The organism is Brevundimonas nasdae (assembly GCF_016654005.1).
GTDB classification, from domain to species: Bacteria; Pseudomonadota; Alphaproteobacteria; order Caulobacterales; family Caulobacteraceae; genus Brevundimonas; species Brevundimonas nasdae.
Genome location: NZ_JAEPWN010000014.1, coordinates 1 through 56,269, shown reverse-complemented (window position 1 = coordinate 56,269; position 56,269 = coordinate 1). Strand labels below are relative to the sequence as shown.

The 56,269-nt window shown below is 64.8% G+C and carries 52 protein-coding genes, 1 tRNA gene, 1 other RNA gene and 1 pseudogene; 22 read left to right on the top strand and 33 right to left on the bottom strand.

Going from position 1 to position 56,269, the window contains the following annotated elements:
- Positions 1-9: 9 nt before the first annotated feature.
- A complete protein-coding gene (gene hslU / locus JKF87_RS16815) occupies positions 10-1,308 on the top strand; it encodes an ATP-dependent protease ATPase subunit HslU (protein WP_201101033.1) in 1,299 nt (432 codons plus the stop codon).
- A 4-nt stretch (positions 1,309-1,312) separates the two neighbouring features.
- Here hslU and JKF87_RS16810 read toward each other — a convergent pair whose 3' ends face one another.
- Positions 1,313-2,590, bottom strand: a complete 1,278-nt coding sequence (locus tag JKF87_RS16810; protein ID WP_201101032.1) for a YihY/virulence factor BrkB family protein — start codon at positions 2,588-2,590, stop codon at positions 1,313-1,315.
- A 78-nt stretch (positions 2,591-2,668) separates the two neighbouring features.
- On the opposite strand from JKF87_RS16810, the gene prmC reads away from it, so the two are divergent.
- Entirely contained in the window at positions 2,669-3,583 is a 915-nt protein-coding gene (gene prmC / locus JKF87_RS16805; protein WP_201101031.1) for a peptide chain release factor N(5)-glutamine methyltransferase, read from the top strand.
- A 100-nt stretch (positions 3,584-3,683) separates the two neighbouring features.
- Here prmC and cckA read toward each other — a convergent pair whose 3' ends face one another.
- The 6 genes from cckA to JKF87_RS16775 all read right to left on the bottom strand — a co-directional run bounded on the left by cckA (position 3,684) and on the right by JKF87_RS16775 (position 8,708).
- Entirely contained in the window at positions 3,684-5,717 is a 2,034-nt protein-coding gene (gene cckA / locus JKF87_RS16800; protein WP_201101030.1) for a cell cycle histidine kinase CckA, read from the bottom strand.
- Positions 5,718-5,768: 51 nt separating this feature from the next.
- Positions 5,769-6,845, bottom strand: a complete 1,077-nt coding sequence (gene flhB / locus JKF87_RS16795) for a flagellar biosynthesis protein FlhB (protein ID WP_201101029.1) — start codon at positions 6,843-6,845, stop codon at positions 5,769-5,771.
- A complete protein-coding gene (fliR, locus tag JKF87_RS16790; protein WP_201101028.1) occupies positions 6,838-7,611 on the bottom strand; it encodes a flagellar biosynthetic protein FliR in 774 nt (257 codons plus the stop codon). The genes flhB and fliR overlap by 8 nt, the downstream gene beginning before the upstream one ends.
- Positions 7,611-7,874 carry a flagellar biosynthesis protein FliQ gene (gene fliQ / locus JKF87_RS16785; protein ID WP_008258892.1) on the bottom strand — a complete coding sequence of 88 codons (264 nt, stop codon included), beginning with the start codon at positions 7,872-7,874 and terminating at the stop codon, positions 7,611-7,613. Before fliQ ends, fliR begins: the two co-directional genes overlap by 1 nt.
- 97 nt (positions 7,875-7,971) lie before the next feature.
- Positions 7,972-8,370: an arsenate reductase (glutaredoxin) gene (gene arsC, locus JKF87_RS16780; protein ID WP_201101043.1), complete on the bottom strand. Its 399-nt coding sequence runs from the start codon at positions 8,368-8,370 to the stop codon at positions 7,972-7,974.
- Entirely contained in the window at positions 8,367-8,708 is a 342-nt protein-coding gene (locus JKF87_RS16775; protein WP_370874358.1) for an ArsR/SmtB family transcription factor, read from the bottom strand. Before JKF87_RS16775 ends, arsC begins: the two co-directional genes overlap by 4 nt.
- A 43-nt stretch (positions 8,709-8,751) precedes the next feature.
- Here JKF87_RS16775 and arsH point away from each other — a divergent pair, with 43 nt between their 5' ends.
- From arsH to JKF87_RS16745, 6 genes are all read left to right on the top strand, one after another.
- Positions 8,752-9,474 carry an arsenical resistance protein ArsH gene (arsH, locus tag JKF87_RS16770; protein ID WP_201101026.1) on the top strand — a complete coding sequence of 241 codons (723 nt, stop codon included), beginning with the start codon at positions 8,752-8,754 and terminating at the stop codon, positions 9,472-9,474.
- A gap of 74 nt (positions 9,475-9,548) precedes the next feature.
- Positions 9,549-10,136, top strand: coding sequence for a GTP cyclohydrolase I FolE (gene folE, locus JKF87_RS16765; protein ID WP_201101025.1), 588 nt, complete (start codon positions 9,549-9,551; stop codon positions 10,134-10,136).
- 67 nt (positions 10,137-10,203) lie between these two features.
- Complete coding sequence (locus JKF87_RS16760) at positions 10,204-11,358, top strand: acyltransferase family protein (RefSeq protein ID WP_201101024.1); 1,155 nt, start codon at positions 10,204-10,206, stop codon at positions 11,356-11,358.
- Positions 11,359-11,510: 152 nt separating this feature from the next.
- Positions 11,511-12,206, top strand: a complete 696-nt coding sequence (locus tag JKF87_RS16755) for a sugar transferase (RefSeq protein WP_236261467.1) — start codon at positions 11,511-11,513, stop codon at positions 12,204-12,206.
- Between the two features lie 148 nt (positions 12,207-12,354).
- Positions 12,355-14,028, top strand: coding sequence for an MFS transporter (locus tag JKF87_RS16750; RefSeq protein ID WP_201101023.1), 1,674 nt, complete (start codon positions 12,355-12,357; stop codon positions 14,026-14,028).
- 93 nt (positions 14,029-14,121) lie between these two features.
- Positions 14,122-17,502, top strand: a complete 3,381-nt coding sequence (locus JKF87_RS16745) for a PAS-domain containing protein (protein ID WP_201101022.1) — start codon at positions 14,122-14,124, stop codon at positions 17,500-17,502.
- Between the two features lie 197 nt (positions 17,503-17,699).
- Here the strand turns inward: JKF87_RS16745 and JKF87_RS16740 are convergent, their stop codons facing one another.
- Positions 17,700-18,329, bottom strand: coding sequence for a response regulator transcription factor (locus JKF87_RS16740; RefSeq protein WP_236261466.1), 630 nt, complete (start codon positions 18,327-18,329; stop codon positions 17,700-17,702).
- A gap of 151 nt (positions 18,330-18,480) precedes the next feature.
- On the opposite strand from JKF87_RS16740, the gene JKF87_RS16735 reads away from it, so the two are divergent.
- The 3 genes from JKF87_RS16735 to JKF87_RS16725 all read left to right on the top strand — a co-directional run bounded on the left by JKF87_RS16735 (position 18,481) and on the right by JKF87_RS16725 (position 22,923).
- Positions 18,481-19,848 (top strand): DcaP family trimeric outer membrane transporter, encoded by a 1,368-nt coding sequence (locus JKF87_RS16735; protein ID WP_201101021.1) that lies wholly within the window; start codon positions 18,481-18,483, stop codon positions 19,846-19,848.
- 4 nt (positions 19,849-19,852) lie between these two features.
- On the top strand, positions 19,853-21,808 hold the full coding sequence (gene acs / locus JKF87_RS16730) for an acetate--CoA ligase (RefSeq protein WP_201101020.1): 1,956 nt from the start codon (positions 19,853-19,855) through the stop codon (positions 21,806-21,808).
- 98 nt (positions 21,809-21,906) lie between these two features.
- On the top strand, positions 21,907-22,923 hold the full coding sequence (locus tag JKF87_RS16725; RefSeq protein ID WP_201101019.1) for a bile acid:sodium symporter family protein: 1,017 nt from the start codon (positions 21,907-21,909) through the stop codon (positions 22,921-22,923).
- A gap of 15 nt (positions 22,924-22,938) precedes the next feature.
- Here the strand turns inward: JKF87_RS16725 and leuA are convergent, their stop codons facing one another.
- The 7 genes from leuA to JKF87_RS16690 form a co-directional block, all read right to left on the bottom strand.
- Positions 22,939-24,657 (bottom strand): 2-isopropylmalate synthase, encoded by a 1,719-nt coding sequence (gene leuA / locus JKF87_RS16720; RefSeq protein WP_201101018.1) that lies wholly within the window; start codon positions 24,655-24,657, stop codon positions 22,939-22,941.
- Between the two features lie 219 nt (positions 24,658-24,876).
- A tRNA-Gly gene (locus JKF87_RS16715) sits at positions 24,877-24,951 on the bottom strand.
- A 109-nt stretch (positions 24,952-25,060) separates the two neighbouring features.
- Positions 25,061-26,026, bottom strand: a complete 966-nt coding sequence (locus tag JKF87_RS16710) for a TraB/GumN family protein (protein ID WP_201101017.1) — start codon at positions 26,024-26,026, stop codon at positions 25,061-25,063.
- 43 nt (positions 26,027-26,069) lie between these two features.
- Complete coding sequence (locus tag JKF87_RS16705) at positions 26,070-26,720, bottom strand: hypothetical protein (protein WP_201101016.1); 651 nt, start codon at positions 26,718-26,720, stop codon at positions 26,070-26,072.
- A gap of 9 nt (positions 26,721-26,729) precedes the next feature.
- The gene (locus tag JKF87_RS16700; RefSeq protein ID WP_201101015.1) at positions 26,730-26,918 is read right to left on the bottom strand and encodes a helix-turn-helix transcriptional regulator; all 189 of its coding nucleotides are present in this window, start codon (positions 26,916-26,918) and stop codon (positions 26,730-26,732) included.
- A gap of 3 nt (positions 26,919-26,921) precedes the next feature.
- Positions 26,922-27,380, bottom strand: a complete 459-nt coding sequence (locus tag JKF87_RS16695; RefSeq protein ID WP_201101014.1) for a hypothetical protein — start codon at positions 27,378-27,380, stop codon at positions 26,922-26,924.
- Between the two features lie 92 nt (positions 27,381-27,472).
- Positions 27,473-28,687, bottom strand: a complete 1,215-nt coding sequence (locus tag JKF87_RS16690; protein WP_201101013.1) for a DNA recombination protein RmuC — start codon at positions 28,685-28,687, stop codon at positions 27,473-27,475.
- A gap of 114 nt (positions 28,688-28,801) precedes the next feature.
- Between JKF87_RS16690 and JKF87_RS16685 the strand changes: the two genes are divergently transcribed.
- Complete coding sequence (locus JKF87_RS16685; protein ID WP_201101012.1) at positions 28,802-29,098, top strand: hypothetical protein; 297 nt, start codon at positions 28,802-28,804, stop codon at positions 29,096-29,098.
- Positions 29,099-29,104: 6 nt separating this feature from the next.
- Here JKF87_RS16685 and recR read toward each other — a convergent pair whose 3' ends face one another.
- Both recR and JKF87_RS16675 read right to left on the bottom strand, forming a co-directional pair.
- Positions 29,105-29,707, bottom strand: a complete 603-nt coding sequence (recR, locus tag JKF87_RS16680) for a recombination mediator RecR (RefSeq protein WP_201101011.1) — start codon at positions 29,705-29,707, stop codon at positions 29,105-29,107.
- On the bottom strand, positions 29,707-30,036 hold the full coding sequence (locus JKF87_RS16675) for a YbaB/EbfC family nucleoid-associated protein (protein WP_201101010.1): 330 nt from the start codon (positions 30,034-30,036) through the stop codon (positions 29,707-29,709). The genes recR and JKF87_RS16675 overlap by 1 nt, the downstream gene beginning before the upstream one ends.
- 163 nt (positions 30,037-30,199) lie before the next feature.
- On the opposite strand from JKF87_RS16675, the gene JKF87_RS16670 reads away from it, so the two are divergent.
- Positions 30,200-30,814 carry a malonic semialdehyde reductase gene (locus tag JKF87_RS16670; RefSeq protein ID WP_201101009.1) on the top strand — a complete coding sequence of 205 codons (615 nt, stop codon included), beginning with the start codon at positions 30,200-30,202 and terminating at the stop codon, positions 30,812-30,814.
- A gap of 59 nt (positions 30,815-30,873) precedes the next feature.
- On the opposite strand, the gene JKF87_RS16665 is transcribed toward JKF87_RS16670, so the two are convergent.
- The 3 genes from JKF87_RS16665 to ffs form a co-directional block, all read right to left on the bottom strand.
- Positions 30,874-32,724: a DNA polymerase III subunit gamma/tau gene (locus JKF87_RS16665; protein WP_201101008.1), complete on the bottom strand. Its 1,851-nt coding sequence runs from the start codon at positions 32,722-32,724 to the stop codon at positions 30,874-30,876.
- An 87-nt stretch (positions 32,725-32,811) separates the two neighbouring features.
- On the bottom strand, positions 32,812-33,099 hold the full coding sequence (locus JKF87_RS16660; protein ID WP_201101007.1) for a biopolymer transporter ExbD: 288 nt from the start codon (positions 33,097-33,099) through the stop codon (positions 32,812-32,814).
- Between the two features lie 176 nt (positions 33,100-33,275).
- An RNA gene (ffs, locus tag JKF87_RS16655) (signal recognition particle sRNA small type) lies at positions 33,276-33,371 on the bottom strand.
- 70 nt (positions 33,372-33,441) lie between these two features.
- Between ffs and nudC the strand changes: the two genes are divergently transcribed.
- Complete coding sequence (gene nudC / locus JKF87_RS16650; protein WP_201101006.1) at positions 33,442-34,362, top strand: NAD(+) diphosphatase; 921 nt, start codon at positions 33,442-33,444, stop codon at positions 34,360-34,362.
- A gap of 160 nt (positions 34,363-34,522) precedes the next feature.
- Here nudC and JKF87_RS16645 read toward each other — a convergent pair whose 3' ends face one another.
- Positions 34,523-35,245, bottom strand: a complete 723-nt coding sequence (locus JKF87_RS16645) for a 3-deoxy-manno-octulosonate cytidylyltransferase (protein ID WP_201101005.1) — start codon at positions 35,243-35,245, stop codon at positions 34,523-34,525.
- A 145-nt stretch (positions 35,246-35,390) separates the two neighbouring features.
- Here JKF87_RS16645 and JKF87_RS16640 point away from each other — a divergent pair, with 145 nt between their 5' ends.
- Entirely contained in the window at positions 35,391-36,083 is a 693-nt protein-coding gene (locus JKF87_RS16640) for a c-type cytochrome (protein ID WP_201101004.1), read from the top strand.
- A gap of 69 nt (positions 36,084-36,152) precedes the next feature.
- Here the strand turns inward: JKF87_RS16640 and JKF87_RS16635 are convergent, their stop codons facing one another.
- Positions 36,153-36,938, bottom strand: a complete 786-nt coding sequence (locus JKF87_RS16635; RefSeq protein ID WP_201101003.1) for a C40 family peptidase — start codon at positions 36,936-36,938, stop codon at positions 36,153-36,155.
- Positions 36,939-37,205: 267 nt separating this feature from the next.
- Here JKF87_RS16635 and JKF87_RS16630 point away from each other — a divergent pair, with 267 nt between their 5' ends.
- Positions 37,206-37,592, top strand: a complete 387-nt coding sequence (locus JKF87_RS16630) for a hypothetical protein (protein WP_201101002.1) — start codon at positions 37,206-37,208, stop codon at positions 37,590-37,592.
- A 3-nt stretch (positions 37,593-37,595) separates the two neighbouring features.
- Here the strand turns inward: JKF87_RS16630 and JKF87_RS16625 are convergent, their stop codons facing one another.
- A complete protein-coding gene (locus tag JKF87_RS16625; RefSeq protein WP_201101001.1) occupies positions 37,596-38,981 on the bottom strand; it encodes a leucyl aminopeptidase family protein in 1,386 nt (461 codons plus the stop codon).
- 88 nt (positions 38,982-39,069) lie between these two features.
- On the opposite strand from JKF87_RS16625, the gene JKF87_RS16620 reads away from it, so the two are divergent.
- Positions 39,070-39,873: a tetratricopeptide repeat protein gene (locus tag JKF87_RS16620; RefSeq protein WP_201101000.1), complete on the top strand. Its 804-nt coding sequence runs from the start codon at positions 39,070-39,072 to the stop codon at positions 39,871-39,873.
- A gap of 31 nt (positions 39,874-39,904) precedes the next feature.
- Entirely contained in the window at positions 39,905-40,597 is a 693-nt protein-coding gene (locus JKF87_RS16615; RefSeq protein WP_201100999.1) for an HAD-IA family hydrolase, read from the top strand.
- Between the two features lie 265 nt (positions 40,598-40,862).
- On the opposite strand, the gene JKF87_RS16610 is transcribed toward JKF87_RS16615, so the two are convergent.
- The gene (locus tag JKF87_RS16610) at positions 40,863-41,357 is read right to left on the bottom strand and encodes a WapI family immunity protein (RefSeq protein ID WP_201100998.1); all 495 of its coding nucleotides are present in this window, start codon (positions 41,355-41,357) and stop codon (positions 40,863-40,865) included.
- Between the two features lie 36 nt (positions 41,358-41,393).
- On the opposite strand from JKF87_RS16610, the gene JKF87_RS16605 reads away from it, so the two are divergent.
- The 4 genes from JKF87_RS16605 (at position 41,394) to JKF87_RS16590 (ending at position 44,710) form a co-directional block, all read left to right on the top strand.
- Entirely contained in the window at positions 41,394-41,864 is a 471-nt protein-coding gene (locus JKF87_RS16605) for an iron-sulfur cluster assembly scaffold protein (RefSeq protein WP_201100997.1), read from the top strand.
- Between the two features lie 78 nt (positions 41,865-41,942).
- Positions 41,943-42,179 (top strand): membrane protein insertion efficiency factor YidD, encoded by a 237-nt coding sequence (gene yidD / locus JKF87_RS16600; protein WP_201100996.1) that lies wholly within the window; start codon positions 41,943-41,945, stop codon positions 42,177-42,179.
- Entirely contained in the window at positions 42,176-44,107 is a 1,932-nt protein-coding gene (gene thrS / locus JKF87_RS16595) for a threonine--tRNA ligase (RefSeq protein WP_201100995.1), read from the top strand. The genes yidD and thrS overlap by 4 nt, the downstream gene beginning before the upstream one ends.
- Positions 44,108-44,209: 102 nt before the next feature.
- Complete coding sequence (locus JKF87_RS16590) at positions 44,210-44,710, top strand: YciE/YciF ferroxidase family protein (protein WP_201100994.1); 501 nt, start codon at positions 44,210-44,212, stop codon at positions 44,708-44,710.
- A gap of 43 nt (positions 44,711-44,753) precedes the next feature.
- On the opposite strand, the gene dapD is transcribed toward JKF87_RS16590, so the two are convergent.
- The 9 genes and pseudogenes from dapD to JKF87_RS16545 all read right to left on the bottom strand — a co-directional run.
- A complete protein-coding gene (gene dapD, locus JKF87_RS16585; RefSeq protein WP_201100993.1) occupies positions 44,754-45,626 on the bottom strand; it encodes a 2,3,4,5-tetrahydropyridine-2,6-dicarboxylate N-succinyltransferase in 873 nt (290 codons plus the stop codon).
- Positions 45,623-46,297, bottom strand: coding sequence for a pyrimidine 5'-nucleotidase (locus JKF87_RS16580; RefSeq protein WP_236261465.1), 675 nt, complete (start codon positions 46,295-46,297; stop codon positions 45,623-45,625). Before JKF87_RS16580 ends, dapD begins: the two co-directional genes overlap by 4 nt.
- Positions 46,294-47,223: an acetylglutamate kinase gene (gene argB, locus JKF87_RS16575; RefSeq protein ID WP_201100992.1), complete on the bottom strand. Its 930-nt coding sequence runs from the start codon at positions 47,221-47,223 to the stop codon at positions 46,294-46,296. The genes JKF87_RS16580 and argB overlap by 4 nt, the downstream gene beginning before the upstream one ends.
- A 130-nt stretch (positions 47,224-47,353) precedes the next feature.
- Positions 47,354-48,514 (bottom strand): AGE family epimerase/isomerase, encoded by a 1,161-nt coding sequence (locus JKF87_RS16570; protein WP_201100991.1) that lies wholly within the window; start codon positions 48,512-48,514, stop codon positions 47,354-47,356.
- Entirely contained in the window at positions 48,511-49,776 is a 1,266-nt protein-coding gene (locus tag JKF87_RS16565) for an HAD-IIIA family hydrolase (protein ID WP_201100990.1), read from the bottom strand. The genes JKF87_RS16570 and JKF87_RS16565 overlap by 4 nt, the downstream gene beginning before the upstream one ends.
- Positions 49,777-49,789: 13 nt before the next feature.
- Complete coding sequence (locus tag JKF87_RS16560; RefSeq protein WP_201100989.1) at positions 49,790-50,845, bottom strand: GHMP family kinase ATP-binding protein; 1,056 nt, start codon at positions 50,843-50,845, stop codon at positions 49,790-49,792.
- 29 nt (positions 50,846-50,874) lie between these two features.
- Positions 50,875-53,949 (bottom strand): glycosyltransferase, encoded by a 3,075-nt coding sequence (locus JKF87_RS16555; RefSeq protein ID WP_307418320.1) that lies wholly within the window; start codon positions 53,947-53,949, stop codon positions 50,875-50,877.
- Entirely contained in the window at positions 53,930-55,954 is a 2,025-nt protein-coding gene (locus tag JKF87_RS16550) for a glycosyltransferase (protein WP_201100987.1), read from the bottom strand. Before JKF87_RS16550 ends, JKF87_RS16555 begins: the two co-directional genes overlap by 20 nt.
- A 233-nt stretch (positions 55,955-56,187) precedes the next feature.
- Positions 56,188-56,269 (bottom strand): annotated as a pseudogene (locus JKF87_RS16545) (IS5/IS1182 family transposase); the annotation flags it as partial.

The window sequence follows — 56,269 nt, the reverse complement described above, 5'->3', positions numbered from 1 at the left end:
CTGGACGCCATGACTGATCTGTCCCCCCGCGAAATCGTTTCAGAACTTGATCGCTATATCGTCGGCCAGGACGACGCCAAGCGCGCCGTCGCCGTCGCCCTGCGCAACCGCTGGCGCAGGAAGCGCGTGCCGGAAGACCTTCGCGACGAGGTCACGCCCAAGAACATCCTGATGATCGGCCCCACCGGCGTGGGCAAGACCGAGATCGCCCGGCGTCTGGCCAGGCTGGCCGGATCGCCTTTCCTGAAGGTCGAGGCGACCAAGTTCACCGAGGTCGGCTATGTCGGCCGCGATGTGGATCAGATCATGCGTGATCTGGTCGAGAGCGCCTTGGTCATGGTGCGCGACCGCAGGCGCGGCGAGGTCCGGGCGCGGGCCGAGGGCGCGGCCGAGGACCGCATCCTGGACGCCCTGGTCGGTCCCGGCTCAGGCCCCGCGACTCGCGACAGTTTCCGTAAGAAGCTGCGCGCCGGCGAACTGGACGACAAGGAGATCGAGATCGCCCTGGCCGACACCGCCTCGCCCATCCAGGGTCTCGACATCCCCGGCGGCAATGTCGGCCTGCTGAACCTCAGTGAAATGCTGGGCAAGATGGGCGGCGGGCGCACCAAGACGGTCAAGCTGACCGTGCGCGACGCCACCGCCCCCCTGATCGCCGAAGAGGGCGACAAGCTGCTGGATCAGGACAGCCTGACCAAGGAGGCCCTGCTGCTGGCCGAAAACGAGGGCATCGTCTTCCTGGACGAGATCGACAAGGTGGCGGCCCGTCAGGGCGCATCGGGCGCCGACGTGTCGCGCGAAGGGGTCCAGCGAGATCTGCTGCCCCTGATCGAAGGCACCACTGTCTCGACCAAATACGGGCCGGTGAAGACGGATCATGTGCTGTTCATCGCCTCCGGCGCCTTCCATGTGGCCAAGCCCAGCGACCTCCTGCCCGAGCTTCAGGGCCGTCTGCCGATCCGGGTCGAGCTGAAAGCCCTGACGCGCGACGACTTCAAGCGCATCCTGACCGAGCCGGAGGCCAATCTGATCCGTCAGAACCAGGCCCTGCTGGCGACGGAGGAGGTCACCCTGACCTTCACCGATGATGCGGTCGAGGCCCTGGCCGACGCCGCCGTGGCGGCCAACTCCGCCGTTGAGAACATCGGCGCCCGGCGGCTTCAGACCGTGCTGGAGCGGGTGTTGGAGGAGACCAGCTTCAAGGCGTCGGACCTGTCGGGTCAGACGGTCAGCTTCGACGGCGACGCCGTGCGCGAAAAGCTGAACGCCCTGACCAAGGACGTGGACCTGAGCCGCTTCATCCTGTGATCAATCAGCCCCGCTGTCGCCGTCGCGCCCGCAGTCGCTGGGCGACGGCGGCGGCCTGGCGCTGGGTGTAGGCCAAGGCGGCAGGGTTCTTGCGACGCGCGCCCACGCCGTCGGCGACCTTGGCGCCGCGCTCCCCGATCGGCTTGGCCTTGCCGGTCGTGGTGTCCACTGCGGTCTGGTGCTCGATCTCGGCGTTCAGGGCGGCCCCCATCAGGATCACCTGCACCGACAGCCAGGTCCACAGCAGGAAGCCCATGATGGCGGCCAACGGGCCATAGGAGTCCGTCCGGACGAAATTATTCAGGTACCAGCTGAACACGAACGACAGGGTCACGCTGACCACAGCGGCGAAGATGGCGCCCGGCGTCAGCCAGCGCCAGCGCGCCTTCTCCCGGCACGGGGCCAGACGATAGATCAACGTCAGGGCCGCCACATAACCGACCAGCAGGATGGGCCAGCGCAGAGGCGCGAACAGGCCCCACTCCTCCTCCAGCCCGAACAGCTTGACCACCACCGGCACGCCGACCACCAGGCCGGAACTGACCAGCACGGCCATCAGGCCGCCGACCGTGAACCCCATGCACAACAGGTTGTAGCGGACGATGTTGCGCTTCTCGACCTCATGATAGGCGACGTTGATGCCGTAGAAGAGCATCTTCACCGCCCCGTTCGCCGTCCACAGCGACAGCAGCAATGTCCAGATCAGGGTGAAGGTCAGCTGCCCGTTTGAGTTCTCGGCCAGGCGCTGCATCTGCGCGCCCAGGAACTCGGCGATGCTGTCCGGCAGGATCGAATAGAGGAAATGCAGCCTCCCCCAGGCGTCCGCCGGATTGGCGAACAGGCCGTACAGGGTGACGAACGAACCCATCAGCGGGAACAGCGACAACAGGGTGAAGAAGGTCACGCCGCCGGCGACGAAGCCCACGCGATCGCCGAAATAGGACGAGACCGCCCGCCACAGGATATCGGTCCAACCCTTGCGCGGAATATGCTCTGGCCGCTGGGCCATGCGGCCGCGTCCCGGCTCCTCGGCGTCGAAATCCTCAGGCGTGGGCGGGGCGGGCGGCGGCGCGGGCGGGCGCTCCTGGCGCAGATCGACCCCGACCTTGTGGCCTTGCGTATAGAGCAGATGCGCGGCCCCGGCCCCTGCGGCCAGGCCGCCTGCCGCGGCTGCAATAAAGCGCCAGAGGCTGTCAGGACCGCCGCGTTTGCGCCCGCCGGATCGGGGGCGGGACACCAGGCGGCGAAAGAGGTCGGAGGTGGAGGTCTTTGACTTGGCCATTAGACGGCGAACGACGAGGCCGCCGACGCGTTCCACGCCCAACTTGAAATCACCGCCGCGAAGGGCCAATCAGCCGACATGACCACCGAACCTCTATCTCCGAAACCCGCCGATGGCGCCGCGACCCTGCTTACCGTCTGGAAATCCGCTCAGGCCAGGCTGAAGGCAGGCCGGATCGACAGCCCCGCCATCGACGCCCGCCTGCTGCTAGAGGCCGCCGCCGACGCCAGCCGCATGGACATACTGACTGATCCCTACAGGATCGTCACGCCCCAGCAGCAGGCCGCCTATGAAACCATGGTCGAGCGCCGCCTGAAGCGCGAACCGGTGTCGCGCATCATCGGCAAGAAGGGCTTCTGGAAGATCATCCTGAACGTCACGCCCGACGTGCTCAGCCCGCGCCCGGACACCGAGACCATCATGGACATCGCCATGCTGGCCTTCACGCCGCAGGAACGGTTCACCGCCATCGACCTCGGCACCGGTTCAGGCGCCATCCTGCTGGCCCTGCTGACCGAGCGGACCGGCGCCACCGGCGTCGGCACCGACATCTCCAGCGAGGCCCTGGCCGTCGCCAAGGAGAACGCCGCCAACCTGGACCTTAACGACCGCGCCACCTTCCTGCGCACCGAATGGGCTGCGGGCTTCGGCGACGCCAGCTTCGATCTGGTCATGTCCAACCCGCCCTATATCCCGACCGATCACATCGCAGGTCTGGATCCGGAAGTGCGCGACCATGATCCGCACCTGGCGCTGGATGGCGGCCCGGACGGACTTCAGGCCTATCGTGACCTCGCGCCCGAGATCAAACGCATCCTCAAGCCCCTGGGCGTCTTTGCCGTCGAGATCGGCTGGGACCAGGGGCCGCAGGTCAAGGAACTGTTCGAGGCCGTCGGCTTCACCGATGTGAAGATCATCAAGGACCTGGGCGAACGCGACCGCGTGGTCACCAACGGTCCGGACCCGCGCACCAACCCGATCCCGAAGGCGTAGTCGCCTGCTGCTCCCCTGGCGGGAGAAGGCGGATCGCCAATCATGATGCACGAGGGGTCGGTCATCGCGTGACCGACCCCTCTGTTCGTTTCAGGCAAACCTAGGCCGCGTGCAGTTCCTGTTTCACGCGTTCGGCCAGGGTCTTGATGTCCAGCGGCTTGGGCAGGAAGGAGACGCCGACCTCGTCCTGCAGCAGGTCGGAGAAGTCGCTTTCGGCATAGCCGGAGATGAACATCACCGGCGCGTCGCCCAGATACTGGCGCGCCTTTTTCAGCAGGGACGGGCCGTCCAGGCCGGGCATGATGACGTCTGAGATCATCATGTCGATTTGCCCCGCATGCTCCTCGGCCAGGATCAGGGCCTCTTCGCCGTCGCAGGCCTCAATCACCTCATAGCCGCGCTGGCGCAGCAGACGGGCGGCGATGCCGCGCACGGCGTCCTCGTCCTCCACGAACAGGATGCGGCCCGCGCCGGACAGGTCGCGCGGCGCCTTGACCTTGACCTCGACCGGCTGGACCTCGGCCAGTTCCGCCTCGCCAGCCGCAGGCAGGAAGATGCGGAAGGCCGCGCCTTTTCCTTCGATATTGGTGACGGTGATATGGCCTCCGGCCTGCTGGGCGATGCCATAGACGGTGGCCAGCCCCATGCCCGTGCCCTCGTTCACCGCCTTGGTGGTGAAGAAGGGTTCGAAGATCTTGTCCAGCAGTTCTGGGGGCACGCCGGGGCCTGTATCCGACACTTCGATCAGGGCCACCTCATCGGTCGTCGCCCCTGCCCAACCCAGGCCGCGCGCCTCGTCGCCGGTCAGGCGGCGCGTGGTGATGGTGACGACGGCATCGCCCGGCTCGACCACACCGCGCATGGCATCACGCGCGTTGACGGCCAGGTTCATGACGGCCGTTTCAAGCTGGGACTTGTCAGCCAGAACCACAGGCAGGTCGCGGCCGTAATCCGTCTCAAGCCGCACGTCCTCGCGCAGCAGGCGGCGCAGCAGGATGGAGAACTCGCCGACCAGTTCGCCCAGGTCCAGGCGCTCGCGCCGCACCGTCGACTTGCGCGAGAAGGCCAGAAGCTTGCGCACCAGATCAGCGGCGCGGATGGCGGTCTGGCGGATTTCGTTCAGCCCCTCATAGGAGGGATCGCCGACCGGATGGCGCTCCAGGAGGCCCGATAGCTGAAGCTGGATCGCGGTCAGCAGGTTATTGAAGTCGTGGGCGACGCCACCGGCCAGCTGGCCAACGGCCTGCATCTTCTGGGCCTGCGAAAGCTGCAGCTCCATCGACTTCTGGGCCGAGACGTCGAACAGCCAGATGCGGCGCTTGTCGCCTTCTGGAGCCACATAGAGATGCAGCATCTTGTCTGGAAAGGCGCGAGCGACCAGTTCAATGGGGCCCGACGCGCCCGAGGCCAGGCGCGCACGCGCCTCGGTCACCCCTGCCAGCTCAAACAGATGGCCGAAGGCGGCGTCGCCGGCCGCCGCTGGACCGGTTAGCACCTCCATGGCCGCATTGGCTTCTTCCGCTCGCCCGGCGAACAGGTCGTCGCCGCCGATCACTGCTGATCCGAACGGAGCGCCCGCCGCCATGGCGCGCCCCTCGCCGGATACGGAGGCCAGGGTCTGTGCGGACGAGACCGCGATGGGCAGCACGGTTTCGGGCGCCGCGCGCATCAGATAACGCCCCTGTCCCGCCTGGCCGATCACCACCTCGATCTCGCGCTCGCCGATCTGAACGATGGCGTGGCCCGGCTGGCCCTGACGCGCCTGGGCGAAGGCCATGTAGAGGGCCTGGGCCGACTTGCCGCGCGGCAGGGCCGTGGTCGTGCCGTTGGCCTCGGCCCAGGCGCCGTTGAAGGCCAGGACCTGGCCGGAATCCCAGACCAGGGCCGCAGGCTCGGCCATGGCGTCCAGCATGTCGATGACGGCGTCGGTCGATCCCTGGGGCGTCTCGGCGCGGCGGAAGGCGAACAGGCCGATCAGGGCGATCAGGCCTACGGTCAGGATCAGGATCAGCCCCGGCGCCGAGGTCGGGTTGGTGCGGAACGCCGGATAGGCCAGGGCGCCCACCGCCACGACGAACCCAAGGGCCATCACGATCAGCATCGGATCGAACGGAAGGCGACGGGTGGACGTCATGCGGCCTCGCGAATCAGTGGACTGATCATACGCTGAAATCCTGACGCCTTCTTACCGGCGCGGACGGGACTGGAAGACGAAGCCGATGATCTTGGCGGCGGCGTCGAAATGTTCGCGCGGAATGACTTCATCCACCTCGACCGTGGCGTAGAGGGCGCGGGCCAGGGGCACGTTCTCGACGATCGGCACGCCGTGTTCCGTCGCCACCTCACGGATACGCAGCGCCAGGGCGTCGACGCCCTTGGCCACGCAGATGGGCGCGCCGTCGCCCTGGTCCGGCTCATAGCGCAGGGCCACCGAATAGTGGGTCGGGTTGGTCACGATCACCGTGGCCTTGGGCACATTGGCCATCATCCGCTGGCGGCTGCGTTGCATGCGGATCTGCTTCAGCTTGGCCTTGACGTGGGGGTCGCCCTCGGACTGTTTGTAGTCCTCTTTCAGCTCTTCCTTGGTCATCCGCATCCGCTTGGCGAAGCGAAGCTTCTGCCACAGAAAGTCCGCGCCCGCCGTCACGGCCAGCAGCACCAGGGCCGCGAAGAACAGCTTCATGGCCATGTCGCGCGCCAGCGGCAGCAGGTCCATGGGGCTCATGCCCACCATGTTTTCGAACTCGCGCGCATGGGGCTTCAGCGCAAACCAGCAGACCGCGCAGACCGCCGTCAACTTGAGGAAGGTCTTGACGAACTGCATCAGACCGTCCGGCCCGTAGATGCGCTTGAACCCGCTCAGCGGGCTGATCGACGACCATTTGGGCTTCAGCTTCTCAGCCGTGAAGATCAGGCCCGACTGGGCGACATTGCCGCCGACGCCGCCGATGATGGTGGCCAGCATGATCGCGCCCAGAAACGGCCCCATGGCCCACAGCGCCTTGGCCAGTATCTGCGTGCCTGCGCCAGAGTTCAGCACGCCCAGCATCTGATGCGGCGAGGCGATGAAGGGAACCAGCTGTTCGGCGATGGACGAGGCGAACCAGCCGCCCGCACCCATGATGACGGCGGCGGCGCCCGCCAGGGACATCACCTGGGCGACATCCGGCGACTTGGCCGAATCGCCCTTCTTGCGGGCGTCCGCAAGTTTTCGCGGGGTGGCCTCTTCGGTTTTCGACTCGGGATCGGCGCCTTCAGCCACCCACGCCTCCCGAAACGAAGACGTCCGCCAGGCGGCGGTAACGGTCGATGAAGACGGTCCCCAGCGCGCCCAGGCTGAGCGCGAAGATCGACAGGCCCAGAAGCACGCTCAAAGGCGCGGCGGCGAAATAGACCTGGAACGACGGCATGACCCGCGCGATCAGGCCGGACGCCAGATTGAAGATCAGGGCGAACACCAGCACCGGCGCCGCCAGCTGCACCCCCAGCAGGAAGCTGTCGCCCAGGGTGCGAACGGCCATGGTGGTGAAGTCGCTCATCACCAGGGGCTGGGCTGGGGCGATCAATCGATAGGAGCCCACCATGCCCGCGATGAACAGGTGATGGGTGTTGGTGGCGAACAGAAGCGTCACCCCCAGCAGGGTCAGGAAGGCGGCCAGAGTCGTGCCCGGCTGGGCCTGCATCGGGTTGGCGGTCTGGGAGAAGCTGAGCGTCGTCTGCAGCGAGATGATCTCGCCCGCCGTGGTCAGGGCCGACATGAACATGCGCAGCAGCAGGCCGATCATCAGACCCACGACCACCTCATGAATGATCCATCCCGCCATGCCGCCCACGGTGTCGGGCAGGCCCGGCAGGGTGGCGCGCACCACCGGCCATAGCGCCAGTGAAATGACCAGGGCCAGGGACAGGCGCACACGAGGCGGCACATAGGCCTCGCCGAATCCGGGGAGCAGCATCAGGATCGCGCCGATGCGGGCGAAGATCAGCCCCCCCGCCCAGACCTGATCGGCGGTGGCGTAAGCCTCCACTACATGCCCGCGATGCGCGCGGCGATCTGGCGCATGAAGCCGCCCAGCAGCGCGCCCATCAAGGGCAGGAACAGCAGAAGGGACACGAAGATGGCGATGATCTTGGGCGCATAGATCAGGGTCTGCTCCTGAATCTGGGTCAGGGCCTGAAACAGGCCGATCACCACGCCGACCACCAGACCGACCAGCAGGACAGGCAGGCACAGCTGGATCGTCAGCCAGATGGCGTCGCGGCCAACATCCAGAACTTCGGCGCCGTTCATCGGCCTGCGCTCCCGCAAATCACTGGGCAGAAAATGCCGGGAGGATGGTTAACGGAGCGCTAACCGTTTTGCTTGATTTTGACGCTTCAATGGAATTTTAGGCTCCAACGACCTCGCCGTCCTCCTTGGTGAAGCGGGCCACGGGCTCGGACAGCAGGTCAAGCACAAGCTCTGACGGGCGGCACAGCCGCACGCCTTTGTCCGAGACGACGATGGGGCGGTTAACGATCACCGGGTGGCCGATCATGGCGGCGATGATCGTCTGATCGTCCACGCCTTCATGGAACAGACCCAACGCGCGGGCGGGCGTGCCCTTGTCGCGGATCAGGCTGCGGATCGGCGCACCCATCTGCGCCGCCAGAGACTGCAGCCGTTCAGCCGACCAGCCCGCCTGAAGATAGTCGACGACCACCGGCTCCTCGCCCGACGCCCGGATCATGGCCAGGGTGTTGCGCGACGTGCCGCATGCAGGGTTGTGATAGAGGGTGATGGTCATGACGCTGGCGCGCACGCCGCGCGGTTCACGACCTCGCTCAGAGGCGCACAGACCGCAGGCGATCCCTGACAGCAGTCTTCCATCAGATAGGCCAGCAGTGCGCCCATCCGGCCATAGTCGGCGGCGTAGATGATGGAGCGTCCGTCCCGCACGGCGGTCGTCAGACCCGCACGCGTCAGGATGTTCAGATTGTTCGAAAGGGTGCTGGCGGCCATGCCGACCGCCTCGCCCAGCCTGCCCGCCGCCAGACCTTGTGGCCCGGCGCGGACCAAGGCGCGAAAGATGTTCAGGCGCCCGTCGTGCGCCAGGGCGCTGAGGGCCTCGATGGCTGACTTCATTTCCATACTTCACAAATAATCGAAATATTGGCAAAGGGAAGCCATGATCGATCTACCCGCACTCGACGCCGCCTTCGCCGACCGCCTCGAACTGGCGCGTCTGCGACCGACAGACCTGGCCCACCCGCCGCGCTTCCTGCTGCTGTACGGCTCACTGCGCGAACGCTCGTTCAGCCGCCTGATGATCGAGGAGGCGGATCGGCTGTTGCGCAGCTTCGGCGCCGAGACCCGCATCTTCGACCCCCGCGGCCTGCCCCAGCCGGACAGCGTCGACCCGTCGCATCCGAAAGTTCAGGAACTGCGTGCGGCCTCCCTGTGGTCCGAGGGCCAGGTCTGGTGCAGCCCCGAACGCCACGGCGCCATGACCAGCATCTTCAAATCACAGATCGACTGGCTGCCGCTGGAAAGCGCAGGCGTCCGGCCGACGCAGGGCCGGACCCTGGCGGTGATGCAGGTCAACGCAGGCTCTCAGTCGTTCAACACCGTCAATCAGTTGCGGGTTTTGGGCCGCTGGATGCGGATGATCACGATTCCGAACCAGTCCTCGGTCGCCAAGGCCTTCAATGAGTTCGACGAGGACGGCCGCATGAAACCCTCGCCCTATTACGACCGCTTGGTGGACGTGATGGAGGAGCTGTACAAATTCACCCTGCTGACGCGGGGCCGAGCCGACTATCTGGTGGACCGCTACAGCGAGCGAAAAGAGATGGGCCGGTCGCCTGCCGCCGACAGCTTGGCCGACGCCGCGCCGGCGGCCTCATCCTGAAACTGCCTGCTCCCCGCCGGAAAGCGCAGACGAAGCCCTCCCATTCCCTGACCAGCCTCGCTATGTAGGCCGCCATGACCGATACGCCCTCCAAGCCCTCCGTCTCGCAGGCTGAAGCCGAAGCCGCCGTCCGCACCCTGATCCAGTGGGCCGGCGACAATCCCGACCGCGAGGGCCTGCTGGAAACGCCGTCGCGGGTGGCCAAGAGCTATCGCGAGCTGTTCCAGGGCTATGAGACAGACCCGCTGTCCTATCTGGAGAAGACCTTCGAAGAGACCGGCGGCTACGACCAGCTGGTGGTGCTGAAGGACATTCGCTTCGTCAGCTTCTGCGAGCACCACATGCTGCCGGTCGTGGGCAAGGCGCACGTCGCCTATCTGCCGACCGACCGGGTCGTGGGCATCTCCAAGCTGGCGCGCGTGGTGCGTGGCTTTGCGCGCCGCCTGCAGATCCAGGAGAAGATGACCTCCGAAATCGCCGAGGCCATCCAGACGGTCCTGCGCCCGCACGGCGTCGGCGTGGTCATCGAGGCCGAGCATTCCTGCATGACCCTGCGCGGCGTCAATGCGCCAGGCGCCAGCCTGTCGACCAGCCACCTGATCGGCGTGGTGCGCGACGACCCTCGCACCCGCGAAGAGTTCCTCAGACTGGTGCGAGGCTAGGATTCACCATCCTGGCAGGGGGATTGGTCCACCTTTTGCGTCCATACGGGCAGAGGAGGCGGATCTGATGCCCTGGACGCTGATTTCGACCCGGAATGAGACAACCCCGATCGCGCGCGGCGGCTGGCTGGACGCCCTGCGTTTCATCGTGGCCTTCCTGATCATTCTGCATCACTTCCAGGCCGCCGGTCCGTTCCCTCTGGCCGAGCACCTGCACCCGGTGTTCGAGCGCGGCGGCTTTCTGCTGACCAACTTCTTCCTGATCGATTCCGGCTATGTGCTGATGCGCGTCTATGGCGCAGCGGTGGACAATGGCCGGATGTCGCCGACGGACTTCTTCCTGAAGCGGTTCCTGCGCGTCACCCCGGCCCATCTGATCATGGGCCTGTCGCTGGTGGCGCTGGTGCTGCTGAGCACGGCGGCCGGCGTCGCGCCGCGCAATCCCGAATGGTTCCGCTGGGACCAACTGCCTGCTCAACTGCTGCTGCTGCAGTCTTACGGCGTCTATGGCGGCCTGGGCTGGAATGCGCCGACCTGGTCGATCTCGGCTCTGATCGGCTGCTACCTGTGCTTCCCCTGGATCATCCGCGGCCTGATGCGCCTGGGGCCATGGGCGGCGCTGGCGGCGGGTATCGGCGTCTATCTGGTCGCCAACCAGCTGTGCTGGAGCCTGCTGGGCTATCCCGTCTATCAGATGCCGATGGGCTACGGCTTCATCCGCGCCCTACCGCTGTTCTTCCTGGGCATGGCTCTGGCCTGGTTCGCCCAGAAGATCTGGATCAACCCGCGCCTGGCCGGTTGGGCCGGCATCGCCGCCGCCGTCGCCCTGGCCGTGGTGCAGAACTTCGACAAGCACGCCCTGATCTCTCTGAGCCTGATCTCGATCATCATTCTGGCGGCGGGCGCCGTGCCGGTGACCAGACCATCCAAACTGGTCGAGAAGTCCGCCCAGGTTTCGTTCTCGATGTTCATCTCCAACGAGGTGGTGCGGATCGCCTGGTTCGGCGTCGTCAATGTGGCGGCGGCCCGTTTCGCCCTGTCCGAACCGGTTCAGTGGGTGCTTTGGGGCATGGGAGTGGCCGCCGCCGTAGGCTTCGCCTTCGCCTTCCACTTCGCCATCGACAACCCGATTCAGGCGCGCATCCGCACCTGGCTGAAGAGTCGTCGCGGTAGAACCGCCGTGCGGGTTGAAGCTGGACCTGTCATTTCTATAGATGGCTGACTGGCAGCACGCACCCTGCTGAAATACTTATAGAAATAGCCATCAGGTGTGACCTATAAACAACGGAACTACGTTCCCGGAACGCAGGATCGCGATTAACCTTGCGTTGCATAACAGCTTTGCCTTTAACGTTGCCATTATCGCACAGGCTCTTGGGGGAGGCCGACATCTTCGACAGTTGGTCGACAACCAAGGATGCGGATGCGGGTGAACCCCTCGCCCGATCCGCCTGGACGCCCAGATTCAAACGCGGCGCAGGCTCTGCGGCGTGCAAGCGGGTGATGGACATCGTCCTGGCCGGTTTGGCCCTGTGGATCCTGCTGCCCGCCTATTGCGCCATCGCCCTGGCTGTCGTGATCGAAACGCGCGGCCCGGTGCTGTTCCGCCAGCGCCGCACAGGCCTGAATGGCGAAATCTTCACCATCCTGAAGTTCCGCAGCATGACGGTGACCGAGGATGGCGACAAGATCGCCCACGCCACCAAGAACGACGTCCGCGTCACCGGCGTCGGCGCCTTCATCCGCGCCACCAGTCTGGATGAACTGCCCCAGCTGGTGAATGTGATCATGGGCGACATGTCGCTGGTCGGTCCGCGCCCGCACGCCCTGGCCCATGACGCCCATTATGGCGCCCTGCTGCCCTGCTATTCGAAGCGTTTCGCCGTGCGTCCGGGCCTGACAGGCCTGGCCCAGATTTCCGGCCTTCGCGGCGAGATTCACCAGCTCAGCTGCATGGCCCGCCGGGTTGAGGCCGATGTCCTCTATGCCGACGGCTGGTCGTTCCGCGACGACATTCTGATCATCTGCCGCACCGTGCCGATGATCCTGAAGCGCGTGAACGCCTACTGATCCGCACGTCGCAGGTTTTCGAAAAACCACCGATCCTCGACCAAAGTCGCTCTCTCCAGCCGCGCTTGGCTGCGTCAGTCTGATCCTCCACGCGTCCGTCAGGCCGCGCATAACGGCCGATAACGGCGACTTGGGAGGAAATGGATCAATGGCAACCGACGCAACAACTGCGTCCGGCGAGGGGGAACATACGGTCGGTCGCAGTGATCGGCTCGTGATCCTGGCCTCCTCGGTCGGCACCGTCATCGAGTGGTACGACTTCTATCTCTACGGATCGCTGGCGGCGATCATCACGGTTCAGTTCTTCTCGGGCGTGAACGAGACCACCGGCTATATCTTCGCGCTGATGGCCTTTGCGGCCGGGTTCGCCGTGCGGCCGTTCGGCGCCATCGTCTTTGGACGTCTGGGCGACCTGTGGGGGCGCAAGAACACCTTCCTGGTCACCATGCTGCTGATGGGTTTGTCGACCTTCGTCGTCGGCCTGTTGCCGCCCTATGCGGTCATCGGCATCGCGGCGCCGATCATCCTAGTGCTGATGCGACTGATCCAGGGCCTGGCTCTGGGCGGGGAGTACGGCGGCGCCGCCACCTATGTCGCCGAGCACGCGCCCAAGGGCAAACGCGGCTTCTACACCTCCTTCATCCAGATCACTGCGACCGCAGGCCTGATCCTGAGCCTGGCCGTGATCCTGGGCGTGCGCTTCGCCGTCGGGGAAGAGGCCTTCGCCGAATGGGGCTGGCGGGTGCCGTTCCTGGTTTCGATCCTGCTGCTGGGCGTGTCCCTGTGGATCCGGCTGAAGCTGGCGGAAAGCCCGTCGTTCAAGAAGATGAAGGCCGAAGGCAAGGGCTCCAAGACCCCGCTGAAGGACAGCTTCATGAAGTGGCCCAATCTGAAGCTGGTGCTGATCGCCCTGGTCGGTCTGACCGCCGGCCAGGCCGTGATCTGGTACACGGGTCAGTTCTACGCCCTGTTCTTCCTGGAGCGGGTGCTGCGGGTTGACGCCTCCCTGGTCTATGTCCTGCTGGCCATCGCCCTGCTGGCGGCCTCGCCCTTCTTCATCTTCTGGGGCTGGCTGTCGGACAAGGTGGGCAGGAAGCCGATCATCCTTGCCGGGTGCCTGATCGCAGCCCTGACCTATATGCCGCTGTTCAACGCCCTGACCCACGCGGCCAACCCGCGTCTGGCCGAGGCTGCCGCCTCGGCGCCGGTCGTGGTCTATGCTGATCCCGCCGACTGCAATCTGCAGTTCGACCCCGTCGGCAAGACGGTCTTCAACCACTCGTGCGACCTGGCCAAATCCTACCTGGCCAAGGCGGGCGTGACCTATACGAACGTCAAGGCCCCGGCCGGAAGCGTCGCCGAGGTCCGCATCGGCGATCAGACGGTGATCAACAGCTTCCGCGGCGACGCCCTGCCCGCCGCCGACTTCGCCGCCCGGAAGAAGACCTGGGACGCCAGCCTGGGCGAGGCGCTCGCCGCCGCAGGCTATCCCGCCAAGGCTGACAGCGCCCTGGTCAACAAGCCTCTGGTCGTGCTGATCCTGTTCATACTCGGCTTCTATGTGACCATGGTGTACGGCCCGATCGCGGCGGCGCTGGTCGAGATGTTCCCGACCAAGATCCGCTACACCTCCATGTCCCTGCCCTATCATATCGGCAACGGCTGGTTCGGCGGCTTCCTGCCCACCACCGCCTTCGCCATGGTGGCCGCGACAGGCAACATCTACTACGGCCTCTGGTATCCGATCGTCGTGGCGCTGGCGACGGTCGTGCTGGGCTTCCTGCTGGTCAAGGAAGGCAAGGACGTCGATCTCAACGCCTGATCCTGCTTTCAGGCGCGGATGAGGGGGCGGGCTGTCGCGGGACAGTCCGCCCTTTCGCTTGTGAAACCCCATGCTCAAGGTTCAGATGCCGCCATGTTCAGCCTGCTGATCCTCAGCCTTGTCGTGGGCTATATGGCGATCCTGTTCGCCGTCGCCTGGTATCAGGAACGCCCGGCGACGCGCGCCAGGGGCAAGGGGCTGGGGCCGTCGGTCTATGCCCTGTCGCTGGCGATCTACTGCACTTCCTGGACCTATTACGGCGCGGTCGGCACGGCGGCGCGCAACGGGTGGGAGTATCTGCCCATCTATATCGGCCCGATCATCGGGGTGACCGTGCTGTTCCCGCTGTGGCGTCGGATCGCCGCCGCCGCCCGGCGCGAGAACGTCGGCTCCATGGCCGACTTCGTGGCGTCAAGATACGGCAAGAGCCAGACCCTGGGCGCCGCCGTCACCGTGGTCGCCATCCTGGGCTCCCTGCCCTATATCGCCCTGCAGCTGAAATCCCTGTCGATGGCGGGCGAACTGCTGACGGCGGACACGCCGGTGGCGGGGTCCGAAAGCCTGACGGTTCTGGTGCTGGCCGGGGTGCTGGCCTTCTTCGCCATTCTGTTCGGGGCGCGTCGTCCCGACCTGACCGAGCACAATCGCGGACTGATCCAGGCCATCGGGCTGGAGTCGGTGGTCAAGCTGGGCGCCCTGTTGTTCGTGGCCGTCTTCGCCCTGGTCCTGCTGCTGAACCAGGGCGCGCCGCCGCGCATCATCGAAGGCCTGGGCGCCCTGTCGCGCCCGCCCGAGGTGACGCCCAGATTCTCGGCCATCATCCTGATCTCAACCCTGGCCATCTTCTGCCTGCCGCGTCAGTTCCATGTCGCCTTTGTCGAGGGCGCCGCGCCGTCGGACGTGAAGCGGGCGCGCTGGATCTTCCCCATCTATCTGCTGCTGACCAGTCTGGCGGTCCTGCCTCTTGTGGCGGCGGGGGCCCTGTTCGCCCCGGCGGTGAACCCGGATCTTCTGGTGCTGGCCCTGCCGTTCGGACGAGGTGAGAGCCTGCTGACCGCCATCGTCTTCGTCGGCGGCTTCTCGGCGGCGACGGCGATGGTCATCGTAGAGGCCGTAGCCCTGTCGGCCATGGTGTCCAACAGCCTGATCCTGCCCTTCGTGGCGCGGGACCGCTGGCGCGTGCGGGGCGACGCCTCGGACATGGCGGGCACGATCCTGCACGTGCGGCGCGCGGCCATCGTCGCCGTGCTGCTGCTGGCCTGGGTCTATTATCAGGCGATGGACCAGTCGCACGGTCTGGCAGCCATGGGGCTGGTGTCCTTCGCCGCCCTGGCGCAGCTGGCGCCCGCCCTGTTCGGCGCGGTCCTGTGGCGGGGCGGCCATGCGGTCGGCGCCTTGGCCGGCATGGCGGTCGGCCTGACCATCTGGATCATCATGCTGGCCCTGCCGCAGTTGGCGCCGGACGCGGCCTGGCATCCGCATCGGCTGCTGGGGATCGACGACCCGCTGGCCCTTGGGGTGTTCGTCAGCCTGGGCCTGAATCTGGCGGTCTATGTCGGGGTGTCGCGCATCGCCCAGCCGCGCCTGATCGACCGGGTTCAGGCCCGCGCCTTCGTGGACCGGATCGGCCCGGACTGGACCGAGAACCGCCCCTCGCCTTCCGGCGCTTCTGTCGGCGACCTGCGCGCCCTGGTCGCCCGGTTCATCGGCGACGAGCGGGCCGAGCGCGCCTTCACCGCCTGGGGCAATGAGACGGACACCCGGCTGCGCGACGCCGACCCCGCCGACGCGGCCCTGGCGCGGGCGGCCGAACGGATGCTGGCGGGCGCCATCGGCGCCGCATCGGCCCGGCGCGTCATCGCCGCGGCCTTAGCCGGGGTCGGACGCGCGCCCGAGGACGTGGTGCGGATGCTGGACGAGGCGTCGCAGGCGGTTCAGTTCAACCGCGACCTGCTGCAGACCACTCTGGACAACATCGACCAAGGCGTGATCGTGGTGGACGAGGATCTGCGCGTCACCGCCTGGAACCGGCGCTATGTCTCCATGTTCGAACTGCCGGTCGGCTTCGTCCACGTCGGCCTGCCCATCGCCAGCATCTATCGCCTGAACGCCGAACGCGGCGAGAGCCCCAACGACATTGAGGCCTGGGTCGAGCGGCGGCTGGAAGCCCTGAGCCGCCGCATTCCCCACGACCACGAACGCCAGCAGCCGGACGGGCGGGTGCTGCGGTCGTCCGGCGCGCCCATCCCCGGCGGGGGCTACGCCACCAGCTACACCGACATCACCGCCCTGCGCCGCGCCGCGCGCCAGCTGGAGGAAGCCAACGAACGGCTGGAGGCCCGCGTCGCCGACCGCACGGCGCGCCTGGACGAAGCCCGCCAGATCGCCGAGGACGCCACCGCCTCCAAGACCCGGTTCCTGGCCGCCGCCAGCCATGACCTGCTGCAGCCGTTGCACGCCGCGCGACTGTTCATCGCCGCCCTGAAGGAAGAGCCCGCCGTGTCCGGCGCGGGGGCCGATCCCGCCAGCCACACCCTGGCCGTCAACGCCGACCGCGCCATCGACAGCGCCCACCGGCTGCTGACCGCCCTGCTGAACCTGTCTAAGCTGGAGGCCGGGGGCGTCAGCGCGGCGGTGACGCGCCTGTCGCTGGGCGGGCTGTTCGACGAACTGCGCCGCGAATATGAGCCGGTGGCCGAGGCCAAGGGGTTGCGCCTGACCATCATACCCAGTCGGCTGTGGATATCGTCAGATCGCGACCTGCTGCGCTCCATGCTGCAGAACCTGATCTCCAACGCCATCCGCTACACCGACGCGGGGCGTGTGCTGGTGGGGACCCGGCGGCATGGCGAGACGGTGCAACTGGTGGTCGCCGACACCGGACGCGGCATTCCCGAGGCCGATCGGGAGACGGTCTTCGGCGAGTTCGTGCGCCTGCCCGGCGCCCCAGTGGACGAGCCGGGCGCGGGTCTGGGCCTGGCCATCGTGCGGCGCCTGTCCAGCCTGCTGGATCACCCGCTTGAGCTGAGTTCGGGCGCGGGACGGGGCACGACCTTCCGCATCACCGCCCCGCGCGCCGCCGCCGCACCGGTCGCCGACATGACGCCGGTGCGCGAGGCCCGACTGCCTCTGGCGGGCCTGCGCGTCCTGTGCGTGGACAATGAACCGGTCATCCTGGATGCGCTGAACGCCCTGCTGACCCGTTGGGGCGCGAAACCGACCCTGGCCGCGGGCATCGCAGCGGCCAAGGCGGCGCAGGGACCGTTCGACGCCGCCGTAATCGACCTGCACCTGGGCGACGGGCCCGAAGGGTTCGCCCTGATCGACTGGCTGCGTCCGCTGGGCGTGCGCCGCATCGCCCTGGTCACCGCCGACACCCGCGATGGTCTGAACGAACAGGCGACGGCGGCGGGCGCGATCCTGCTGCCCAAGCCGATCAAGCCTGCGGCCCTGAAGGCGTTTCTGTCGAGCTAAGCTCAACCTGCGTTCACCTCAGAACCGTCATTCCGGGGCGTCCGAAGGACGAACCCGGAAACCAGGAGGATCGTATCCAGCGTCAAAAACGTCCAGCGATGCGACCGTAGCCCTGGGTTCCAGGTTCTTCGCTTTGCTCAGCCCCGGAATGACGATCTGCAATATCGTCGGATTGAATGACGGCTGCCTCTGTCGGGTCAGCTGGGATCCAGCTGTTTGGCCAGGATCACCGCCTGTGTGCGGTTATGGACGCCCAGCTTGCGGAACACACTGGTCAGGTGCGCCTTGATCGTGGCCTCGGACACACCCAGGTCAAAGGCGATCTGCTTGTTCAACCGCCCGGCCTTCAGCCCCTCAAGAATGCGCAGCTGCGACGGCGTCAGGCTGGACACGCGTGCGGCCAGATCATCCGCGTCTTCGACGTCGGGCAGGTCCGGCGCCCAGCTGTCCCCCGCCAGGATGGCGGCGATGGCCTCGACCATCTGCGGCAGGGCGGCGGATTTGGGGATGAAGCCCGCCGCGCCCAGTCCCAGAGCGTGACGCACCACCGGCGCATCCTCGCTGGCGGAAATCACGGCGACCGGCACAGCCGGATATTCGGCCCGGACCGCGGCGAGGCCCGCCATCCCCTCGCTGTCCGACAGTTTCAGATCCAGCAGCAACAGGTCCACGGGGGCGGTCTGCATGGCCGCCTTGGCCTCCGCCAAGCTGGCGCATTCCTCGACGGCGGCGCCCGGCGCCGCCTTGTCGAGGGCGGACCGCAAGGCGGCGCGGAACAGCGGATGGTCGTCAGCGATGACGATGCGATCCATAGGCGTCCTTCCCATGCGCGGCCTTCTGTCGTCCGCATTGGCGACATCATGGCGCGGTTCGACTTTGGTCGAAACTAGACCAATGGCCAATGGCCTCCACCACCTCAAGGAGAAAAGGTTCGAGGAACGCAGGCCTGCACAAGACGGGCCCGGGAGGACTCTAAGGATGATCAAGACCAGCCTTATGGCGGGGTCGGCTGTCGCCGCCCTACTGATCACGCCTGGCGCCGCCTCGGCCCAGACCGGCGGCGGTCAGGCCGCGCTTGAAGCCCGCATCGCCCAGCTTGAGGCCGAGCTGACCGCGTTGAAGACCGAAGTGGTCGCCTCACGCACCCAGCAGGCGGCCCAGCAACAGGACATCCTGCGGTTGGAGACGCGCCCCGCCGCCACTCCACCGGCGCCGGTTCAACAGGCCGCCGCCCCCGCGCCCCTGAGCGAAGGCTTCCGCATCGGCGACCACACGGTCCGGTTCGGCGGCTTCATAAAACTGGACGCCTCCGTGTCGCGCTATTCCGACGGCGCCCCGCTGAACGGCGATTCCATGCGCGAATTCCACGTCCCCGGTTCGGTGCCCATCGGCGGCCAGCGCGAGGATGCGGCGACCGATTTCAACGCCCGCCAGACCCGATTCTGGCTGACCACCGACGGGGTGGTCGGCGGCCACAAGATCGGCACGCGGCTGGAGATGGACTTCCAGACCCTGCCCGGCGTCACGGACCAGCGCACCACCAGCCCGGCCAACCCGGCCCTGCGCCGCGCCTTCGTCACCATCGACAACTGGCTGTTCGGCCAGGAGTGGTCGAACTTCCAGAACACCGCCGTCCTGCCTGAATCCGCCGATTTCATCGGCGCGGCGGAAGGCACGGTCTTCGTGCGCCAGGCCCAGGTCCGCTATACGCGCGGCCCCCTGTCCATCTCGGTCGAGAACCCCGAGACGACCGTCACCCCGTTCGGCGGCGGCGCGCGCATCCTGAACAACGCCAACAGCCTGCCGGACGTGACCGCCCGATATGCCGTCTCGCGGCCTTGGGGCGATGTGCAGGTCGCCGGCCTGCTGCGTCAGCTGAAACACCAGAACACCGCCGCCGACATCGATGCGTCCACGACCGGCTGGGGCCTGTCGGCCTCGGCCAAGATCAAGGTCGGCGACAAGGACGACATCCGCCTGATGCTGAGCGGCGGCGAAGGGATCGGCCGCTATCTGGGGCTGAACTTCTCCAACGACGCCGTTGTAACCGCGTCGGGCGACCTGGAGGCCATCGGCGTGGTCGCCGGGTTCGCCGCCTATCGCCACGTCTGGGCGCCGGGCGTGCGCTCCAATCTGATCTGGTCGGCGCAGCGGGTGGACAACGACACCGCAATCACCGGCCTGAACGTCAACCGGTCCGCCCAGAGCCTGCATGCGAACTTGATCTGGTCGCCGGTTGCTGCCTTTGATCTGGGCGCCGAGCTGATGTTCGCGGATCGCGAAATCGAGACCGGCGCGAGCGGCGACATGACGCGTCTTATCCTGTTCGCAAAATACGGATTCTGATCTGATGTTGGAGACATCCCGCGTGCCTGATTCCGAACTCTATCCGGTTCCCGCCGAGCTGGCCGCCAAGGCCCACATGAACCGGCAGGCCTATGAGGCGGCGCGGATCGCAGCGCGCGAAACGCCCGACGCCTTCTGGTCGGAACAGGCGAAGCGGCTCGACTGGATCAAGGCGCCGACGAAGATCAAGGACGTCTCCTTCAAGAAGGAGGACTTCCGCATCCGCTGGTTCGAGGACGGGGTGCTGAACGTCTCGGCCAACTGCATCGACCGCCACCTGCCCCATCGCAAGGACGAGACGGCGATCATCTGGGAAGGCGACGATCCCGCGGACAGCCGCGCCATCACCTATGGCGAGCTGCATGACGAAGTCTGCCGCATGGCCAATGTGCTGAAGGCGCATGGGGCCAAAAAGGGCGACCGGATCACCCTGTATCTGCCCATGATCCCCGAGGCCGCCTACGCCATGCTGGCCTGCGCGCGGATCGGGGCGGTGCATTCGGTCGTGTTCGGCGGATTTTCGCCCGACAGCCTGTGCGGCCGGATCGAGGACTGCGGATCGACCCTGGTCATCACCGCCGACGAAGGCGTGCGCGGCGGCAAGGCCGTGCCGCTGAAGGCCAATGTCGATGCGGCGCTGGAGAAGGTGAAGGTCGACACGGTTCTGGTCGTGCGCCGCACGGGCGCAGACGTGCCGATGATCGACGGTCGCGACTTCGACTACGCCGCCGAGGCCGCCAAGGTCACGACCGACTGCCCGCCCGAGCCGATGAACGCTGAAGACCCGCTGTTCATCCTCTACACCTCGGGATCGACGGGAAAGCCCAAGGGGGTGCTGCACACCACGGGCGGCTATCTGTTCTGGGCCGCCTGGACGCATGAACTGGTGTTCGACTATCGCCCCGGCGAGGTCTTCTGGTGCACCGCCGACGTGGGCTGGGTCACCGGCCATTCCTATCTGCTGTACGGCCCGCTGGCGAATGCGGCGACGACCCTGATGTTCGAGGGCGTGCCCAACTATCCCGACAGCAGCCGCTTCTGGCAGGTGGTGGACAAGCACAAGGTCGAGATCTTCTACACCGCCCCCACGGCCCTGCGCGCCCTGATGCGCGAGGGCGACGCCCCGGTGAAGGCGACCTCGCGCGCCTCGTTGCGCATCCTCGGCACGGTCGGCGAGCCGATCAACCCCGAGGCCTGGCGCTGGTATCATGAGGTCGTCGGCGACAGCCGCTGCCCCATCGTGGACACCTGGTGGCAGACCGAGACGGGCGGCCATCTGATCACGCCCCTGTCCGGCGCCACCGACCTGAAGCCCGGCTCCGCCACCCTGCCCCTGCCCGGCGTCGAGCTGCAGATCGTCGATGCGGAAGGTCAGGAGTTGACCGGCGCCGTGTCCGGCAACCTGTGCATCACCGACAGCTGGCCGGGCCAGATGCGCACCGTCTATGGCGACGACCAGCGCTTCTTCGACACCTATTTCTCGACCTATCCGGGCCGCTATTTCACCGGCGACGGCTGCCGTCGGGACGAGGACGGCTATTACTGGATCACCGGACGGGTGGACGACGTCATCAACGTCTCGGGCCACCGCATGGGCACAGCCGAGATCGAGAGCGCCCTGGTGCTGCATGACGATGTCGCCGAGGCCGCCGTGGTCGGTTATCCGCACGACATCAAGGGCCAGGGCATCTACGCCTATGTCACCCTGAACAAGGGTGTTGAGGCCAGCGAAGACCTGCGAAAGGCGCTGGTCGCCCATGTCCGTCGCGAGATCGGCCCCATCGCCGCCCCCGACGTGATCCAGTGGGCGCCGGGCCTGCCCAAGACCCGCTCGGGCAAGATCATGCGCCGCATCCTGCGCAAGATCGCCGAAAACGAGATCGGCGCCCTGGGCGACACCTCGACCCTGGCCGACCCGTCGGTCGTGGACGATCTGGTCAAGAACCGCGCGGGCGCCTGATTTCCGGCTTCTGACGCCACGCTTAATCAAGGCTCGGGCTTCAACCCCGGGCCATAGCGGCCTATCAGTGCGGCGACCCGCCGCAGCCTGAGCCGTCCATGCCTCGTTTCCTGTCCCGCCTGCCGATCGACGGCTATCTTCTGGCCCTGATCGGCATGGTGGTTCTGGCGGCCCTGCTGCCCGCCAGCGGCCAGGGCGCGGTCGTGATGGACGTGGTGGTCAAGGTCGCCATCGCCCTGCTGTTCTTCCTGTATGGGGCGCGGATGTCGCCTGCGGCCATTGCGGCGGGCCTGATGCACTGGCGGCTGCAGGGGACCGTCTTCCTCAGCACCTTCCTGCTGTTTCCCCTGCTGGGTCTGGGGCTGGTCTTCCTGATGCGCGGGTCGCTGCAGCCCGACCTGCTGACCGGCATGATGTTCCTGTGCCTGCTGCCGTCCACGGTGCAGTCGTCGATCGCCTTCACCTCCATCGCGGGCGGCAACGTCCCCGGCGCCCTGACCAGCGCCAGTCTGTCGAACCTGATCGGCGTGGTGGTCACCCCCCTGTTGGTCGCCCTGCTGATCGGAAGCGCGGGCGGCAGCGCAGGCGGGGGCATCCATCTGCAGTCCATTCTCGACATCGGCCTGCAGATCCTGGCGCCCTTCGCCGTGGGCCAGTTGTGCCGCCCGCTGCTGCTGGGCTGGCTGACCCGTCACGCCAAGCTGACCGGGTTGGTGGATCGCGGCTCGATCCTGCTGATCGTCTACGCCGCCTTCAGCGAGGGCATGGTCGCCGGGGTCTGGTCCCATGTCGCGCCGGCCGACCTGGCAAAGGTGATCGGCCTGAACGTCGTGCTGCTGGGACTGGTGCTCGGCCTGACGCTTCTGGCAGGGCGCGCCCTCAAGTTCGACCGGCCCGACCGGATCGTCATCCTGTTCTGCGGCTCAAAGAAAAGCATGGCCAGCGGCATTCCGATGGCCGGCATCCTGTTCGCCAGCGCCTCCGTGCCGCTGATCGTCCTGCCGATCATGCTGTTCCACCAGATTCAGCTGTTCGCCTGCACCATCATCGCCCAGCGTTACGCCCGCGAAAATGCGGCCCGCCTGAAAGACGAGCCGCAGATCGAAGCCTATTGATATGATGGTGCGGGCTTAGCAGTCCGCGAGGCTCAACGTCTTCTCCGCCGCCTGGCCGCCCGCCGCATCGGCGCGGTTGGCGGCGCCCAGCAGGGCCTTCAGCGAGGCGGTGGCCACATCCGGGTCGGTCGCCACGCCGAAGATGGTGCGCCCGTCCGCCGTGCGGCACTCGACATAGGCCGCCGCCTGGGCGTCGCCGCCATGGCCGATGGCGTGTTCGTGGTAGTCCTCGATATCCAGCACCAGGCCGCAGTCTTCACGCAGTGCGTCCAGCACGCTGGACAGGAAGCCGTTGCCGCGCCCTGAAATCCGGCGCTCTTCGCCATTCAGGCGGATGCGGCCCGTGAAGCGGCGCTCCTGCCCGGGCGCCGAGCGCCCTTCTTCATAGTCCACCAAGGCGAACGGGCCGTTCCCGCCCTCCGGCGCATAGACAGAACGGAACACGTCCCAGATATCGGCGGCGGTCAGTTCGCGGCCCACCTGATCGGCGAAGGCCTGAACATGCTGGCTGAAGTCGGCCTGCATGCGCTTGGGCAGTTTCAATCCCTTGTCCTGTTCCAGCACCCAGGCGAAGCCGCCCTTGCCGGACTGGGAGTTGACGCGGATCACCGCCTCGTACGACCGGCCCAGATCGGCCGGGTCGATGGGCAGATAGGGCACGTTCCAGATATGGTCGTTGCGCTTGGCCTGGGCGGCGAAGCCCTTCTTGATCGCGTCCTGGTGGCTGCCCGAGAAGGCGGTGAAGACCAGTTCTCCGGCATAGGGATGGCGCGGATGGACCGGCAGGGCGTTGCAGTGTTCGACCGTCTGGATCACCGCATCCATGTCCGAGAAGTCCAGCTCAGGATCGACCCCTTGCGTGTACAGATTCAGCGCCAGGGTCACCAGATCGACATTGCCGGTGCGCTCGCCATTGCCGAACAGGCAACCCTCGACGCGGTCGGCGCCGGCCATGACCGACAGTTCCGCCGCCGCCACGCCCGTGCCCCGGTCGTTGTGCGGGTGAACCGATACGATCACGCTGTCGCGGCGCGAGATGTGGCGGCAGAACCATTCCACCTGGTCCGCATAGACGTTCGGCGTCGCCGCCTCGATCGTGGCGGGCAGGTTGAAGATGATCGGCCGCTCGGGCGTCGGCTCGATCACGTCCAGAACGGCCTCGCAGACCTCCAGGCTGTAGTCCAGTTCGGCGGTGGAGAAGGTCTCGGGACTGTATTCGAAGCGCCAGTCGGTGTCGGGGCGGCGCTCGGCCTCCTCACGCATCCGCGACATGCCCTCGACGGCGATCTTCTTGATGCCCGCGCGGTCCATGCCGAAAACGATCTCGCGCCAGGCGGGCGACAGGGCGTTGTACATGTGGACGACGGCGGTCCTGGCGCCTTCCAGGCTTTCGAACGACCGGGCGATCAGATCCGCCCGCGCCTGGGTCAGCACCTGCACCACCACGTCGTCGGGAATGCTGCCCGCGCGGACCAGGCCGTTGATGAAGTCGAACTCGGTCGCGCCCGCCGAGGGGAAGCCGACCTCGATCTCCTTGACGCCGATTTTGACCAGCAGGTCGAAGAAGCGCTGCTTCTTCTCGGCGTTCATCGGATCGATCAGGGCCTGGTTGCCGTCGCGCATGTCCGTCGACAGCCAGCGCGGCGCCTTGTCGATGGTGCGGCTGGGCCACTGGCGATCCGGCAGATCAATGGTCGGGAACGGGCGATATTTGATGGAGGGGTCGCGCAACACGGTGCGTCTCCTGAGAACTTCGTAGCGATATGTGGGGTACGACAGGCGTGATCCGCCGCCGGGCAGCCGTCAGTCCCGGCGGCAGCCAATAAGTCGCGACCCGGCGAGCAGGCGCTCTGCCGGACGAAGATTCAGGGAAAGGGCGAAAGAATTTGCCACGCAAGACCCTACCAAGGATCGTCTGGCGAAACAATCCACCCTTTGCGTGTTGACAGGATTTGGAGCGGGTGAGGGGAATCGAACCCCTGACATTCAGCTTGGGAAGCTGACGTTCTACCTCTGAACTACACCCGCGCCGGGCGGTCGGAGCTGCGTCGCGGAGACGGCTCGACCCTTGATCCCATAGCGGCGCGGGCGGTTCGGCTCAAGGCGATATGCGGCGGCAGGCCGCCGCATCCGCATCTTACTGCACGGGTTCGACGGTGACGCCGCGCGATTTCAGGATGGCCTGGACGCTGTCCTCGCCGGCCAGGTGGGCGGCGCCGACGGCGATGAAGGCGGTGCCGGAGCCCTGCAGCAGGGTCTGGATTTGGTTGGCCCAGTCGGTGTTCCGCTCGACCAGCAGCACCTTGTACAGTTCGGGGGAGTCCGACTTCATTTCCTGAACGGCGACCCGGTCCAGAGTGGCGACGTCGCCCTGCGCCCAGGCGCTGACCATGGTGTCGAGCATGGTCGTGGCCTCGTCATAGTTCTTCAGCGTCTCACGCAGGAAGGCCAGTTGCGTGTCGTCGGGCAGGTTGGCCAGCATGCCGATCTGCTTGTCCAGCGTCTCGAAGCCATGGATCGGCTTGCCCGCCGCCTCGGCCCGCGCCTTCAGGGCCATTTCGACGCCGGACTTGGGATCATACCCCGCCTTGACCAGGGGAGCGACCGACAGGCTGAGCGCCGCCAGCCAGGGCTTCATGATGTCGATCTGGGCCGCGCTGGCGCCGATGGCCTTGGCGGCCTCGTCCAGTTCGGCGACTTCCTCCGGCGTCAGGCGGCTGCTGAGCGGCGTCTGCGGCGACAGGCCATGCTGCTGGATCAGGGGGATGATGGCGGCCTGATCGTCGGGGTTGCTGATCTCGAACCAGATGTCGGAAGCGCTATCGAAGGCTGCGTTGACGCGCGGGCTGGCCCAACCCGTGGTCGGGCGCAGCACATGGATCGAGCCGAACAGATACAGGGTCGAGTCCGCATCCTTGACCACCCACAGGGCCGGGCCTTGCCCTTGAATGGCGGGATGGGCGGCGGCGGGCGCGGCGTCCTGGGCCAGGGCCTGACCGGGCGCGCCCGAGATGGCGAAGAACAGGGCCAGACCACCAGCCGCGCCGACGGCGGCGCGGGCGAGGTTGGAGGCGGAGGTCTTGAGGACGGCGGACAGTTTCATGAAGTCTCCTTGATCGTCTTGGATCAGATGTGGATTGGCGGGATCAGGCCAGGCCGCGACGAACGCTGACGGCCAGGGATGCGGCGAGATAGACAGCCATCAGGACGGCGTAGACGTCCCAGGCGGTCAGGGGCGTGGCGACGCCCAGACGTTCGGCAGCGGCCCAGATGAACAGCAGGCCTTGGCCCAGGAAGAAGGCGATGGTCGCCGTCTCCAGCACCGAACGGCGCAGCAGTTCGTCAGCCTGCCGATAAACGCGCCAGTTCATCACCGTATGGGCGACGAACAGGAGGGCGATGGCGGCGACGCCGAAGAGAGGCGGCAGGCCGGTCAGGCTGAACACCATCGGCAGCAGCAGGATGAGGCCGGAAAAGCCGATGACCAGGGCCTGGAAGCGGGCGACCGCGATCTCATGAGCGGACGCCGGTCCTTCCAGTTTGTACATGCGGCCGAGGCGGCGGGCGTCCAGGCTGGTGATCAACACGGCGATCGCGCCGAAGATAAGGCCGCCCGCCAGCAGGCAGGCCAGCACGTCCGACCATCTGAGGTCCGCCGCAGGCAGGGCATGAGGGAAGACTTCGGCGGCGAGATGACCCACGCCATAGCCCACCACGCCGCAGACGGCGAAGATCAGGGCGATGCCGCCAAGCGGTTTGGCCCATTGCGGCATGGACTTGGAAGACAGGTTCGTCATGGCGAGGCCCTATTCCGAGAAGATGGATTCGATGGGTTGTTCGAAGATCCGGGCGATCTTGAACGCGAGCGGCAGGGACGGGTCGTAACGACCGGTCTCCAGCGCATTGACGGTCTGGCGCGATACGCCCAGCACCTCGGCCAGATGGGCCTGGGACCAGTCGCGTTCGGCGCGCAGAACCTTGAGACGGTTATTCATGGCTCAGCCCCGCATCCGCGCCAGCCACCACCAGGTCCAGACGACGATATAGCCGATCATCATCGGCGCCAGCATCAGGGCCGCGCCGGTCAGCATATAGTCGATCGGCTGGCCGCCCGTGCCGATGGACCGTGCGATCACCTCGCGCCATGGCCCCGCCGACGCCAGAATGAAGGCGATGCCGCCCACGCACATGCCGCCAGAACCGCCCCAGTACCAGGCGGACTTATGGGCTTCGCGCGCGGCCTCATCGATGGAGCGCATCCATTCAGCGCCGATCCACAGCGCGCCGATCATCATGCCCGCGGCATAGATGCCGAACACGGTCAGAATGGCCACGCTATCAGGGAACCAGCCTGCCTTCTCGCCATAACCGGCGAGGATCGCGCCTGGAATGAGGAACGCAATGCCGGCGCCCAATGTGATGGCGGTCGCCTTGGTGACCTTCGACCATTTGCGCATTCGTCAATACCCCTTGTCTAAATGACAAGTGTATTTGTCACACCGACAAAGGCATTGTCAAGCGAGCTTTCCATATTTCATGCGGAGATGTTTCAGTCCCCGCTCGGCGCGATCAGTTCGGGGCGGCTGATGATGCGCGGCGCGGTTTCGACCGGAGGCAGCTCGGGCAGGGCCTTGCCCTCATGGTCGACCTGCAGGTCCTCGAAGCGGCGAGCCGATACCATGACCTGGCTTTCCAGCGACCCGACGAACTGGTTGTATTTGCCGACCGCCTGATCCAGCGCCCGCCCGACGGCGGAGGCGTGCCCCCCCATGACCGACAACCGCTTGTAAAGCTCGCGCCCCAGAGCGGCGACCTTGTCGGCGTTGGCGGCCTGCTCCTCGGCGCGCCAGCCATAGGCGACGGCCTTGCAAAGGGCGAACAGGGTCGAGGGCGTGGCGATGACGACGCGGGATTCCATGGCGTTCGACAGCAGATCGGGGTCATGGTCCAGCGCCGTGGCCAGGAAGCTGTCGCCCGGCACGAACAGGACGACAAAATCGGGGCTGGGCTTGAACTGGTCCTGATAGGCCTTGGTCGACAGCTGGCGCACGTGGGTTTTCAGGCTGGCGGCGGTGCGCAGACCGACCGAGCGGGCGCGCGCTTCTTCATCCCCCTCTCCTTCGTCAAAGGCCAACGGCACCTTGGCGTCGATCACGAACATGCCGCCGCCGGGCAGGCGCACGATGAAGTCGGGGCGGTTCTGGCGGCCCTCGTCGTCGGCGCTGGAGGTCTGTTCGGTGAAGTCGAACCGTCCGGCCATGCCTGCGGCCTCCAGCACATTGCGGCAGGTCTGTTCGCCCCAGCGTCCGCGACGGCCGGTGTTGCCGCGCAGGGCCTCGGTCAGCTTGCGGGCCTCGTCGCGCGTGGCGGATGAGGCCGTCATCAGGGCCGCCAACTGCTCGCGCAGGCCGCCTGTCTCCTCGGCGCGGGTCTTCTCCAGCGCGGCGACATGCTCCTGGAACTTGGTCAGGGTGTCGGCGACGGGCTTGAGCTGAGCCGCCATCCGCTCGCGCGCCAGCTGGTCCTGGGCGCGGAAGGTCTCGGTCGCGCGGCTGACCATCTGATCCGCCACCACCTGCGCCGACTGGGCCGCCTGGGCGCGCAGCAGTTCGCCCATGGTGACGCGGCTTTCCTCGACCAGATCAATCCGCGCCTCGGCCGCCGCCAGATCGCCGCGTGTCCGCTGCCAGCCCATATAGGCCCACAGGAAACCGCCCCCTAGAACGGCGGCGAGCAGGGCGAGGATGGGGACGATCATGTTCATGCTCCGTTCCTAGCCGGAGTCGCGGCGGTTTTGAAGCCGCCCGCATCTTTCAGGAACGCCGGTCGCTCCCTGACGTTGGTTTGGCTGCATCCATTCGTTCAATGAGAGGCGCCCATGACACCCGTAGAACCCGACCGCCACGACAAGGCCGCCGACGCGGTCCACGAAGGACGCCCCGTCGAGGCGCAATATGTGCGCGGCGGCCGACGCAATCCGCGCATGCTGGTGCTGCTGTTGTTGTCGACCGGCGCGGTGGCCATCCTGCTGTTGGGCATGTGGCTGGTGTCCAATGGCGGCTTCAGCGCCCAGAACCCGACCGTCGGCGAGCAGGCGGCGCAGGCCCGCACTTTCGACGAGACAGATGGGGGAACGCCCGCCGCTCAGACGCCGCCCGCGACGCCGTCCAACTGATCGACCTCAGGCGGGACGGCGCGCCCGCAGGGCCTGGACGATGGTGCCGTCGTCCAGCCAATCCAGTTCGCCGCCGACCGGCACGCCGCGCGCCAGAGAAGTGACCTCGACCTCCGGGCCGGAAATACGTTCGGCGACATAATGGGCCGTGGTCTGGCCGTCGACAGTGGCAGGCAGGGCCAGCACGACCTCGCGCACGCCGCCGCCCCGAACCCGTCCAACCAGTTCGGTGATGCGCAGATGCTCAGGCCCTACGCCGTCGAGGGCGGACAGCAGGCCGCCCAGCACGTGATATTTGCCGCGGAATGCGCCGGACCGCTCCATGGCCCACAGAGCGCCGGCCTCCTCGACCACGCAGATCAGGCCGTTGTCGCGCGAACCGTCTGAACAGATGGCGCAGGGATCGCGGGTGTCGGGCGCGCCGCACACCGAGCAGGACACGACCTTCTCCGCCGTCTCAGCCAGAGACGCCGCCAGCGGCACAAGCAGTTGCTCGCGCCGCTTCAACAGGGCCAGCGCCGCACGACGCGCGGATCGCGGGCCTAGACCCGGCAGCTTGGCCAGCAGCGAAATGAGCCGTTCGATCTCCGGCCCGGCGGACGCGGCCATCAGAAGAGTTTCGGCATTCCGGGAATGTTCATCCCGGCCATCGGACCCGCCGCCTCACGCATCAGGGCGTTGTTCTGCTCATCCAACTTGCGCTTGGCGTCGGCGTGGGCGGCGACGATCAGGTCCGCCAGGATCTCGCCCTCGCCGGGGGTCAGCAGGCTGTCGTCGATCTTGATCGCCGTGATCTCTCCCGGCCCCTTCAGGGACACCGAGACGAGCCCGCCGCCCGAGGAGCCCTCGGCGGAGGTTTCGGCCATCCTGGCCTGGGCGTCCTGCAGCTTTTGCTGCATCGCCTGGGCCTGCTGCATAAGTTGGGTAAGGTCTTTCATACCCCCTAGATAGGGCGAACGACGCGTGTCGCACAGGGGGTTCGTTTCGTGGCGCGTCGTCGCATATGGAAACATTGAATTGCTGGTTTTGCACTTGCAGCAATTCTCAGAGCGCCTAATTAGCACCTGCACTCGTTGCTAATCTAATCAGGACGCCTCCCCAATGGCCTATGATGCCGTAACCCAACGCGACGCCCCGCTGTCGGACGCCGCCCTGTCGCAGCTTTTCACCGAAGCGCGCACCCGCAACGCCTGGAGCGACCGCCCCGTCGCGCCGGAACTGCTGCACAAGCTGTACGACCTGACCAAGTTCGGCCCCACGGCGGTCAACGCCACCCCGGCCCGCTTCCTGTTCATCACCTCGCCCGAGGCCAAGGCCCGTCTGGCCCCGCTGATGGCTGAAGGCAACCGCGCCAAGACGCTGCAGGCGCCGGTGAACCTGATCATCGCCCAGGACATCGACTTCCATCATCACCTCGACACCCTGTTCCCGCACGCGCCGGGCGCCAAGGACTGGTTCGGTGAAGAAGCTGGTCGCCGCGAAACCGCCTTCCGCAACGCCTCGCTGCAAGGCGGTTATCTGACCATCGCCGCCCGCGCCCTGGGTCTGGACGTCGGCCCAATGTCCGGTTTCGACGCCGCCGGCGTGAAGGCCGAGTTCTTCGCCGACAGCAATGTCGAGCCGAACTTCATCATCAACCTGGGCTATGGCACCGACGAGAACCTGTTCCCGCGCTCGCCGCGCCTGTCGTTCGATCAGGCCGCGAAAATTCTCTGAGGCGAAGCCTGCTTTAGAAGATCAAAGGCCCCGGACGCTGGTCCGGGGCCTTTTCGTTTTCAGTCCTCGTCGTCGCCTGCGTCGTCGGGGATTTCCGGGGTCACCACCGTGGGGGCGATCCGCTTGATCTCGCCCAGGGTCGCGCCGGGGAAGGCCTTCAGCACCGCAACCACGAACGGATCGGCCTCGACCGCCGCACGCTCGGCCGCGCGGGCCTTCTTCTGTTGTTCGATCAGGGTTTCGCCGCCGCCCTGGCCGTTGGCGGCGATCAGCCAGGTGCGGCCGGTCCATTCCTTCAACCGCCCAGCCAGCTTGCGCGCCAGTTCAATCGGCGCGCCCTCGACGCTTTCATAGACGATGGCGCCGGGCTTGAACGAGACGGGTTTGACGAACCGCTCGACATCCATCTGCAGGCCGATTTCGCGCTTCTCGCCGATCAGGGCCACGACCTGCTCGAAACTCTGCGGATTGGGCAAGGCGGCCTGAACCACCGGACGCGCCGCCAGTTGGGCCGAGGCGCCGCCGCCCCCGCCTCCACCGCCGCCGCCACGCGGAGCCGAGCCGCCGCCGATGGGATCGCCGGACTGCAGACGTTTCAGCGCCTCTTCCGGTCCCGGCAGGTCGGCGGCATAGGCCAGACGCACGATGGCCATCTCCACCGCATCGGCGGGATTGGGCGCGCGGCGCACCTCGTCCAACGCCTTCAGCAGCATCTGCCAGGTGCGCGACAGGGTCGCCGCGGGAATGGCCGCGCCCAGGGCCGTCAGCTTCTGCGCCTGATCATTGGGCAGGCGGGTCGCATTCGGGCCCAGCATCTTGGCGACCGAGGCCGCGTGGCAATGCTCCAGCAGGTCGTTGGTCACCTGCACCGGATCGGCGCCGAAGCCGTACAGGGTGCGGAAATTCTCCAGCGCCTCGGGCGTGCGGCCCGCCATGATCGATTCGAACAGGGCGATGGTCTGGCTGCGGTCGGCCAGACCCAGCATGTCGCGCACCGTCTCGGTCTTGACCATCTGGCCGCGCTCGGCCTGCACCAGGGCCTGATCCAGCAGCGACAGGCCGTCGCGCACCGAGCCTTCCGCCGCGCGTGAGATCAGGGCCAGGGCGTCCTGTTCGATCTTCATGCCTTCGCGGTCGGCGATCCGGCCCAGGTGCTCGACCAGGATCTCCGGCTCGACCCGGCGCAGGTCGAAGCGCTGGCAGCGGCTGAGGATCGTCACCGGCACCTTGCGGATTTCGGTCGTGGCGAAGATGAATTTGGCGTGGGGCGGCGGCTCTTCCAGCGTCTTCAGCAGGGCGTTGAACGCCTGCGTCGACAGCATGTGGACCTCGTCCAGCACATAGACCTTGTAGCGGGCCTCGACCGGGGCGTAGCGGACGCTTTCCAGGATGTCGCGGATGTCGTTGACGCCCGTGTGCGACGCGGCGTCCATCTCCATGACGTCCATGTGTTGCCCGGCCATAATGGCGGCGTCGTGCCGTCCGTGGGCGCTCAGGGTCAGCGACGGCCGGTCGATGGTGTCGGTTTCATTGTTCAGCGCGCGGGCCAGCAGACGCGCGGTCGTGGTCTTGCCGACCCCCCGCACCCCGGTCAGCATGAAGGCGTGGGCGATCCGGCCTGTGGCGAAGGCGTTGGTCAGGGTGCGCACCATCGCCTCCTGCCCGATCAGGTCCTCAAAGGTGCGCGGGCGGTATTTGCGCGCCAGCACCTGATAGGCGGCGCCGTCGTCGGCATGGGCCACGCCCTCCGACGGCGCGGTTTTGGGCGCGACGACAGGCGCCGCAGCCACGGTCGCGGCAGCCGGTTCAGGCGCAGGCGCGCCGAACATATCGTCGGTGTTCTCGTCGCGTTCGGCGACGTCGTCCTCTTCCCAGGGCGGGCCGTCGAGGCTGGGGTCATGGTCCGTCATGGCGACAGTCTTACAGTGCGTAATGCTCGCGGCGAAGCCGGACACGCGCGAAAATGCGCGAAGCCCACAGTTGCCGACGCCTGAGGCCTAAAGCGGCGTGTTTCTCAAACGTATGTCCTCGTAACCCCTCATCGATAGATCGCGCATGATCTGCACGACCTCTCCGTAAGGAGCCGACACGTCCGCCCGCACATAGACGGTCTGTTCGATGTTGATGCCGAAGGCATAGAGGCTTCGGCCGATCTCCGCTTTTGACGGCAGGTTAGCCTGCTCGCCGCCCCATGTGGAAATTTCCACTGTTCCGTCGGCATTCAGACCAATCTCCGCAGCGTCTGACCACGAAGCGTCGAAATCGCACCCGATCCCAGGGGGCATTCTGATCTCAGTCAGTTGCTGACGCGGCTCCGAGGGCGCCGATCCGCAGGCGCTTAGAGGGAGCAACGCGATGAGCCATAGCCGCTTCATATAACGACAGTCTCATAATCAGCCGCGTCCGACAACGCGCCGCATCCCGCAGACCGCGTCGCGAGCATGGCGCACTCAAAATGCAGGGGAAGTAGAGACCGCGACCCGAAGGTGAATTCGTTGTGGCTGCTGCCTTCCGGCCCTGACCAGATTGGCGAAGCCTTCGCCCGCGATCTCCGAGAGGGGATATGACGGCTGATGCGATGAGAATCAAGTCTTCTCGCCCCTCCTGCAGCGGCGCTACAAGGAGGCATGGCTCACCTGAACATCTTCGCCGGCAATCCGCTGGACCGCGCCGGCGACCTTCGCAACGATCCCGAGTGGCTGGCCGAGCAGGCGGACAAGCCTTACGCCCAGGCGATGGTGCTGTGGGAAGGCCGCCCGCTGATCGAGGACAGCGCGGACGGTCCGCGCCTGACCTGGCTGTCGATGGCCCACGCCCGCGACATGGTGCGCGACCGCGAACTGTTCCTGGGCCTGTGGAAGGACGAGCCGGTCTTCGCCGTCGAATTCGAAGGCTCAATCGACCCCGCCGAGGGGCCGGTGCGGGGCATTGGCGCCTTTCATGAGATGCGGGCCGCCGCCGCCATCCTGTCGGCAAGCGAGGCCGCCATGGCGGGCGGCGCCAAGAGCCTGTTCGACTGGCGGCGCAGGCACGGCTTCTGCGCCAACTGCGGCACCCTGACCCAGACGGCGTCGGGCGGCTGGAAACGCGTCTGCCCGGCCTGCGGAACCGAACATTTCCCCCGCGTCGATCCGGTCACCATCATGCTGCCCGTCTATAAGGGCGGGCCGGAGCCGGTCTGTCTTCTGGGACGTCAGGCCGCCTGGCCGCAGGGCCGGATGTCGGCCCTGGCCGGTTTCCTGGAGCCCGGCGAATCAATCGAGGAGGCCTGCGCCCGCGAGGTGAAGGAAGAGGCGGGCCTGACGGTGGTCGACACGGCCTATCACTCCAGCCAGCCGTGGCCCTTCCCGTCGCAACTGATGATCGGCCTGATCGCCGAGGTGTCGGACAATCAGGCGCAACCGGACCAGACCGAACTTGAATCGGTCGCCTGGCTGACGCGGGCCGAGGCGCGAGCGGTGCTGGCGGGCGAACACCCGACGATCCAGGCCCCGCCCCCCTTCGCCATCGCCCACAGCCTGATCAAGGCCTGGGCGGAGGAGGCTTAAGGCGCAATCGGCACTCAGCGAAGACTGTCATTCGGGGCGTCCGTAGGACGAACCCGGAACCCAGGAGGCCTGCATCCGCTGTGGAATGCATCGAGCGCCACGCCTGCAACCCTGGATTCCGGGCTCTTCGCTTCCTTCAGCCCAGGAATGACGATGGAGCCTAAATCAGCGCGCGGGCCGCTTCGAGGTCCGCCGGGTTGTCGACGGACAGGGGGGCCTCGTCGATGACGGCGGCCCAGATCTGCATCCCCATCTCCAAGGCGCGCAGCTGCTCCAGCTTCTCGCGCTTCTCCAGAGGCGACTGCGGCGCGTCGCAGAACCGATTCAGCGCCGCACGGCGATAGCCATAGACGCCGATGTGACGCCAGATCGGCGCCTCCCCATAAAGGGTCGAACGGGTGAAATAGAGGGCGCGGGCCTGACGCTCACCCTCAGCCAGGGCCAGCACGGCCTTGACCACGTCAGGGTTGGCGCGGTCCGAGGCGTCCGCCTCCCTCGCCACCAGGGTCGCAATGTCGCACGTCGGCTCGCCATGCAGGATGGCGGCGCAGGCGGTGGCCAGACCGGGACTGGCGAACGGCATGTCGCCCTGCACATTGATGACCGCGTCAAAATCGCCTTCAGGGTCGATGGCGTCCACGGCGGCGCGGATGCGGTCGGACCCGCTGGGCAGGTTGGGGTCGGTCAGGATCGCACGGCCGCCAATGGCTTCGATGGCCGCCACGATCTCGGGATCGCCCGCAGCGACCGCAACCGGGAGGCCCGAGGCCTCAGCCTGCTGGTAGGCGCGAACGATCATGGGCACGCCGCCGATATCGGCCAGCGGCTTGTTCGGCAGACGGGTCGCCGCCATGCGAGCGGGTATCATTATCAAAGGATTCATCGGCTTCCCTGACGACTGTCGGACCCGTCATGTGCCGGGCGCGGTTGCGAAGGCCGCGCTACCGTGCCAGAGACGCCAAGGCAAGAATATGTCCGGGGCGTGTTTTGCGAGGGGCCCGGAGCGGCAGAGGGAATCGACCAGGCGCATGAGCGGCGATCTGAAGTGGAACAAGATTTTCGGTGCGGCCCTGGGGACGGCTTTCGTCATCCTGGTCGTGCAGCAGGCTTCGGGCCTGATCTATCATTCTGAGCCCCCCGAAAAGATGGGCTATTTCGTCGACGCCCCCGATGAGGCGGCAGGCGGCGCTGCGGAAGTGGAGCTGCCGCCGGACTGGGGCACGGTCCTGCCGACGGCGGATCTGGCGGCTGGCGAGGCGGCGTTCGCGCGCTGCCAGGCCTGTCACGACGCGCACCAGGGCGGCGCCGACAAGATCGGTCCTAACCTGTACGGCGTGGTCGGCGGCCCGGTCCTGCACCGCGCAGGCTTCGCCTATTCGGACGCCATGACCAAGCACAAGGCCGATGTTCCGACCTGGAACTATGACGCCCTGAACAGCTTCATCACGGCCCCGGCCAAATATGTGCCCGGCACAAAGATGTCGTTCGCCGGCATCCGCGACACCCAGACGCGCATCAATCTGATCGCCTGGCTGCGCACCCAGGGCTCGACCAACGACCCGATCCCGGCGCCCGATCCTTCGCGTCAGCCGGGCGCGGCGGCTCCGGCCGAGGCTCCGGCAGAAGGCGCCGCCCCTGCCGAGGGCGCAGCTGGCGCAGAAGCTCCGGCGGCTGCAGCTGCGGCACAGGCAGAAGCGCCGGCGCCCGCCGCCGCGCACTGATCCAGCGCTGAATTGAGAAGGGGCGGCTCGCAGGAGCCGCCCCTTTTTCATGTCCGTTCGTCTTGAATCTCAAAGGCGGCGGAAGACGGCGGGAGCGAAGCCGTCGGCGACGAAGCGCGCCTCGACCTCGGCCACAGTCTCGATCACCACCCCGCCGCGCGATCCGGTCGAGTGGATCAGACGTTCGCCGTCGATCATCAGGGCCGAATGTCCGGTCCAATCATGATCACCTTGCGGCGCCATCCAGACGACAATGTCGCCGCGTTGAAGGTCATCCGCCGCAACCGCGCGGCCCAGTTCGGCTTGGGCGTGCGAACGGCGCGGTCCGGCCAGACCACAGGCCAGCAGCGCCTGCTGCACCAGACCCGAGCAATCGGTCTCAATCGAGGACCGCGCGCCCAGCGCATGAGGCCGCCCCAGCAGGCGTTCGGCCACCGCAACGGGATCACGTTCGAAATCGCCGACCGGCGCCAGATCGGCCTCGGCCAGACCTTCCGCCTCGATCACCAGAGAATTCAACGGCAGGGCCGCATCGACGGCGGCGACGCGCCGGGTCGCCAGCGGCGCCCCTTCTCTCAGACTGTCCAGCACGACCCAGCCGACCACGCCATCGCGGCGCGCGCGACCGAACGCCCGGCCGCCCACTGTCTCCAGCACATCGAAAATCTCGCCGAACAGCAGCTGGTCGATCCGCTCATCGCTGGACGAAAACAGGTCCGCCACCGGCGCCCGACAATGCATGGCGTCGGTTTTGCGATACCGGTCGGCGCGCACCAGCCCCTCCAGCGCCTGTTCGGCGAGGTCGGAACGGGCGAGCAGATCGCCGGGCGGAAGAAGGTCGAGGACGTCGGTCAACGTGGGCTCGCGTCTATGGAGCCCCCAGACTATCCACTGATGGCGAACCGCCCGTTAACAGCCGACGATTTTCTGAGGACAATCAACAGAACCGCGTTCGGCTTGTTTGACTGTCCGGCTTGAATGGGCAAGGGGCGCGCCCACATCGATTCCAAAGGGTGAACGCATCTGGGGCCCCACATGCTGCTGATATCAAGCCTGCTCATTGCCTTCGGATTGACCCTTTTTGACCGAGGACCAATCGGCGCGTCGTTAAGACTTTGGCTGGTGGAGACGCCCGCACGTCACCTATCCCGCATCTCGCGCGGACAGGTCCTTGGCCTGCTTCTGGTCGTCGGCCTTGGCGTTCTGGCCGTCGCCCTGTTCGAGGCGGAAGGCGTGCGGATATACGCGATGGCCGCGCCCGAACTGACGGGCTGGGTGCTGATGTTCGACGCGACCGTGGTGTTCGACATGATGGTTCTGGCCATCAGCCTGCGCGCCGCAGCCAGTTGGCGCGGGCTGGTTCGTCAGACCCGGACTGTCGTCAGCATCGCCGCACGTATGGCGACAACGGCAGTCAAGGGCGTGCGGTCGAGGGCGCGGCGCATCCGACCGCTTCGACCGCCGTCCGACGAAAGCAGCGAGATAGAACCTGACGCGGTCTTCGCCTGACGATCAGGCGGCGTATCGCGCCCTCAGCATGGCGTAACAGGCCCGCAGCGCCTGGGCCTCAGCGCCCTCGGGGAAACCGGGGCGGGCGCGGGGGTTCCAGGCGAAGATGTCCATGTGCGCCCAGGCGCCGGTTACGGGTGCGAACTTCTGCAGGAACAGGGCGGCGGTGACCGATCCGGCCTGGGCCCAGGCCGAGGAATCGTTCTTCATGTCCGCGATCTCGGTGTCCAGCGCCGCGCGATATCCGGCCCACAGCGGCATCCGCCACAGGGGATCGCGCACCTCAGCCGCCGCCGCCAGCAGACCCTCCGCCAGGGCTTCATCATCGGTATAGAGCGGCGGCAGGTCCGGCCCCAGGGCGATCCGCGCGGCGCCGGTCAGGGTGGCGAAGTCCAGCGTCAGGTCCGGCGAATGCTCGCCCGCCCGCGTCAGGGCGTCGGCAAGGATCAGTCTTCCTTCGGCGTCGGTGTTGCCGATCTCGATGGTCAGACCCTTGCGGCTGTTCAGGATATCGCCGGGACGGAAGGCGTCGGCGGACACCGCATTCTCGACCGCCGCCACGATGACCACCAGCCGCACGGGCAGGTCCGCCTGCATGACCAGCCGCCCCAGCGCCAGAGCATGAGCCGATCCGCCCATGTCCTTCTTCATGTTGCGCATTCCGACGGCGGGCTTCAGGTCCAGACCGCCGGTGTCGAACACCACCCCCTTGCCGACCAGGGCGACCAGCGGCAGGTCCGTCTGGTCCAGCTTCCAGCCGATTTCGATAACGCGGGGCGCCCGGTGCGGGGCGGCGGCGCGGCCCACGGCATGAACGGCGGGGTAGTTGTCTTCCAGCAGGGCGTCGCCGGTCGTCACCGTGATCTTCGCCCCGGCGCTTTCGGCGATCTCGCGGGCGATGGTCTCGATCTGCAACGGCCCCATGTCGGCGGCGGGGGTGTCGACCATTTCCCGCGCCAGGGCGCAGGCGGCGGCGATGCGGCTGACCTCGGCGGCGTCTAGCCCCTCGGGCGTCACAAGCCGCACCAGCCCCTTGTCCGTCCGCGCCTTGTAGCGGTCGAACACATAGGTCCCCAGCAGGAAGGCCAGCGTCGCCTGCCCCGCCTGATCCGCCGCCACATCCAGCCTGTAAACCCCGCCCGGAAGGCGCGCCGAAAGGCCGCGCGCGGACATGGGGTCGAACCGGTCGCCCGCGCCGACGATCACCTGACCCACGCCGCCCTGCGCATTCGGCACGACCAGAAGCTGGCCGGACTTGCCTTCGAAGGCATGGACATCGGCCCAGAGCTGCGCCGCCTCATTCAACTGCCCGCCCGGCCCAACGAAACGCACCGGGATTGCGGCTTCGGCGTCGTGTGCGGGGGCCAGTTGGGAGTGCAGTGCGGACATGGAGGCAAACCTTTCCGGCCATTAACCAAGATTTGACGCGAACCCACGATTCTCAGACGCAGAACCCAGGACCGTCAGGATCCACCCCATGTCGCGCATGACCGCCCGTCTCGCAACCATCGCCCTGCTGACGCTGACCGCATCGCCCGCGCTGGCCGAGGCGCGCGCGCCTGCGGATCAGGCGGCGTCCAGCCTGCGCCAGGCGTCTTCGCCCGAAATCCGCGCCACCTATGACCGGATGGACGCCCTGTCGCGCTCGGTCTTCTGGGCCAGCGAACAGGAGGCCGTGCCCAATGATCCCGTCGCCGGGGTCAGGCTGGCCCAGGCCCTGCGCGAACTGGGGCGTTACGATCAGGCGGTCGAGGCGGCGGAGACGACCCTGGCCATCCAGCCGACCAATCTGGACGCCATGCTGGAACTGGGCCGCGCCCATATCGCGCGGGGGCAGGCCTTCTACGGCATCGGTCCGCTGGAGAAGGCGCGCGACCAGGCGCCGCGTGACTGGCGCGCCTATTCGCTGCTGGGCACGGCCTATGAGCAGGTGCGTCGGTTTGACGAGGCCCGCGCCGCCTGGAACCAGGCCCTGACCCTGTCGCCGAACAATCCCGATGTGCTGGCCAACGCCGCCATGTCCGCCGCGACGCAAGGGGACGCGCCGGGCGCGGAGACCCTGCTGCGCCGCGCCGTGGCCCAGCCGAACGCCTCGCTGAAGGTCAAGCTGAACCTGGCCATGGTGCTGGGTCTGCAGGGCAAGATGGGCGAGGCGGAGCAGATTCTGCGTCGTGAAATGCCGCCCGAACAGGCCGAGCGGAACCTGCGCTGGCTGCAGGATCGCGGGTCGCCTCGCACCCCCGACGGCACGCGCACCTGGACCTCGCTGCAGGGCGGTTGATCCCGACCGGGCCGCCATGCTGATAGGGGGCATGACTTTCTCCCCCCGCGCCGCCGCCAAGACCTATCAGGCCTTCCTGTTCGACATGGACGGCACCCTGATCACCTCAACGGCCGCCGCCGAACGGGTCTGGAGCCGCTGGGCCGAGCGTCACGGCATTGATGTCGCCGCCTTCCTGCCAACCATGCACGGGATGCGCGCCGCCGACACCATCAGAAAACAGAACCTGCCGGACATCGACCTGGAAGCCGAGATCGCCTGGGTCGAACGTGGAGAGATCGAGGATGTGGAGGGGGTCGTTCCCATTCCCGGCGCCATCGATTTCGTCAAACGCCTGCCGCCCGACCGCTGGGCCATCGTCACCTCGGCCACCGTGCCCCTGGCCCGTGCGCGCCTGACAGCCGCCGGCGTAACCCCGCCCGCCGTCTTCATCACCGCCGAGGACGTCGAACGCGGCAAGCCGGATCCGGCGGGCTATCTGAAGGCGGCGCGGACGCTGGGTTTCGACATCGCCGACTGCCTGGTGTTCGAGGACGCCGAGGCGGGGGTCCGCGCGGGCGAGGCCGCGGGCGCCGACGTGGTTGTGATCACCGCCGCCCAGCAGCACCCGCTGCACACCCGCTGGCCCGAACTGGCCGAATATGCAGACGCGGAACTGACGGTCAGCAGCACCGGCCTAGACATCATCCTGCAGCACGCGCCGCGAGAGGAAGCCCAGCCATAGCAGGAAGACGCCCGCCACGACCCGCTGGGTCAGTTCTCTCAGACCCCTGCCGCCGACGCCCACATATAGGCCACAACAGGGAGACGGCGATGGCGAAGACGACAATCGACACTCCGACCAGAATGACGCCCGCATTCATCAGCCCGTGACCGGTGGGCCGACATCAGCGTCATCTCGTTGGCCTGCTGTCGAATGGCGCTGTAGCCGGGCGCCCAAGACACGTGAAAAGCCTTTCATATTCAGGCAGGAACCGAATGTTGAAGCCTTAGCCTTTCACGCTCCAAGCCTGAAATCGGAACAGAATTCCCCTGCATTGCCGTACGATCACTGGCAAGTAGGATTGATCAAGTTCGAAGCGAAACCTGTGCGACTGCGTCATATGATCGGGCGTGGCCTCAACGACGAGGGCGATCTGCCCACGCACATCGATCTCCAACACCGCCTTGATCGCAGGCTCGACTGGATAGAGCTCAGCCTTTCCGCTCAAATTCTCCGACATGGCTTCAACCTGCTGCAGGAAGGCCGCCACCTCGTCCCTGCGCAACCACGGCCCACTTAGCTCGACCAAGGCGCCGGGCGCCTCGACTCTGGCGTAAATGATCAGCCAGTTTCCATCGTCGCCGTCATCACTGTGCGGATGCTCTCGCCCATCCACCCAGATGGACAGTCCGCCCAGCTTCAGGTGCGCTTCAGTGTCGGGCTCGAAAAACCGCGTCATGCCGAACTCTAACTTAGCCGCAAGATCAAGCAAACCGTCCATCTTCCCCCTCGCGCGCACACGTCCTATCTTCATTCCATGATCGACGATCTCTACAGCACGCGCATTCTGACGCTGGCGGCGAACCTGCCGCACGCCGGGCGGCTGGCTGCGCCTGAGGGCACGGCGGAGCGGGTCGCAAAACTGTGCGGATCACGGGCGACGGTCGATGTGGTGCTGGACGATCAGGGCCGGGTGGCTGTGTTCGCCCAGGACGTGAAGGCCTGCGCCCTGGGTCAGGCGGCGGCGGGGGTGCTGGGCCAGTCGGTGATCGGGGCCAGCGTTTCCGAGATCGCCGACGCCCGCGACGCCATGTCCGCCATGCTGAAATCCGGAGGCGACGGCCCGAGCGGCCGGTTCGAGGATCTGCGCGTCCTGAAACAGGTCGCTGACTACCCCGCGCGCCACGCCTCGTCGCTGGTCGCCATCGAGGCGACGCTGGCCGCCGTCAATCAGGCGCTGGAAAAGCATCACACCGACACGCGAACTCGCCTCGCCGGCGCGGCTTGAGGCCCTGCCCGGTTGATCCCCCTGCTGTGACAGGGGATAAGCACGGCGAACCCTCATCAGCCCCCGGCGAAGGGACAAATGTCTCTCTATGAACGCGGCGTGCGCGCGGCCCATCGGGGCTACAAGCTGACGCTGTCCCCCCTGATCGGCCAGCAGTGCCGATTCCTGCCGACCTGTTCGGACTATGGGCGCGACGCCCTGATCCAGCATGGTCCGGTGCGGGGGGGATGGCTCACCGTGCGCAGGCTCTGTAAATGCCATCCTTTCGGAGGGTCGGGTTATGATCCCGTGCCCCCAGTCAAAGAAAAACGATGATCGAACTGAAATTCCCCGACGGCGCGGTGCGTCAGTATCCGCAAGGCTCGACGGGCCGCGACGTGGCCGCCGCCATTTCTCCCTCTCTGGCCAAGAAGGCGGCTCTGGTCGTCTGGAACGGCGAGCAGCGCGACCTTGACCGCGTCATCGACGGCGACGGCGATTTCCGCCTGTTGATGCGCGACGATCCTGAGGCGCTGGAGACCATCCGCCACGACGCCGCCCACGTGCTGGCCCAGGCGGTGCAGGAACTGTTCCCCGGCACCCAGGTCACCATCGGCCCGGCCATCGAGGACGGCTTCTATTACGACTTCGCCCGCGACGAACCCTTCTCGACCGACGACTTCGCCAAGATCGAAAAGAAGATGGGCGAGATCATCGACCGGGGCGCCCCGCTGGAGCGCCAGGTCTGGCTGCGCGACGAGGCCATCGCCCACTTCGAGAAAATCGGCGAAAGCTACAAGGCCGAACTGATCCGCGACCTGCCGGAGACGGAAACGATCACCGTCTATAAGCAGGGCGAATGGGCGGACCTGTGCCGCGGACCACACTTCCCCACCACCAAGTTCGTCGGCAAGGCCTTCAAGCTGACCAAGCTGGCGGGCGCCTATTGGCGCGGCGACAGCAACCGCGCCCAGTTGCAGCGCATCTACGGCACCGCCTGGGCGACCAAGGAGGACCTGGACGCCTATCTGCTGCGGATCGAAGAGGCCGAAAAGCGCGACCACCGCAAAGTCGGCAAGGCGATGGAGCTCTTCCACATGCAGGAAGAGGGCCGCGGCATGGTCTTCTGGCACCCCAAGGGCTGGGTCCTGTGGCGCGTGCTGGAGGCCTATATGCGCCGCCGCCTGGACGCCGCCGGCTATGTCGAGGTCAAGACGCCCCAGGTTCTGGACCGCAAATTCTGGGAGCAGAGCGGCCACTGGGACAAGTACCGCCCCAATATGTTCGTCTGCGAGACGGTCGAGGGCGAGACCCTGTCGCTCAAGCCGATGAACTGCCCCGGCCACGTCCAGATCTTCGATCAGGGCCAGAGGTCCTATCGCGAACTGCCGCTGCGCATGGCCGAGTTCGGCGCCTGCCACCGTTATGAGCCGTCAGGGTCGCTGCACGGCCTGATGCGCGTGCGCGGCTTCACCCAGGACGACGCCCACATCTTCTGCCGCGAAGACCAGATCGTCGAGGAGACGGCCGAGTTCATCAAGCTGGCCCGCAGCGTCCACGCCGACCTCGGCATGGAGACCGCCTATATCAGCCTGGGCACCCGGCCCGAGAACCGCGCCGGTTCGGACGAGTTCTGGGACAAGGCCGAGGCCCTGATGCTTGAGGCCGCCCGCGCCGCCGGAACAGAGCCGGTCGTGACCGAGGGCGACGGCGCCTTCTACGCGCCCAAGCTGGACTTCATCGTCAAGGACGCCATCGGCCGCGAATGGACCTGCGGCACGATCCAGCTGGACTATGTCCTGCCCGAACGTCTGGACGCGACCTACATCGCCGAAGACGGCCAGAAGCACCGCCCGGTCATGCTGCACCGCGCGATCCTGGGGTCGTTCGAACGGTTCATCGGCATCATGATCGAGAACTATGCGGGCGCCTTCCCGCTGTGGCTGGCCCCGACCCAGGCCGTGGTGGCGACCATCACGTCGGACGCCGACGGCTATGCCGAAGAGGTCACGGCCAAGTTCCGCGCGGCGGGCCTGCGCGTCGAAACCGACCTGCGCAACGAGAAGATCAACTACAAGATCCGCGAACACTCAGTCGGCAAGGTGCCCGCCATCGCCGTCGTCGGCCGCAAGGAAGCCGAAGAAGGCAAGGTCGCAATCCGCCGCCTGGGCAGCCAGGCCCAGACCATCGTCACGGTCGAGGAAGCCATCGCCCTCCTCACCGACGAGGCCACCCCCCCGGACCTGAAGCGCCTTCAGGCCTGAGGCTGAACGCCGGCTGGTCTGGTTCGCAGGAACGTAAGCCCGTGGGATCGCTTGTAGTGGGGCGCGCATTTGCGCCCCACTACATCAAGGGAGACTGCGACCATGGCCGACAAGACTCTCGACACCTTGTTCCACGACACGCTCAAGGACATCTATTACGCTGAGCGGAAGATTCTGAAATCCCTGCCTAAAATGGCAAGGGCCGCTCAATCGCCAGAACTGAAAGCGGCCTTCGAGAAGCACAAGGGCCAGACCGAAGGTCAGATCGAACGCCTGCAGCAGGTCTTCGAAATCATCGGCAAACCCGCGCGGGGCAAGACCTGCGACGCCATCGAGGGCATCCTGGCCGAGGGCGACGAAATCATGGAAGAATACAAGGGCGCGCCCGCCCTTGATGCAGGTCTTCTGGCCGCCGCACAGGCCGTCGAACACTATGAGATCACGCGCTATGGCACGCTGAAACGCTGGGCGCTGGTTCTGGGTCTGAAAGACGCCGCCGCCCTGCTGGATGAGACCCTGCAGGAAGAAGCCCAAACAGACGAAGACCTGACCGGCATCGCCGACGCTGCTGTCAACGCAGCCGCCGTGAAGGCCGCTGCCTGATCAGGAAACGGGGACGACCGAACGGCCGTCCCCGATCTTGCAATCAGTCGCGCAGCAGTTCGTTCACGCCGGTCTTCGCCCGCGTCTGGGCGTCGACGCGCTTGACGATGACGGCGCAATACAGCGACGGGCCGCCCTTGGGATCGGGCAGCGAACCCGGCACGACGACCGAATAGGCCGGCACTTCGCCGCGGAAGACTTCGCCGGTGGCGCGGTCCACGATCTTGGTCGAGCCGGACAGATAGACGCCCATGGCCAGGACCGCGCCCTCGCGCACGATCACGCCCTCGGCGACCTCGGCGCGGGCGCCGATGAAGCAGCCGTCCTCAATGATGGTGGGATTGGCCTGCAGAGGCTCCAGCACGCCGCCGATGCCCGCGCCGCCCGACAGGTGCACATTCTTGCCGATCTGGGCGCAGGAGCCGACCGTGGCCCAGGCGTCCACCATCGTGCCCTCATCGACATAGGTGCCGATGTTCACGAACGACGGCATCAGCACGACGTTCCTGGCGATATAGGCGCCCTGACGGACGATGGCGCCCGGCACGGAACGGAAGCCTGCGGCCTGGTAGTCGGCCTGACCCCATTCGCCGAACTTGTTCGGCACCTTGTCCCAGAAGGGGCCAAGGCCCGAGGCATGGTCCGACGAGATCGGCAGGACCGGGCCGCGCGAACCGGCGCGCATGATCTGGTTGTCGTTCAGGCGGAAGGACAGCAGCACCGCCTTCTTCAGCCACTGATGCGTGGTCCAGACGCCGTCGTCGCCGCGCGAGGCCACGCGCGCCTGGCCGGAGTCCAGCAGGGCCAGGGCGCTTTCGACGGCATGGCGCACATCGCCCTGCGTCGCGGCCGAGACATTGGCGCGGTCTTCCCAGGCCGCCTCGATGACGGATTCGAGATGCGACAGGTCGGTCATGCGGCGTCCTTGAGATTCAGGTCGGAGAGGAAGTCGAGAAGATCGGGGGCGATGATGTCGATGTGGTCGCCCAACGGCTTGCCATGCCCGTCGCCGATCAGAACCGTGGTCATGCCCAGCGCCTTGGCCGGCTCCAGGTTCTTGGGCGTGTCTTCGAAAAAGGCGGCGCGGTGGGACTGGATGTCGAACCGCTCCAGCATCCGCCGGAAGGTCGCCGGGTTCGGCTTGGGCGTCAGATCCCCGTCCTCGATGGCGAAGACGCCTGCGAAACAGTTGGAAATCCCGATCCGGCCCAGCACCCGGTGCGCATAGTCGCGCGCGCCGTTGGTGAAGACGAAACACTGGCCCGGCAGGGCCTTCAGCCGTTCGGCCAGACGCGGGTTCGGCTCGACCGAATCCAGCGGCACGTCATGCACTTCCTTCAGGAAGCGGTCGGTGTCGACGGCGTAGTTGGCCATCAGGCCCGCCAGCGTCGTGCCGTGCTCGTCCAGAAACTGGCGCTGCATCACCGCCGCCTCTTCCGGCGCCAGGCCCACGGCCTCGACCACGAAGGCGTTGATCCGCGCCTGGACCAGACGCATCAGCCCCTGCTCACGCGGATAAAGGGTGTCGTCCATGTCGAACACCCAGGCGTTGACGTGGCCCAGATTGGCGGGGTTCAGGTCGGTCAAGACGCCTTCACCAGGGTGCCTGCGCCGAACTCGGTGAACAGCTCCACCAGCATGGCGTGCGACCGGCGGCCGTCCAGAATGACCACGGCCTCGACGCCTGCGCGCACCGCCGCCATCGCCGTCTCCAGCTTGGGGATCATGCCGCCGGTGGCCACGCCCGTGTCGATCAGGTTCTGCGCCTCTTCCAGCGTCATCTGGCGGATGATCTGGCCGTCCGCCCCCTTGACCCCCGGCACGTCCGTCAGCAGCAGCATCCGCTTGGCGTTCAGCGAACCAGCGATGGCGCCCGCCACCGTGTCAGCATTGACGTTGAAGGTCTGGCCGTCCTCAGCCACGCCGATCGGGGCGATGACCGGCACCCAGTCTTCGGTCTCCGAGGCGATCAGTCCGGCGATCAACTTGGGATCGACCTTGGTCGGTTCGCCGACATAGCCCAGGTCGACCTCATGCTCGATCATGCTGTCGGGATCACGCTTGGTGCGGCGCGTCTTCTCGACCGTCAGCAGACCCGCATCCTTGCCCGACAGGCCCACGCCACGCACGTCGGCCTCCTTGCCGGCCATGGTGATCCAGTGGGCGATCTCTTTGTTGACCGCGCCCGACAGCACCATTTCGGCGACTTCCATCGTCGCCGGGTCCGTAACGCGCAGGCCGTCGATGAAGCTGGACTTGACCCCGGCCTTGTCCAGCATGGCGCTGATCTGCGGCCCGCCGCCGTGCACCACGACCGGGTTCACCCCCATCAGCTTCAGCAGCACGACATCGGCGGCGAATTGCTTGGCCACGGCGCTCTCGCCCATGGCGTGGCCGCCGTATTTGATGACCACGGTCTCACGGTCATAGACCTGAATATACGGCAGGGCCTCAGCGAGTGTCTTCGCCGTCTCCCAGCTGCGTTCTTCGGATTGGCGTTCAGTTTCGTTCATTGCCCGCGCGAGATAGCGGCGAAGCCCTGCCGAGTCACTATGAAACCGGGCCTCGCCGTCGCCTGGACCTCAACCTGCTTACGAGCGAGTTGGACATATCGACGCCCAGCAATGCAGCGAGCATCCGACGTCAGCCCTGTGAAGACCGATCAGCCGCAACCTCAAGGTTCAGCAGCTCATGAATCGCGCAGGAGATGTGGTAGAATGAACTGGCAGGCACCAGTTCCTCCAAGAAGGTCCCATCCTTCAGCATCTTGTCGGTCCAAAGAGCCGGGCGGTCCGCCAGGAAGTATTTCTCCAATCCCCTGTAGGCGTCGATGATTTCACGTCCCTCGTTGTCGGCGCCGGTGCGCGCATAACGCGACACCGCCGCCTTCATGCGCTCGGTTTGAGGCCACAGTCGCGCCCTGTCGTCGTGAATTTCACCATTGGTCAGGACTTCATTGATGGCTACGCCGCGCTCCGCATCAATACCCCTTGAGCGCGCAAATCCTGTCAGAGCATCAGACACGGCCAGAGCGTCCGCGCCTCCGATCGCCGCAAATCCTTCAAACAGCCACGCCCATTCCAGGCAATGCCCTGGCTCTGCTATCCGGCCTCGCACATCACCCAGCGGACGCCAATCCTGCTCAAAATACTCAAGCAGGGCGCCGGTGTCCGCATCAACGAACCGCGTCTGGCAAAGTTCAGCGATGGACGCAGCTGCATCACCAAAACGCTGGCGCCCGCTGTACTGATAGAGTGCGGTGAACGCCTCCAGCAAATGCATGTGCGGGTTCTGACGACGGATCGAACTGTCCACGATCTCGCCCTCGGTGAAGCCCCCTTCGGAATGACTCCAGTGAGCTTCGAGGACATCGAGCAAGCGCTCTGCCTCATCAAACAGACTGGGTTTCTCGAGAAGATTTCCAGAAGCAGCAAGGCCGAACAGGGCAAATGCCTGATCATAAAGATCAGCGCGTTCATCAAGCACATCCCCCTCATGGGTGAGCTTATGAACAAAGAAACCATCTGCGCGCCGTGCTGAGCTCATCAGACGATTGACCGTCTGCTGAACCTGATCGACCGCGGGCCCATCCCAACCCTGCTGATGGGCGGCGGAAAAGGCATAAATCTGACGCGCCTGAACAAAGGTTCGATAATATTCCGCATCAGGCTGACCCGTTCGCGAGAGTCTTTCTGCATACAGACCCGACGCAGTGCGCCCTGTTTGGCTCCAGAACGGCGCAGCAATATTCAGCAGCCACTCTCTGGCCTTCCCCTGAACCTGTTCAAGGTCGTGTGTGATCATGCTTCGCGCCTCTTCGACAGGTGCTCAATTACGAATGCGTAGAGATCTGGGCCGTTGAACAAGACACCTTGAACACCTGCGGCCTCAGCGGCGGCGACATCACTGCCCTGATCACCGATCATCAGGCTGTGAGCGACATCAACGTCCCACTGCGCCATCAGATCCAACAGCATTCCCGGCTGAGGTTTACGCCACGGATGCACGATGGAAAGCTCCTCCACGACACCATCCGGATGATACGGGCAGTATCGCCAGTCATCGATATGCCCTCCGGCCTGACGCAGTTCGGTCTGCATCCAGTCAAACAGGGCCACAACATCCTCTGTCGTGTAATAACCGCGCGCTACGCCGGACTGGTTGGTGACAACGAATACAAAATAACCCGCTTCATTGGCGTAACGGATCGCGTCTCTGGCGCCAGGCGTCCAGCGGAAACGATCCCGCGTACCGACATAGCCGTCGTCATGATTGATGACGCCGTCACGATCCAGGAACAGGGCCGGGCGACGTTGACGCGCCGGTATTTCAACCTGGCTTCGAGCATAGGTTTCCGGAATGCCGATATCAATGAAATACCCTTCTGAACGCACAGTGCGCAGCTTTCCCGCGACGGTCAGTGCCGGCAGCAAATCCGCTTCCAATGAGAAACGCTCCTGCCGAGCCTCAAAATGCGATCTGGAGAAACAATACACGCCCCCATTGACGTAGAAGGGCGCCTGCTGCGCGCCCCCCCGGGGAATTACACGCAGGGCGCGACCATCACCGTCCACTTCGATTGTTTCATACCGGTCAGCCAGATCGATCTCTCGGATCGCTACGCTCGCGGTGTCCTCGCCGTGATCGGTGCAGAGCGCATTCCAGTTGAAATCAAACCAGGTGTCTCCGTTGATCAGCAGGAAACGCTCTTCCAGATAGGGCAGCGCATTGACCACCGCCCCGCCCGTCCCCAGCGGTTCGTTCTCGACCGATATCTCTAGCGAGCAGTTGCGGGGGAGCACCCGCCGCAGGTCGTCGACCATGCCCAGAACCCGTTCGGAGCGATATCCGGCCAGAAGCAGCACCTTGCGAAAGCCCATCCGCCAGGCTTCGCGGATCAGCAACTCGACAAAAGGCCGGTCGCCGACGGGCAACAAGGGTTTGGGCGTTTCGCGCGTAAGCTCGCCCAGGCGCGTTCCCAGACCGCCCAAAAGGATGGCGCATTGTTCGACCACGTTGATTTTACCCTTATTCGCTGGATCAAACAGAACCGATCTGTCGATCAATACCTCAAGCCCTTTATGAGGGAACGACCCAGGATTCCGGCCCTTCAAACGTCAGCCGAACAGCACTGGCGGCGCCGCCGGCAGAATTCAGAGCTTCGATAAGATTATGCCGACGCGATGGATCAGCCAAAAGCATGATGAACCCGCCGCCACCTGCGCCAGAAACCTTGCCGCCCCATGCCCCATGATCCATGGCCACCTCGATGATATCATCGATGGTGTCGTTGGTGATTGTCGAAGCCGTATTCTTCTTAGACAGCCACGCCTTCTGAAGGACATTGGCCGTTTCACGAACCTTGCCTGCAAGAAGTAGAGATTTCATCTCAGCTGCGTGATTCTTTATTTCATGCATGGACTTCAATGTCTTCGCATCCAGCGCATTCAATCCCGAGACCTGGTTCTTGATTATTTTCGCCGACTCCCTCGACTGTCCGCTGAAGCAAATCACAAGAGAGGATTCAAATTCGTTCAAATACTCACGATGAAGACGAAGCGGATTGACGATAACGCCGACATCATTTGGCAAAAACTCAATATAGTTGAAACCGCCAAACGCGGCGGCATACTGATCCTGCTTGCCGCCCAACATGCCGAGTCGCTCGCGCTCCAGATCATAGGCAAGTTCCGCCACTTCATACGGGCCAAGCGACAGGCGCAGGGCCAGTGCATAAGCTTCGATCAACGCAACCATCAGCGCAGAAGACGCCCCCAACCCTGAACCGGCCGGCACATCTATGGTAGTGGAGATCGACAACGACATCGGCTTTCCGTCGTTATACTTCTCCATCATGTGAGCATAAGCCACACGGTGCAGGGAGAGGCCCGACCGAACATCAAAATCCAGACTGCACGGCAGTTCGTCCACCTGCCCCAAATCGTCAGCCCTGAAACATAGCCGCCCATCCGGATTCTTCGTAAGATGCGCATAGGCATATCGGTCAATCGTCGCATTCAGGACCGCGCCGCCATGCTCCAGATAGTAGGAATTCAGGTCCGTACCGCCGCCCCCAAGGCCAAGTCGCAGCGGCGCCCTGGCACGGACGTTATCGTGCTTAAGATTTTCAAACATGATCAAATCCGTCCGTTATAAGCATAATCTTACAGTTTAAAGCGGAACAAACGCTTCCAGGACTTCTTGCCTCTCCGGCTTGGAATGGGGTTAGCATCAAGAAACTCCTGAAGACCGAGAAGTTGCGTTTTCTTAGCACGACCCTCTTCGCTTAGAGCTAGCCCCCGTATCACGGAAACCTTCCCCTTACCCGCTAGAAGCAACCCTCTATAGTTAGAAAGCCCCCCTTCATCTGCTTCTCTGAGAAGAATTTTCTTGTAAGCCATGCGCACAAAGGGCTCGTCATCAAGCATCAAAAGCTGTTCGATCGTGGAGATGTCGCCATCGGCATGCTCCTGCAGCAGGACTTCAGGCGCTCCTGACACCGACCCTGCGCCCCCCCCCTCAATGCTCGCAACCGCTTCGCGGCCTTCAGCACGAAACGTCTGACCGAAACGACGAGGCGCAGCAACTTCCAGAGACGAAGCCAGGCTTTCGATCACGCCTGCCTCTACGACCAAAAGATCAGCTTCATCCAAAAGCGCGTACAGAGCTTCGGAACAATCAGCCAGTTCACCGCGCCTCAAGCCCGAAACCAAGATCGCCAACAGTTTGATGCGCGCGTCCTGTTCGCTTCCTCGTTCGGCGAGCACAAGAAGCTCCTCCGGCGTGGCCGGACGTCCAATAGCCACCCGAAACTGATTTGCGACATCACCCGTCCAACCGGTTGGCTGGTGGGAATTCTTAAGAACAAGGGTTTTCAACTGAGCGCGAGCCCAGTCCAGCAACTGCGGGTTCCACTCCGCCCGCCCTGAAGCCATCACCCACAGCGCCGCAAGCGCCATTCCCTGTGAGGGTTCCTTTTGGCTCTTGATCAAGCTGCTGACGCCGCGGTCCCGTCCGGCATCCCCTTCATCGACCAATAGAGTCAGATCAACTGAGTTGGACTGCGCCGCCGCATTCAGCGCCTTAGCCACACGGGAGGACAGTTGCAGGGGCGTCATCTTTTGGCGCCCGGCCAAGCCCGCTCGTCTGGCGAGGTCGTGGATCAATTCAAGATGAATTCGTGCATCCCTGACCTTCAGCAGACAGGCGCGAGATGTCAGCATTTCGAGCAGAATACCGTACCGGCCCTGAAGGCTCGCCGCTCCTTTCCGCCAAAGGACAGCCTGCTCAGCCGAAGGCAGCTCTGCCATCAAATCCAAACTGGCGGTCTTGACGAAGAGCTCATCATCTTCGATCAAAAGAGCACGATCGACCGCCGTTTCGCAGGCCAAGGTCGCCAATGCGCGCTGCTTCCACGCGATCGACTGAACACTTATTTCGTCGAAATAATCCTTCGGCGCACGTTCTCGCGCTAGATCTCGCTGCCGATTTGCGTACTCATCGCTATCCAGCGCCTGACCCAGAGCGTGAAGACGCGTATGAGAAACTTCACGTGCGGGGAGATGGGTTTCCAACTCGGCATCATCGACGCTTCTTCCATGAAGCTCGGAAAAAATCCGCCTGACATACAGACGATAATCAGGCTCTCGACACAAATCTCGGAACTCAGCCTGCCAAACCCGCCAGTCACCAGGCAGAAGCCTGGACAAATCCAACCCCGACTGGACAACTCCCTGCACGAACGCCCCCGGGATTGTTCCCATCGGCATTTTCGCCGCCAAATTCAGAACGACATCTATGTTCGTCCACTGACCAGCTTTCGCCTCGTCTTGAACCCTGGCGATCTGAATTTTGCTGATATCCAGATCCACAGCCTTAAGAATATCAACAATCAAGTCGTCACGGGACGCCTCTCGGATTCGAGCCAAAGCCCTAAGAAGATCCAGCGATTGCGCATAGCTCAGGGGCTGCCGGGCGCGGCTGGGCGGAGCTCGCTCGTCAATCATGGCGGCTATGCCGTCAACGAAACCCTGCCATCGTGGCAGCGCCAGGGTTTCAATCTCCTTCTGCAAGGCGACAACGGCCGTATCATCAAGCAGGCTGAGAACAGCCTCTATCAGAGCGGCGCCATCATCAGGCGCAATCCGCACCTGACCGTTCGACGGCATGTCCAAAACACTGGGAATGACGGCGGACACAACGCAAGGCGTGCCAAGCGCCAAACTTTCCACCGGCGGAGATCCGAAGCCTTCCGCCAGAGAGAGATAAATGGTTGCCCGACAGTTCTGCACCAATCGACGCAAAGTCTCATCGTCCGGGCCGTCCACCCAGCGCACCCATGGGTGCTCATCGAAAGCCTTCAATAAACGACGCTTATCCTCGACAGAGAGCCACCCCATGCGTCCGGCAAAGCAGAGACTCGCTACTCGGCCGCCTGCATTCAGCGCCTCGAACGCCTCCAAAATTTGAACAGGCTGCTTGCGCGGCTCAAGAGTACCGACCACCACAAACTCATCAGAATTCGGCGGCTCTTGCCGATAGGTCCGGCCCAAGCCATCCGCACCAGGCGGTATGACAAAATAATCGCGTTCATCTCCACGATTAATCCGCGTGACGTACTGCTCACGCATAGCCGTCGAAGTGAAGAAGTTATTTCTGTATCGTCGTCTATTTTCTAAAGAGAACAGAACACTATCTGCATCATCCCACTTGAAGTTAAAATGCTGAGCATGAGTCCAGCTCAGAAAATCATGACAAAGATTGAAAATCTTTTCTGGGCGATAACGCGCGGCAAACGAGTAGAAATCCAGATTAAGAGATTCTTCTAACGAAATAACGGCACGGCAAACGTCAAGCGCAACCTCCGCCTGGACTTCAAATGCGATTCGATTTCGAGCGGAAATCAAACCCATCCATCCCACATTGGGTTCGATTTTCAGCGACGGGTTGGCTGCCTGCAAAGATAGTAGAACCGCATCATCCTGCTCGAATAGCTTCCTTAGATCTTCAAATATATCGGGAGATAAAATTCCAATCCGGTCCGCCCCCAGTTCAACAAAGGGAACCGTATTCTCTATGTACGGCCACCGAGTACAAAATTCATAGCAAACACGCTGTATCCCCGTCCGAGACGGCCATGCCACAAGGTTGTTTACATTAATCAGAAAACGCCCGCTGAGAAGCGCCTCTCCGAATCCACGAGAACTGTGATTCTGCATCTCAGCTAACTTCACGATCACGGCCAAATATCATGTTCAGAAGGTTTCGTGCATAGGTATGAAATTCATGCCTTGCTTTAAAACCATCCCAGCTAGAGCTGGGTCGATTTTCATATTTCTTTGAAGTGATAAGTTCAGCGAGTTGTTCAGCATAAATTGTTGGCGAGGAACCATCCACGACCAAGCGAATAAATTCCGGCGCCTCAATGGATTTCCCCAAACTTTCCGACGCCACGCCATGCATCCCAGCTGAAACGGCATCCAAAAGAGCGCCTGAAACCTGGCCGAACGGAACCTGTCGAATCTGCAACACAATATCTCCCGCAACGAGATACCGAGCATACTGATCTTCAGAAACGGCACCGACAATTCGCACACAGTCACTCAAGCCAAGCCTGTCAATGTACCCTTCTAAATCACGCCTCAATTCGTCTTGAACAGGACCGACAAACAAAAACTGGAACCTCACGCCCCACGCTTTCAGTTCATTCAGAACAAATAGGCACTGCTTAGCGCCCTTCTGAAGATGAACTTCGCCAAAAGATATGATGCAGGGAACATCCGGATCGATTCCGGATCCATATTTCGCACTTAGCCTCTTATCAGAGGTGACTTCTTCTGACGAAAAGGTGTAAGGCATGCCAACCGGAAAATATTCTACATGACTATCATAGAGCTGGTCGATAACGGAACGCGCCGTAGGACTATGAACAACTACTCCATCCGCTAACTCAACAATCGGCGACAAAAGCGGTCGACCAAGCTCGGACAAGCTTTTGATCAACTCTGTCACAGGATGCGCAGAACGCCTCTCACCGAGTTCTTCCAGTAAAAGGCGCTCCAACCCCTCACGGCCGAGCACAACATCGAGGAAGTCTAACATATGGGCGTCATGCTGGATGACGATCCCGCCATGACGACGCATCAGCGCATAGATCGGCTCATACATGCGGTGATTGCCCAGCACATAGACCACCTCGTCGTAACGGTCGGCTGGAAAAACATCACTAAGGCGATAGACCCCGTTCACCCGCTTGCGATGTAGCGGCAACATGTCGCTGTCGGTCCAGACGTCCAACTCACATAGCTCAGCCAAAGCCATAGCGAGATCAAGCGACGAATGTGGCGGGCCGCCAAGGTCAGGAAACATCGGCGACACCAAGGCAAGCCTCGGCCTGAGCGGCGCGGGCGGCACCTCCTGGACCGGCAATGAAATCAGAGCGTCCAACTCCCCGCTCTGAGCATCCTCAGCGGTGACAGATCCCGCCCTGATCGCCCGCTGGTATAGATCGGCCAGACTTTTAACAACGTCACCCGCCGAAATCGTAAACCAGGCGCCACCCCAAGCTTCAACTTCCCAACTCGTTACAGTTTCCGGCTCCCCCTTAGGAAGCAAGACGACGTTCGATTTCGCAACAAGTTCGCGAACACCTCCGCCTTCCAGGTAGAGAGCAAGCACCTCCGGGGCCTCGACGACGCTAGCCCCACCCAGGGTCACGATACGCGTATCTGTTCCTCTGACGGCCGCAATGAGATCACGCATCACGTCCTTGTCAGAGGCCACAACGCCATCAACGACAATAAGCGAAACCGAAATGCTCTCAAGAAAATCGAGTTGAAGCCGATCAAGATCGGAAACTACCGGCGCCGAGAAAACACCTCGCCCCACTGGCAAATCAGGCAAATCTGTTCCAGCGACGACGTAACCCCCGGGGCCGCCCGGCCTCTCTCGCCAAGTCACCGACAGCGACCTCACGAACGGCTTGATATGAGGCCGCACCTCATCCACGCCCCGCCCTGCGGTCATTAACGTGAGCGCCTTGCGCTCTATCGGCAGGGCATAAATCACCCGCGCACCTTCCGGCGGCAACTCAGCAGGCCAGGGCGCCTTATGTGTAGCAAGCACCGTCACCGAGTGGGATTGCATCAACTGTTGCGCCAACAGTAAGAACGCACGCGCAAGGGGAGATGCACGGCCCGCTTCCTGCACAGGCCGAACGTCAATAATCAGATTCTCGATTTTCATTCGGCAGAGCGAAACATGGTTAGAGGTAAAAAGCAAAGCTCAGCAACGTTCTAGCTCCGCAAGAATTCTGTTCAAATTTATAGCTTCCCACAAACCTAGCCCGTCAAACCTAGACCTTGGCAGCTTTCTTGTTCAAACTCGGTCACGCGCCTTTTGATCCCTCGCCGACGAAGCTTTCCGTATGCCGGCGCCCAGCCCGCTGCAATTTCTCCTTAACCGACTAGGCTCAGGACTCATAGCCAGAAGAGGACGGTTGCAGCGAGAGCTATGGCGGAGAGGAAGACGGTCGGGCATCGATCATAGCGCGTGGCGACA

What these genes read in the sequence shown, in the direction of transcription:
- yidD (WP_201100996.1), top strand. Translation starts at nt 41,943, where the DNA reads ATGTCTCTCTATGAACGCGGCGTGCGCGCGGCCCATCGGGGCTACAAG.
- JKF87_RS16685 (WP_201101012.1), top strand. Translation starts at nt 28,802, where the DNA reads ATGACACCCGTAGAACCCGACCGCCACGACAAGGCCGCCGACGCGGTC.
- JKF87_RS16620 (WP_201101000.1), top strand. Translation starts at nt 39,070, where the DNA reads ATGTCGCGCATGACCGCCCGTCTCGCAACCATCGCCCTGCTGACGCTG.
- recR (WP_201101011.1), bottom strand. Translation starts at nt 29,707, where the DNA reads ATGGCCGCGTCCGCCGGGCCGGAGATCGAACGGCTCATTTCGCTGCTG.
- JKF87_RS16615 (WP_201100999.1), top strand. Translation starts at nt 39,905, where the DNA reads ATGACTTTCTCCCCCCGCGCCGCCGCCAAGACCTATCAGGCCTTCCTG.
- JKF87_RS16745 (WP_201101022.1), top strand. Translation starts at nt 14,122, where the DNA reads ATGTTCAGCCTGCTGATCCTCAGCCTTGTCGTGGGCTATATGGCGATC.
- thrS (WP_201100995.1), top strand. Translation starts at nt 42,176, where the DNA reads ATGATCGAACTGAAATTCCCCGACGGCGCGGTGCGTCAGTATCCGCAA.
- JKF87_RS16625 (WP_201101001.1), bottom strand. Translation starts at nt 38,981, where the DNA reads ATGTCCGCACTGCACTCCCAACTGGCCCCCGCACACGACGCCGAAGCC.
- JKF87_RS16700 (WP_201101015.1), bottom strand. Translation starts at nt 26,918, where the DNA reads ATGAATAACCGTCTCAAGGTTCTGCGCGCCGAACGCGACTGGTCCCAG.
- JKF87_RS16810 (WP_201101032.1), bottom strand. Translation starts at nt 2,590, where the DNA reads ATGGCCAAGTCAAAGACCTCCACCTCCGACCTCTTTCGCCGCCTGGTG.
- JKF87_RS16690 (WP_201101013.1), bottom strand. Translation starts at nt 28,687, where the DNA reads ATGAACATGATCGTCCCCATCCTCGCCCTGCTCGCCGCCGTTCTAGGG.
- argB (WP_201100992.1), bottom strand. Translation starts at nt 47,223, where the DNA reads ATGAACGAAACTGAACGCCAATCCGAAGAACGCAGCTGGGAGACGGCG.
- acs (WP_201101020.1), top strand. Translation starts at nt 19,853, where the DNA reads ATGTTGGAGACATCCCGCGTGCCTGATTCCGAACTCTATCCGGTTCCC.
- JKF87_RS16735 (WP_201101021.1), top strand. Translation starts at nt 18,481, where the DNA reads ATGATCAAGACCAGCCTTATGGCGGGGTCGGCTGTCGCCGCCCTACTG.
- nudC (WP_201101006.1), top strand. Translation starts at nt 33,442, where the DNA reads ATGGCTCACCTGAACATCTTCGCCGGCAATCCGCTGGACCGCGCCGGC.
- JKF87_RS16710 (WP_201101017.1), bottom strand. Translation starts at nt 26,026, where the DNA reads ATGAAACTGTCCGCCGTCCTCAAGACCTCCGCCTCCAACCTCGCCCGC.
- JKF87_RS16640 (WP_201101004.1), top strand. Translation starts at nt 35,391, where the DNA reads ATGAGCGGCGATCTGAAGTGGAACAAGATTTTCGGTGCGGCCCTGGGG.
- JKF87_RS16610 (WP_201100998.1), bottom strand. Translation starts at nt 41,357, where the DNA reads ATGGACGGTTTGCTTGATCTTGCGGCTAAGTTAGAGTTCGGCATGACG.
- JKF87_RS16675 (WP_201101010.1), bottom strand. Translation starts at nt 30,036, where the DNA reads ATGAAAGACCTTACCCAACTTATGCAGCAGGCCCAGGCGATGCAGCAA.
- JKF87_RS16670 (WP_201101009.1), top strand. Translation starts at nt 30,200, where the DNA reads ATGGCCTATGATGCCGTAACCCAACGCGACGCCCCGCTGTCGGACGCC.
- hslU (WP_201101033.1), top strand. Translation starts at nt 10, where the DNA reads ATGACTGATCTGTCCCCCCGCGAAATCGTTTCAGAACTTGATCGCTAT.
- JKF87_RS16760 (WP_201101024.1), top strand. Translation starts at nt 10,204, where the DNA reads ATGCCCTGGACGCTGATTTCGACCCGGAATGAGACAACCCCGATCGCG.
- JKF87_RS16695 (WP_201101014.1), bottom strand. Translation starts at nt 27,380, where the DNA reads ATGCGCAAATGGTCGAAGGTCACCAAGGCGACCGCCATCACATTGGGC.
- JKF87_RS16605 (WP_201100997.1), top strand. Translation starts at nt 41,394, where the DNA reads ATGATCGACGATCTCTACAGCACGCGCATTCTGACGCTGGCGGCGAAC.
- dapD (WP_201100993.1), bottom strand. Translation starts at nt 45,626, where the DNA reads ATGACCGACCTGTCGCATCTCGAATCCGTCATCGAGGCGGCCTGGGAA.
- JKF87_RS16740 (WP_236261466.1), bottom strand. Translation starts at nt 18,329, where the DNA reads ATGGGAAGGACGCCTATGGATCGCATCGTCATCGCTGACGACCATCCG.
- JKF87_RS16550 (WP_201100987.1), bottom strand. Translation starts at nt 55,954, where the DNA reads ATGAAAATCGAGAATCTGATTATTGACGTTCGGCCTGTGCAGGAAGCG.
- JKF87_RS16645 (WP_201101005.1), bottom strand. Translation starts at nt 35,245, where the DNA reads ATGAATCCTTTGATAATGATACCCGCTCGCATGGCGGCGACCCGTCTG.
- JKF87_RS16660 (WP_201101007.1), bottom strand. Translation starts at nt 33,099, where the DNA reads ATGCCCCCTGGGATCGGGTGCGATTTCGACGCTTCGTGGTCAGACGCT.
- JKF87_RS16560 (WP_201100989.1), bottom strand. Translation starts at nt 50,845, where the DNA reads ATGTTTGAAAATCTTAAGCACGATAACGTCCGTGCCAGGGCGCCGCTG.
- JKF87_RS16665 (WP_201101008.1), bottom strand. Translation starts at nt 32,724, where the DNA reads ATGACGGACCATGACCCCAGCCTCGACGGCCCGCCCTGGGAAGAGGAC.
- prmC (WP_201101031.1), top strand. Translation starts at nt 2,669, where the DNA reads ATGACCACCGAACCTCTATCTCCGAAACCCGCCGATGGCGCCGCGACC.
- JKF87_RS16725 (WP_201101019.1), top strand. Translation starts at nt 21,907, where the DNA reads ATGCCTCGTTTCCTGTCCCGCCTGCCGATCGACGGCTATCTTCTGGCC.
- arsC (WP_201101043.1), bottom strand. Translation starts at nt 8,370, where the DNA reads ATGACCATCACCCTCTATCACAACCCTGCATGCGGCACGTCGCGCAAC.
- cckA (WP_201101030.1), bottom strand. Translation starts at nt 5,717, where the DNA reads ATGACGTCCACCCGTCGCCTTCCGTTCGATCCGATGCTGATCGTGATG.
- folE (WP_201101025.1), top strand. Translation starts at nt 9,549, where the DNA reads ATGACCGATACGCCCTCCAAGCCCTCCGTCTCGCAGGCTGAAGCCGAA.
- JKF87_RS16590 (WP_201100994.1), top strand. Translation starts at nt 44,210, where the DNA reads ATGGCCGACAAGACTCTCGACACCTTGTTCCACGACACGCTCAAGGAC.
- JKF87_RS16570 (WP_201100991.1), bottom strand. Translation starts at nt 48,514, where the DNA reads ATGATCACACACGACCTTGAACAGGTTCAGGGGAAGGCCAGAGAGTGG.
- fliQ (WP_008258892.1), bottom strand. Translation starts at nt 7,874, where the DNA reads ATGAACGGCGCCGAAGTTCTGGATGTTGGCCGCGACGCCATCTGGCTG.
- arsH (WP_201101026.1), top strand. Translation starts at nt 8,752, where the DNA reads ATGATCGATCTACCCGCACTCGACGCCGCCTTCGCCGACCGCCTCGAA.
- JKF87_RS16705 (WP_201101016.1), bottom strand. Translation starts at nt 26,720, where the DNA reads ATGACGAACCTGTCTTCCAAGTCCATGCCGCAATGGGCCAAACCGCTT.
- JKF87_RS16750 (WP_201101023.1), top strand. Translation starts at nt 12,355, where the DNA reads ATGGCAACCGACGCAACAACTGCGTCCGGCGAGGGGGAACATACGGTC.
- JKF87_RS16775 (WP_370874358.1), bottom strand. Translation starts at nt 8,708, where the DNA reads ATGAAGTCAGCCATCGAGGCCCTCAGCGCCCTGGCGCACGACGGGCGC.